This window comes from Streptomyces sp. 3MP-14, from assembly GCF_006334905.2.
GTDB lineage: Bacteria > Actinomycetota > Actinomycetes > Streptomycetales > Streptomycetaceae > Streptomyces > Streptomyces triticirhizae.
Genome location: NZ_VDLZ02000021.1, coordinates 1 through 56,129, shown reverse-complemented (window position 1 = coordinate 56,129; position 56,129 = coordinate 1). Strand labels below are relative to the sequence as shown.

51 protein-coding genes and 1 pseudogene (1 of these 52 running past the window's edge) are annotated in these 56,129 nt (G+C 74.4%); 22 read left to right on the top strand and 30 right to left on the bottom strand.

What is annotated here, in order from left to right; genetic code table 11:
* Together FH609_RS28055 and FH609_RS28050 are read left to right on the top strand one after the other, a co-directional pair.
* On the top strand, positions 1-535 hold the 3' portion of the coding sequence (locus FH609_RS28055; RefSeq protein ID WP_139674069.1) for an anchored repeat-type ABC transporter ATP-binding subunit. The gene continues 209 nt to the left of window position 1, outside the view; the window shows 535 of its 744 coding nt (coding positions 210-744); the start codon falls outside the window, past its left edge; the stop codon is at positions 533-535.
* Positions 535-1,434, top strand: coding sequence for an anchored repeat-type ABC transporter permease subunit (locus FH609_RS28050; protein ID WP_226962012.1), 900 nt, complete (start codon positions 535-537; stop codon positions 1,432-1,434). Before FH609_RS28055 ends, FH609_RS28050 begins: the two co-directional genes overlap by 1 nt.
* Before the next feature lie 118 nt (positions 1,435-1,552).
* Here the strand turns inward: FH609_RS28050 and FH609_RS28045 are convergent, their stop codons facing one another.
* Positions 1,553-2,500 (bottom strand): hypothetical protein, encoded by a 948-nt coding sequence (locus FH609_RS28045; RefSeq protein WP_139674072.1) that lies wholly within the window; start codon positions 2,498-2,500, stop codon positions 1,553-1,555.
* Between the two features lie 673 nt (positions 2,501-3,173).
* Here FH609_RS28045 and FH609_RS28040 point away from each other — a divergent pair.
* The gene (locus FH609_RS28040) at positions 3,174-6,302 is read left to right on the top strand and encodes a CHAT domain-containing protein (protein WP_193318092.1); all 3,129 of its coding nucleotides are present in this window, start codon (positions 3,174-3,176) and stop codon (positions 6,300-6,302) included.
* A 77-nt stretch (positions 6,303-6,379) separates the two neighbouring features.
* Here FH609_RS28040 and FH609_RS28035 read toward each other — a convergent pair whose 3' ends face one another.
* Positions 6,380-7,618 (bottom strand): choice-of-anchor M domain-containing protein, encoded by a 1,239-nt coding sequence (locus FH609_RS28035; RefSeq protein ID WP_139674078.1) that lies wholly within the window; start codon positions 7,616-7,618, stop codon positions 6,380-6,382.
* Positions 7,619-7,816: 198 nt separating this feature from the next.
* Between FH609_RS28035 and FH609_RS28030 the strand changes: the two genes are divergently transcribed.
* Positions 7,817-8,467, top strand: coding sequence for a choice-of-anchor M domain-containing protein (locus FH609_RS28030; RefSeq protein ID WP_139674081.1), 651 nt, complete (start codon positions 7,817-7,819; stop codon positions 8,465-8,467).
* 76 nt (positions 8,468-8,543) lie between these two features.
* Here the strand turns inward: FH609_RS28030 and FH609_RS28025 are convergent, their stop codons facing one another.
* The 5 genes from FH609_RS28025 to FH609_RS28005 form a co-directional block, all read right to left on the bottom strand.
* Positions 8,544-9,302, bottom strand: coding sequence for a class I SAM-dependent methyltransferase (locus FH609_RS28025; protein WP_139674084.1), 759 nt, complete (start codon positions 9,300-9,302; stop codon positions 8,544-8,546).
* A gap of 85 nt (positions 9,303-9,387) precedes the next feature.
* Positions 9,388-10,602 (bottom strand): aminotransferase class V-fold PLP-dependent enzyme, encoded by a 1,215-nt coding sequence (locus tag FH609_RS28020; protein ID WP_226962011.1) that lies wholly within the window; start codon positions 10,600-10,602, stop codon positions 9,388-9,390.
* Between the two features lie 5 nt (positions 10,603-10,607).
* Positions 10,608-11,927 (bottom strand): pyridoxal-phosphate dependent enzyme, encoded by a 1,320-nt coding sequence (locus tag FH609_RS28015; RefSeq protein ID WP_139674087.1) that lies wholly within the window; start codon positions 11,925-11,927, stop codon positions 10,608-10,610.
* Between the two features lie 11 nt (positions 11,928-11,938).
* Positions 11,939-13,420 carry an alanine racemase gene (locus tag FH609_RS28010; RefSeq protein WP_139674090.1) on the bottom strand — a complete coding sequence of 494 codons (1,482 nt, stop codon included), beginning with the start codon at positions 13,418-13,420 and terminating at the stop codon, positions 11,939-11,941.
* A gap of 220 nt (positions 13,421-13,640) precedes the next feature.
* A complete protein-coding gene (locus tag FH609_RS28005; RefSeq protein WP_139674093.1) occupies positions 13,641-14,336 on the bottom strand; it encodes a TetR/AcrR family transcriptional regulator in 696 nt (231 codons plus the stop codon).
* A 118-nt stretch (positions 14,337-14,454) separates the two neighbouring features.
* Between FH609_RS28005 and FH609_RS28000 the strand changes: the two genes are divergently transcribed.
* Entirely contained in the window at positions 14,455-16,047 is a 1,593-nt protein-coding gene (locus FH609_RS28000; RefSeq protein WP_139674095.1) for an MDR family MFS transporter, read from the top strand.
* Between the two features lie 30 nt (positions 16,048-16,077).
* Here FH609_RS28000 and FH609_RS27995 read toward each other — a convergent pair whose 3' ends face one another.
* Positions 16,078-16,755, bottom strand: coding sequence for a class I SAM-dependent methyltransferase (locus FH609_RS27995; protein WP_139674098.1), 678 nt, complete (start codon positions 16,753-16,755; stop codon positions 16,078-16,080).
* A 391-nt stretch (positions 16,756-17,146) separates the two neighbouring features.
* Here FH609_RS27995 and FH609_RS27990 point away from each other — a divergent pair, with 391 nt between their 5' ends.
* The 3 genes from FH609_RS27990 to FH609_RS27980 all read left to right on the top strand — a co-directional run bounded on the left by FH609_RS27990 (position 17,147) and on the right by FH609_RS27980 (position 19,943).
* Positions 17,147-18,124, top strand: a complete 978-nt coding sequence (locus tag FH609_RS27990) for a cation diffusion facilitator family transporter (protein ID WP_226962010.1) — start codon at positions 17,147-17,149, stop codon at positions 18,122-18,124.
* A 63-nt stretch (positions 18,125-18,187) separates the two neighbouring features.
* A complete protein-coding gene (locus FH609_RS27985; RefSeq protein WP_139674103.1) occupies positions 18,188-18,544 on the top strand; it encodes an ArsR/SmtB family transcription factor in 357 nt (118 codons plus the stop codon).
* A 250-nt stretch (positions 18,545-18,794) separates the two neighbouring features.
* The gene (locus FH609_RS27980) at positions 18,795-19,943 is read left to right on the top strand and encodes a CobW family GTP-binding protein (RefSeq protein WP_226962009.1); all 1,149 of its coding nucleotides are present in this window, start codon (positions 18,795-18,797) and stop codon (positions 19,941-19,943) included.
* Here FH609_RS27980 and FH609_RS31980 read toward each other — a convergent pair.
* The 8 genes and pseudogenes from FH609_RS31980 to FH609_RS27940 form a co-directional block, all read right to left on the bottom strand.
* Positions 19,940-20,227: pseudogene (locus FH609_RS31980) on the bottom strand (hypothetical protein); the annotation flags it as partial. The gene FH609_RS27980 and the pseudogene FH609_RS31980 sit on opposite strands and share 4 nt — an antisense overlap.
* 40 nt (positions 20,228-20,267) lie before the next feature.
* Complete coding sequence (locus tag FH609_RS27970) at positions 20,268-21,965, bottom strand: amino acid ABC transporter ATP-binding/permease protein (protein ID WP_139674109.1); 1,698 nt, start codon at positions 21,963-21,965, stop codon at positions 20,268-20,270.
* Positions 21,962-23,806, bottom strand: coding sequence for an ABC transporter ATP-binding protein/permease (locus tag FH609_RS27965; RefSeq protein WP_139674111.1), 1,845 nt, complete (start codon positions 23,804-23,806; stop codon positions 21,962-21,964). The genes FH609_RS27970 and FH609_RS27965 overlap by 4 nt, the downstream gene beginning before the upstream one ends.
* 9 nt (positions 23,807-23,815) lie before the next feature.
* Entirely contained in the window at positions 23,816-24,829 is a 1,014-nt protein-coding gene (locus tag FH609_RS27960) for an ABC transporter substrate-binding protein (RefSeq protein WP_139674115.1), read from the bottom strand.
* On the bottom strand, positions 24,826-25,626 hold the full coding sequence (locus tag FH609_RS27955; RefSeq protein WP_139674118.1) for an ABC transporter ATP-binding protein: 801 nt from the start codon (positions 25,624-25,626) through the stop codon (positions 24,826-24,828). The genes FH609_RS27960 and FH609_RS27955 overlap by 4 nt, the downstream gene beginning before the upstream one ends.
* Positions 25,623-26,699 carry a FecCD family ABC transporter permease gene (locus FH609_RS27950; protein ID WP_226962008.1) on the bottom strand — a complete coding sequence of 359 codons (1,077 nt, stop codon included), beginning with the start codon at positions 26,697-26,699 and terminating at the stop codon, positions 25,623-25,625. Before FH609_RS27950 ends, FH609_RS27955 begins: the two co-directional genes overlap by 4 nt.
* A 268-nt stretch (positions 26,700-26,967) precedes the next feature.
* The gene (locus FH609_RS27945) at positions 26,968-28,596 is read right to left on the bottom strand and encodes an FAD-dependent oxidoreductase (protein WP_139674121.1); all 1,629 of its coding nucleotides are present in this window, start codon (positions 28,594-28,596) and stop codon (positions 26,968-26,970) included.
* Positions 28,593-29,813: a lycopene cyclase family protein gene (locus tag FH609_RS27940; RefSeq protein WP_139674124.1), complete on the bottom strand. Its 1,221-nt coding sequence runs from the start codon at positions 29,811-29,813 to the stop codon at positions 28,593-28,595. Before FH609_RS27940 ends, FH609_RS27945 begins: the two co-directional genes overlap by 4 nt.
* A gap of 412 nt (positions 29,814-30,225) precedes the next feature.
* Here FH609_RS27940 and FH609_RS27935 point away from each other — a divergent pair, with 412 nt between their 5' ends.
* Positions 30,226-30,963 carry a transglycosylase SLT domain-containing protein gene (locus FH609_RS27935; protein ID WP_226962007.1) on the top strand — a complete coding sequence of 246 codons (738 nt, stop codon included), beginning with the start codon at positions 30,226-30,228 and terminating at the stop codon, positions 30,961-30,963.
* A gap of 108 nt (positions 30,964-31,071) precedes the next feature.
* On the opposite strand, the gene FH609_RS27930 is transcribed toward FH609_RS27935, so the two are convergent.
* From FH609_RS27930 to FH609_RS27915, 4 genes are all read right to left on the bottom strand, one after another.
* Entirely contained in the window at positions 31,072-32,085 is a 1,014-nt protein-coding gene (locus FH609_RS27930; RefSeq protein WP_139674129.1) for a LacI family DNA-binding transcriptional regulator, read from the bottom strand.
* An 81-nt stretch (positions 32,086-32,166) separates the two neighbouring features.
* Positions 32,167-33,051, bottom strand: a complete 885-nt coding sequence (locus FH609_RS27925; RefSeq protein ID WP_139674132.1) for a carbohydrate ABC transporter permease — start codon at positions 33,049-33,051, stop codon at positions 32,167-32,169.
* 17 nt (positions 33,052-33,068) lie between these two features.
* The gene (locus FH609_RS27920; RefSeq protein WP_139674135.1) at positions 33,069-33,998 is read right to left on the bottom strand and encodes a carbohydrate ABC transporter permease; all 930 of its coding nucleotides are present in this window, start codon (positions 33,996-33,998) and stop codon (positions 33,069-33,071) included.
* 57 nt (positions 33,999-34,055) lie between these two features.
* Complete coding sequence (locus FH609_RS27915; RefSeq protein ID WP_139674138.1) at positions 34,056-35,348, bottom strand: ABC transporter substrate-binding protein; 1,293 nt, start codon at positions 35,346-35,348, stop codon at positions 34,056-34,058.
* Positions 35,349-35,552: 204 nt separating this feature from the next.
* Here FH609_RS27915 and FH609_RS27910 point away from each other — a divergent pair, with 204 nt between their 5' ends.
* Positions 35,553-36,947 (top strand): glycoside hydrolase family 28 protein, encoded by a 1,395-nt coding sequence (locus FH609_RS27910; RefSeq protein ID WP_193318093.1) that lies wholly within the window; start codon positions 35,553-35,555, stop codon positions 36,945-36,947.
* Positions 36,948-37,037: 90 nt separating this feature from the next.
* Here FH609_RS27910 and FH609_RS27905 read toward each other — a convergent pair whose 3' ends face one another.
* On the bottom strand, positions 37,038-37,841 hold the full coding sequence (locus FH609_RS27905) for a family 16 glycosylhydrolase (protein WP_139674142.1): 804 nt from the start codon (positions 37,839-37,841) through the stop codon (positions 37,038-37,040).
* A gap of 459 nt (positions 37,842-38,300) precedes the next feature.
* On the opposite strand from FH609_RS27905, the gene FH609_RS27900 reads away from it, so the two are divergent.
* On the top strand, positions 38,301-39,644 hold the full coding sequence (locus tag FH609_RS27900; protein ID WP_139674144.1) for a PP2C family protein-serine/threonine phosphatase: 1,344 nt from the start codon (positions 38,301-38,303) through the stop codon (positions 39,642-39,644).
* Positions 39,645-39,664: 20 nt separating this feature from the next.
* Here the strand turns inward: FH609_RS27900 and FH609_RS31290 are convergent, their stop codons facing one another.
* Positions 39,665-39,817 carry a hypothetical protein gene (locus FH609_RS31290; RefSeq protein ID WP_193318094.1) on the bottom strand — a complete coding sequence of 51 codons (153 nt, stop codon included), beginning with the start codon at positions 39,815-39,817 and terminating at the stop codon, positions 39,665-39,667.
* A gap of 144 nt (positions 39,818-39,961) precedes the next feature.
* On the opposite strand from FH609_RS31290, the gene FH609_RS27895 reads away from it, so the two are divergent.
* The 6 genes from FH609_RS27895 (at position 39,962) to FH609_RS27870 (ending at position 44,952) form a co-directional block, all read left to right on the top strand.
* On the top strand, positions 39,962-40,456 hold the full coding sequence (locus FH609_RS27895) for a DUF5709 domain-containing protein (RefSeq protein ID WP_139674146.1): 495 nt from the start codon (positions 39,962-39,964) through the stop codon (positions 40,454-40,456).
* Positions 40,457-40,578: 122 nt separating this feature from the next.
* Positions 40,579-40,998: a TM2 domain-containing protein gene (locus FH609_RS27890; RefSeq protein ID WP_139674148.1), complete on the top strand. Its 420-nt coding sequence runs from the start codon at positions 40,579-40,581 to the stop codon at positions 40,996-40,998.
* Between the two features lie 14 nt (positions 40,999-41,012).
* Positions 41,013-41,426, top strand: coding sequence for a DUF2752 domain-containing protein (locus FH609_RS27885; RefSeq protein ID WP_139674150.1), 414 nt, complete (start codon positions 41,013-41,015; stop codon positions 41,424-41,426).
* A 40-nt stretch (positions 41,427-41,466) separates the two neighbouring features.
* Positions 41,467-42,249 (top strand): SGNH/GDSL hydrolase family protein, encoded by a 783-nt coding sequence (locus FH609_RS27880; RefSeq protein ID WP_139674152.1) that lies wholly within the window; start codon positions 41,467-41,469, stop codon positions 42,247-42,249.
* Between the two features lie 11 nt (positions 42,250-42,260).
* On the top strand, positions 42,261-43,691 hold the full coding sequence (purB, locus tag FH609_RS27875) for an adenylosuccinate lyase (RefSeq protein ID WP_139674154.1): 1,431 nt from the start codon (positions 42,261-42,263) through the stop codon (positions 43,689-43,691).
* Positions 43,692-43,767: 76 nt separating this feature from the next.
* Positions 43,768-44,952 carry an ROK family protein gene (locus FH609_RS27870; protein ID WP_139674199.1) on the top strand — a complete coding sequence of 395 codons (1,185 nt, stop codon included), beginning with the start codon at positions 43,768-43,770 and terminating at the stop codon, positions 44,950-44,952.
* Between the two features lie 81 nt (positions 44,953-45,033).
* On the opposite strand, the gene FH609_RS27865 is transcribed toward FH609_RS27870, so the two are convergent.
* On the bottom strand, positions 45,034-45,774 hold the full coding sequence (locus FH609_RS27865) for a GntR family transcriptional regulator (protein ID WP_226962006.1): 741 nt from the start codon (positions 45,772-45,774) through the stop codon (positions 45,034-45,036).
* A gap of 194 nt (positions 45,775-45,968) precedes the next feature.
* Between FH609_RS27865 and FH609_RS27860 the strand changes: the two genes are divergently transcribed.
* Positions 45,969-46,784: an SDR family oxidoreductase gene (locus tag FH609_RS27860; protein WP_139674156.1), complete on the top strand. Its 816-nt coding sequence runs from the start codon at positions 45,969-45,971 to the stop codon at positions 46,782-46,784.
* Between the two features lie 94 nt (positions 46,785-46,878).
* Here FH609_RS27860 and FH609_RS27855 read toward each other — a convergent pair whose 3' ends face one another.
* Both FH609_RS27855 and sigJ read right to left on the bottom strand, forming a co-directional pair.
* A complete protein-coding gene (locus FH609_RS27855; RefSeq protein ID WP_139674158.1) occupies positions 46,879-47,679 on the bottom strand; it encodes a hypothetical protein in 801 nt (266 codons plus the stop codon).
* A 128-nt stretch (positions 47,680-47,807) separates the two neighbouring features.
* Positions 47,808-48,698, bottom strand: coding sequence for an RNA polymerase sigma factor SigJ (sigJ, locus tag FH609_RS27850; RefSeq protein ID WP_139674161.1), 891 nt, complete (start codon positions 48,696-48,698; stop codon positions 47,808-47,810).
* A gap of 318 nt (positions 48,699-49,016) precedes the next feature.
* Here sigJ and FH609_RS27845 point away from each other — a divergent pair, with 318 nt between their 5' ends.
* Complete coding sequence (locus FH609_RS27845; RefSeq protein WP_139674165.1) at positions 49,017-49,481, top strand: GNAT family N-acetyltransferase; 465 nt, start codon at positions 49,017-49,019, stop codon at positions 49,479-49,481.
* A gap of 82 nt (positions 49,482-49,563) precedes the next feature.
* On the opposite strand, the gene FH609_RS27840 is transcribed toward FH609_RS27845, so the two are convergent.
* Positions 49,564-50,508 (bottom strand): zinc-binding alcohol dehydrogenase family protein, encoded by a 945-nt coding sequence (locus tag FH609_RS27840; RefSeq protein WP_226962005.1) that lies wholly within the window; start codon positions 50,506-50,508, stop codon positions 49,564-49,566.
* Positions 50,509-50,579: 71 nt separating this feature from the next.
* On the opposite strand from FH609_RS27840, the gene FH609_RS27835 reads away from it, so the two are divergent.
* Positions 50,580-51,221: a TetR/AcrR family transcriptional regulator C-terminal domain-containing protein gene (locus FH609_RS27835; RefSeq protein ID WP_139674168.1), complete on the top strand. Its 642-nt coding sequence runs from the start codon at positions 50,580-50,582 to the stop codon at positions 51,219-51,221.
* A 167-nt stretch (positions 51,222-51,388) separates the two neighbouring features.
* Positions 51,389-53,077, top strand: coding sequence for a DUF885 domain-containing protein (locus FH609_RS27830; RefSeq protein WP_139674171.1), 1,689 nt, complete (start codon positions 51,389-51,391; stop codon positions 53,075-53,077).
* A 394-nt stretch (positions 53,078-53,471) separates the two neighbouring features.
* On the opposite strand, the gene FH609_RS31975 is transcribed toward FH609_RS27830, so the two are convergent.
* The 4 genes from FH609_RS31975 to FH609_RS27820 form a co-directional block, all read right to left on the bottom strand.
* Positions 53,472-53,984 carry a tyrosine-type recombinase/integrase gene (locus FH609_RS31975; protein WP_264372979.1) on the bottom strand — a complete coding sequence of 171 codons (513 nt, stop codon included), beginning with the start codon at positions 53,982-53,984 and terminating at the stop codon, positions 53,472-53,474.
* Between the two features lie 11 nt (positions 53,985-53,995).
* On the bottom strand, positions 53,996-54,538 hold the full coding sequence (locus FH609_RS31970; protein ID WP_226962018.1) for a hypothetical protein: 543 nt from the start codon (positions 54,536-54,538) through the stop codon (positions 53,996-53,998).
* Positions 54,535-54,675, bottom strand: a complete 141-nt coding sequence (locus FH609_RS31285) for a hypothetical protein (protein ID WP_193318095.1) — start codon at positions 54,673-54,675, stop codon at positions 54,535-54,537. Before FH609_RS31285 ends, FH609_RS31970 begins: the two co-directional genes overlap by 4 nt.
* 408 nt (positions 54,676-55,083) lie before the next feature.
* Entirely contained in the window at positions 55,084-55,428 is a 345-nt protein-coding gene (locus tag FH609_RS27820) for a hypothetical protein (protein ID WP_139674174.1), read from the bottom strand.
* 276 nt (positions 55,429-55,704) lie between these two features.
* Between FH609_RS27820 and FH609_RS27815 the strand changes: the two genes are divergently transcribed.
* Positions 55,705-55,971, top strand: coding sequence for a sensor histidine kinase (locus tag FH609_RS27815; RefSeq protein WP_139674177.1), 267 nt, complete (start codon positions 55,705-55,707; stop codon positions 55,969-55,971).
* The last annotated feature ends 158 nt before the right edge of the window (positions 55,972-56,129 follow it).

The following is a 56,129-nucleotide window of genomic DNA, read 5'->3' as shown; positions in this document are numbered from 1 at the left end:
GCGGCAGCGCGTCGGCTACGTTCCCCAACGCCACGAGTTCGCCTGGGACTTCCCCATCAGCGTCGCCGACGCGGTGCTCTCCGGGCGGGTGCGGCGCATGGGCTGGCTGCGGCGCGCCGGCGTCGCCGACTACCGGGCGGCCGGCGCGGCGCTGGCCCGCGTCGGGATGACGGAGCTGGCCGACCGCCCCGTAGGGCAGCTCTCCGGCGGGCAACGTCAACGGGTGCTGGTCGCACGGGCGTTGGCGCTGCGGCCCCGCGTGCTGCTGCTGGACGAGCCGTTCACCGGCCTCGACGTGCCAACGCAGGAGCTGTTGACGGACCTGTTCGGGGCGCTCGCCGGCGAGGGCCGGGCGGTGCTGATGACCACCCACGACCTGACGGCCGCCGTGCACAGCTGCGGCCGGCTGTGCCTGGTCAACCGGACGGTGGTCGCCACCGGGAAGCCCGACGAGCTGCGGGACGCCGAGCCGTGGCGCGCGGCGTTCGGCATCCGGGCCGGCAGCCCGCTGCTCGCCGCGCTGGGGGTCAACTGATGCTGACACCCCAGGAGTTCGTGGCCGACCTGTTCAACCCGGCGCTGTCCTTCCTGCCCAGGGCGCTGTTCGTCGCCCTGCTCTCCTCGGCCGTCTGCGGCGTCATCGGCTGCTATGTGGTGCTGCGCGGGATGGCGTTCATCGGGGACGCGGTGGCCCACGCCGTCTTCCCCGGGCTTGCCGTGGCCTTCGTGGTCGGAGGCAACCTGGTGCTGGGCGGCGCGGTGGCCGGGGTGCTGACGGCGGTGGCCGTCGCGGTCTTCTCCCAGAACCGGCGGCTGCGCGAGGACAGCGTCATCGGCGTCTTCTTCGTCGCCGCCTTCGCGCTGGGCATTGTCATCATCAGCCGTTCACCGGGCTACTCGGGCTCGTTGCAACAGTTCCTCTTCGGCTCGATCACCGGCATCCCCGACGAGGACGTGGTGGTGGTCGCGGTCTCGACGGTGGGGCTGCTGCTGGTGGCGTTCCTGTTCCACAAGGAGTTCGTCGCCGTCACGCTGGACCGGGAGTCGGCGCGGGCGCTGGGCCTGCCGGTGTTCGCGCTGGACCTGGCGCTCTATGTGATGGTCTCGATCGCGGTGGTCATCTCGGTGCAAACCATCGGCAACATCCTGGTGCTGGCCCTGCTGGTCACCCCGGCCGCGACGGCGCGGCTGCTGACGGACCGGCTGGGCGTGATGATGCTGTTGGCGCCGCTGGTCGGGGGCGGCTCGGCGCTGGTCGGGCTCTATCTGTCGTGGAGCGTGGACCTGCCGACGGGCGGGACCATCGTGCTGGTCGCGACGGGGTTCTTTCTGGCGGCGTGGGCGCTGGCACCGCGTCACGGGTTGCTCGCCCGCGTGGCCGGGCGGCGGCGCGGCCGCCGCCCGGCGATGGAGGCGGCCGCGCCGCCGCCGTGACGGGGCGGGCAGCCGGCGGGGGCCGGAGCGGGCGGCCGGGGGGGGCGGCTGCCGAACGAGATGTCGTTCCGATCGACCTGTCATCTACGCGCCGTCCGAAGGCGCTGCCCGGGCTCCGTCACCCAGCCAAAGGCCCGCGGTCCTTGCGGAACAGAGCGCTCATGTCCTCTCCGAGGGCCGAAGTCACGGGCCCGGGGCAGGACATCCGCAGCTGTTCGGCCAGGGTGGGGCCGTGCAAGTCGGCTGCGCTCTCGACCAGCAGGCACAGCGTCGTCGTGGAGGTGCGGGAGCGGAGGACACCGGCGATGAGAACCGTGCCTCCGAGCAGCAGACCCGGCCACCAGAGGACACCGAGGGCGGCGTACAGAGCGCCCCATCCGACGCATGTGGCGGCAGCGGTACAGGAGGCCTGTGCCGCCGCGATGTCCGCGCGGAGGGTTTCGGGAAGTACGCTCCACAGCCGGGGCCAGACGACGGCGATGTCCAGACCGTAAGCGCGGTGGATACGCGTACTGTTGGCCCGCCATCGATCACCGATCCAGGTGGGTCTGCCAGGGAATTCCAGACCGATGGCGTCGCGCCGGGCCAGCTCTTCGGCCAGCGCTGGCCCATAGGACACGACCCGCTCCGCGCTGGCATCGCCTTCGGGCGTTCTGGCTCCACGGGGTGGATGGGTGCGCAGGGCCTCGCTCATCAGGGCGACGACTCTTTCCTCTGCGGCCCGCCACCTCTTCTGCCGCCAAGTGACCAACCACCGCCCCGGGGGCCGGTGGCCGCGCGCCATCCACAGGCGTTGCGCCACGGCACCCAGTCCGGTCGCCGCCAACCCCGCTGCGGCACTGGCGAGCAGGAGGCCGAGCAGGACGAACACGATGACTCCCGTGCTGGGGGCGTTCTCGGTCCAGCGGTCGAGTTCGTCGCTCATCATCCGCAGGTCGAATGCACGACGGTGGCCGGCGCGCGCTGCCAAGAAGGCTGTGGCGACCCACAACGCGCCCGGGAGAACCAGAACACTCAGCCACTGCTCGGCGAGTTTCTTGCTGAGGGCGTCCAGGAAGACGTTCATCCACTGACTACTCTGACCGGTGTGAGCGGATCTGCGGTCAGGGGGCAGACCGGCGCCACGCGATCGCGGGAGAGGTCAACGCGGTCGCAGGGACTCGGATGTGGACAACTCCATCCCCTGGCGGTGCGGAAGCCCACGGCAGCATCGGGCAGAGGCCGGAAGCCTCGGCTCCCCGTGGTGATCCCGTCCACGCCAGCCGCTGCGGCAGCCTCCTCCAGCGCATCGAGCAGGGGCGACAACGCGGACGGCCCGGCACCCTCGCGGACCGCCTCAGCCAGCGCCTCCCACTGCGCGGCCGTCACGCCCGCTTCCTCCAGCACGCCTCGCAGATCCGCGTCACGCGTGAGTCCCCGGCACAGCCTGCCTAAGCGGTCCATCGACATGGACATCCCTCCCGCCGTCACGATAGGAGATAACCTCATCTCACGCACTCGGTTGCTGTCGGCGATATCCGGACGACCGGGACCGGCCGTCGCCAGGATGGTGGATCGGCGGCCTGCCCGCGGGGGGTTCTATGGAGGAGAACGGGCAGGGGACGCGGGGACACCCGTATCCACCGGGTCGGGGGCAGGGGGGCAGACAGTACAGCTGCACGCTCGGTTGCCTCCCGACAGCCCTGGTCGGCGCTGGCGTCGTCACCTACCTGTTGGAAGGTCCTGGGTGGCTCCTGGTCGTGTGGCTGTTGCCCGTCGCGCTGATGATGAGCGGCCGCAGCTGCCTGCCGCTCGTCGCTCTCTTGGTCGTGATGGCCCTTCAGACCTGGGGGACCTGGTGGCTCCTGGTCCCCCTCACGCTTTTCTCGGTCATCGCCAGAACGCACTACCTGGGTTACCGGATCGTGAGCTCGAAGATGAGGCTCTCCCACGAGGACGCCAGACGGCGCATCACCTCACTGTACGGGGCTGGCCGTCCCCGAAGGGCATCCACGCTCCGGCGGGCTATCACGTTGCTCCGGGGCGGCCTGGAGGCCGCCCCGCCCGGCGATCCCGAACGCCTCTGGTACTTGAACACGTTCGGCAAAGTCGTGCACGTCATGGTCGCACAGCACCTGGACCCTGCGGCGGCCGACGGGGTCACCGACCTGCTCCGGGAAGCCGTGCGCCACGGCCGGGAAGCCCGGGCCACCACGCCGACCACAGATCCCGACCGCTCTGACATCCTGGGAACTCTGCAACTCAGCCTCTTCCTTCTGTTTCTGGCGGACCGGCACTCGGCTGAACGGAGCGCGCGCGTCGCGGAGTTGGACACGGCTCTTCTGGACGAGGCGGTCAGCATCGGCTGGGAGGCGGTTGCCGCCGCGCCGCCCACAGATCCCGAGCGCGCCAGCCACATGACCAATCTCGGCGGGGCCTTGTTGTTCTCGTTCCTTCTCCATCGCGATCCGCAGTTGCTGGAGAAAGCGATCCAGGTGGCGCGGGACTCGGTCGCCGCCACGCTGCCTGACGACCCCGATCCGTCGGGATACCTCACCACCCTCAGTACGTATCTCCAGATCAAGTTCATGATGGTAGGAGACCTCGGCGTGCTGGAGGAGGCCGTTGTTGTCGGGCGGTCGGCCGTCGCCGCTGCGGCACCCTCCCCTCTCAGCCGGTCGGCGAATCTCAACAACCTGGCCGCCGCCCTCTACCTGCTCTGCACGCGCCGACGAGATCCGCAGCTGCTGGAGGAGACGACCCGGATCAGCAGGACGGCGCTCGCCCAGGTACCACGCGAGCACCCCAATCGGACGCTCATTCTGCTCAATCTCAGCCAAGTGCTCCGGCTGACCGTCGAACGGGGCGGAAGCCCAGCACTGCTGGACGAGGCCTTCCGGTTCGGCAGGAAGGCCATCGACGCGACCTGGCTCGATCACCCCTATCGGATCTCTTCCCTGCTCTCCTTCGGCCAGGTCCTGCGTGACCTCTCCGTACGGGACGGGAGTCCGGCGAAGATGTCAGAGGCCGTCATGTACTGCCGCGAGGCACTCTCCATCGCCTCGTCGGACGACGCGTTCGAGAACATGCGCAACCGCTGTCGGTTCGTTCTCGGAGATGTGTTGAGCAGCAGATTCGACATGGCCGGCGATCCGGGGGACGTGCTTGAGGCACGTCACCTCCTCGCCACGGTGGCGATCGCCGCCGAGTCGAATGACTACAGACTGCCCGCTGCGGTGAAGGCAGCCGAGCTGGACCTGCTCGCCGACGACTGCGAACACGCCATGGTGATGGTCGAACTGGCCGTGGAGTTGCTTCCCCAGCTGACCTCCCGGCGTATCGGATCGGCGGACAGGCGACATCTTGTCGCGGGCTTCACCGGACTGGCCGCTACCGCGGCGGTGTCAGCCATCGCGGCGGGGGCCCCCGAGCGCGCGGTCGAACTACTGGAGCAAACGCGGGGCGTGGTGCTGTCCGATGCCTTCGATACCCGAGGGGACCTCACCCTCCTCGATGAAGGTGCACCGGATCTCGTCGGCGCGTTCGACGATCTGCGCCAGGAGATCGAGCGAGCCGATCACGCCTCCGCCAGTCCTGACTTCTCCGCAGCTCTCATGGGCACGGGGGTCCCCGCCAAGTCGAACCATCAGCAACTGACCGAACGGCGCGCCCGTCTGGAACGGCAATGGGTCCGGTTACTCGGGCGAATCCGTGAACGTCCCGGGCTGGAGGACTTCCTGCTGCCTCCTCCGGTGGAAAGGCTGCGCGAGCAGGCGGTCGAAGGTCCCGTCGTGTACGTCGTTCCGCACCGCCGGGGCGGACACGCGCTGATAGTGACCGACGCCCCCGAACGGCCGGTCCGCGTGGTGAGTCTTCCGGCCTTCACCCAGGATGCCGCCAGCGAACAGGTCGCACTACTCCGTGCGGCCCTGGATGACGCCTCCGACGCCGACCTGCCCGCGCCAGAACGCCAGGCAGCCCAGCAACGCATCCTGGAAGTCCTGAGCCTCCTGTGGGACACCGTCGCCGAGCCCGTTCTGCGGCATCTCGGCCACACCGCTCCCCCGCCGCAGGGAAGCCCATGGCCCAGGATCTGGTGGTGCCCGGTCGGGATCAGTGCGTTCCTCCCCCTGCACGCCGCCGGACACCACGCCGACGGCGCGCCCTCCTCGGCCGTGATGGACCGCGTGATCTCCTCCTATACGCCGACCATCCGAGCCCTTGGTCACGCCCGGGCCCCGCGTTCTTACGCCTCCGGGCAGCGCCCTGCGATGGTGGACAACCCCTCGATGCTGGTCGTGGCCGTGCCCGATGCACCCGGGAGCCCACCGCTCCCCGGCGTGGTGAGCGAAGTCGATCTTCTGCTCCGCAAGTTCCCCACCGCGACCGTCCTGCCCGCCCCGGGAACGCCAGCGACGCACGACGAGATCACCGCCGCGCTGGTGAACGGGCACATCGCGCACTTCGCCTGCCACGGTCTCGCGGACCCCGCCGACCCCGCTGACAGCCGCCTCCTGCTCCACGACCACCTCGAACACCCCCTCACCATCGTCGATATCGCCCGGCTGCGCCTCCCTCACGGTGAACTGGCCTTCCTGTCCGCGTGCAGCACCACCGACACCGACCTCCGCCATGCCGACGAGGCCACCCACCTCAGCGCCGCGTTCCAACTCGCCGGCTACCGCTCCGTCATCGGCACCCTCTGGCCGGTCAACGATCACGCGGCCGCTGGCATCGCGGACGCCTTCTATACCCAACTGAGCCACGGCGGCACCGCCCCCGCCGCCGCCTCGGCCTTTCTCGCTCTCCACCACGCGGTTCGCACTCACCGGGCACGGCATCCCACCATGCCCACCCAGTGGGCCGCATATGTCCACTCGGGCAGGTGAGGCCGGCGGCCGGCCGTCGTGACCCCGGGGAACGGCGGTGGCGGCCGGTTCGCCTGGGGGAACGGGGCGCCTCTGCCTCAGCCGGCCGCCGCGTTCGCGCCGCGGCGTCGGCGGGAGTGCAGCAGCAGCGCCGCTCCTGCGGACGCCGCCAGCAGGCCGCCGGCGGCCAGTGGCACAAGTGCGGGGCCCAACCCGCCGCCGGTGGCGGCGAGTTCGCCGGGGCGGCGGTCGGTCGCGCCCTCGGCGGTGCCGCCGCCCGGGTCACCGGGCGCGCCCGACCCGTCGAACTCGCCTGTCGGGCCTGACCGTTCGGGTTCTCCCGCGCCTCCGGGCCCCTCCTGCCCACCCGTTCCGCCCTGGTCTCCCGAGCCGCCGGACGCGCCGGACCCCCCGGGGTCGCCCGATCCACCGGGGGCACCGGACCCGTCGGAGTCCCCCGATCCCCCCGATCCCCCCGACTCGCCCGGCTGCCCGGGACCGTCCGAACCCCCCGACTCGCCGCCGGACCCGCCGGACCCGCCCGGGTCGCCCGGGTCGTTGGGGTCGCCGGGCTGGCCAGGCTCCTCCGGCTCCTCCGGTGCCGGGAGTTCCACGTCGTCGGGGTCGATGTCGTCGCCGACGACGGCGGTCAACGTGCCGGCGTCGGCGACCCGTTCGCCCGTCGGCAGGGTCGCGCTCAGCTCCAGGCGGAGGCGGTAGACGCCCTCCTCCGTGAAGAACCACAGCGGGTGGGCGTGCACGCCCGGCCGCAGCTCGACCGCGCCCGGCTCGGGCAGCGTGCCGTCGATGTCGATGCCGACCACCGTGCCCAGTTCGGCGTCGTCCCGCCACTGGCCGAGGAAGAAGCCCTCCGGGCCCTCGACCCCGGTGAAGGCGGCCGTGATCGGGGAGTTGACCGCCTCGGGCGGCACGCCCTCCGTGTTCCAGCCGGGCCACAGCAGCCCGGGCGCGTAGGTGACTGAGTGGTCGACCCAGATCGTCTCCCCCGGCCGCCCCAGCCGCTCGGGCACCCGGCCGGCCGCCGACTCCAGTATCTGCCAGGCGTGTTGGGCGTCGAAGTGCAGGATGACGTCGTTGGGCTCGCGCCAGACCTCCTGCCCCGGGACCGTGCCGTCCTTGATCAGGAAGTCCCACGCGCCGTTCTCGTCGATCCGGACCGCGAGGTCCAGGTGGCCGCCGTCGAGCACCGCCCGTTCCCGGTCGGTGTCGTCCTCGGCGGCCGCCGGGGCGGGCGTGGCCGCCAGCAGCAGCCCGCCCGCCGCCAGGACGCCGACCCGCAACGGAACCCGCCGGCCTCGCCGCGTTCGCAGTGACATCTCCCAGCTCCTCAGCCATAGTTGACAATGGTTCCCATGTCTATCAGCTATCGAACCGTGCCCCCAGCCACACCCCGCTGTGACATGAGCCACGCATGGCCGACCTTGCCCCGGCTTTTTGAAAATGATTATCGTCTGTCCTCGTCAGACGCACCATGACGCCCCATCAACCGAGCGAGAACTAAGCGAGGTAGCAACATGACCGTTTCGCGCAGATCCCTGACCGTAGTCGGCGGGTTGGCCGCCGCCCTCTCCTGCGCCTCCCTGGCCACGGCCTCGGCCGCCGCGCCGACGGTGCTCTCCACCGGCCATGTGGACGTCGTGGGCGTGGAGTTGACGGACGGCGCGTTCCAGATCCACGTGCACGACGAGACGAGCGGCGTGGAGTACGACCCGGCCGAGGTGGTCCTGGCCGCGCTGCCGGGCTCGGCCTACACCGTGCCCGGCGGCGGGTGCCACGACTTCCTGGGCGCGCCGGGGGACACCGTCTACCGGCTGCCGCAGACCCAGAACCCGGAGCTGCTGTGGGCCGGCCTGTCGGCGCACATCGACGACGGGGTGCTGGCGGGCGACGCGTTCACCCTCTCCCTGGAGAGCGTGACCGGGCCGGGTGACGTCTCCGTCTACCAGGACGGGCTGTGCGCCGCCGACGCGCGGTTCTTCGACAGCGGCGACGGGATCGACGGCGCGGACGTCACCGAACTCGACGCCCACAGCCACGTCCACGCCAACTGGGCGTTCACCGAACCCGGCAGCTACACCGTCTCGTTCACCGTCAGCGGCACCCTGGCCGACGGAAGCGCGGTGCCGGCCGTGACCGAGGACTTCACCTTCAGCGTCGCCGAGTAGGCGTCCCGCTCGCTCGCCCCCTCCCCCGCCCCCGGCGCCGGTCTCCGGCGCCGGGGGTCTTCCGCGCGGGGCCGGTTCAGGTGAAGGCGACCAGGACGCGGCTCTCGCCGTACTGCCAGACGCAGGAGACCGAGCGGAAGCCGGCGGCGCGCAGCAGCCGGGCGTGGGCGGCGAAGGTCAGGGCGTTGCCCCCGGACGCCTCGACCGGCCGGCGGCGGGCGCGTTCGGCGAAGGCGTGGGCCAGTTCGGGGTCCTCGGCCGCCTCGCGCCACCAGGACGCCCAGTCCGGCTCGTCGCCGGCCAGGGTCTGGGCCATCCGGCGGTGCCCGAGGTGGGCGGCGAGCCCCGGGCCGGCGGGGCCGCCGGCCGGGAAGTGGTCGGCGTTGACCAACACGCCGCCTGGTCGCAGGAGTTGGCCGAGGTGATGGTAGGTCAGGGCGAGGGTTTTCTCGCTCAGGCAGTGCAGGGCGGTGGCGGTGAGGACGGCGTCGGGGGCGCGGTCCAGGCGGAGCGCGTCGATCCAGCCGGGCGCGCCGAGTTCGGCCTCCACATAGCGGGCGGCGTCAGCCCGGTGGGTGCGGGCCAGCTCCAGCAGCAGCGGGTCGCGGTCCACGGCGACGATCTCGGCGTGCGGCAGCCGGCCGGCGACGCGGGCGGCCAGGGAGCCGGGCCCGCAGCCCAGGTCGAGCAGGAGCGGGCGGGCCGCGTCCCGGGTGGTGTACTCGGCCACGTCGGCGAGCACGGCGAACCGCTCCTCGCGGTGGATCGCGTACCGCCGCTGCTGGCGTTCCCAGCGGTCGACCCAGTACTCGGCCGTCGCCATGCTCACACCCATCGGAACGCGCCACCTCCGCCGTCGTTCGGTGTCCGACAGGCGCACACCCTACCTGGGGATGGTTTTCACTAGCGATTCCTGGCGGTCAGTCGAGGGTGTCGAGCACGGCCAGCAGGCCGTCGATCTCCTCCGGGGTGTTGTGGACGTGGAGGCTGACCCGGACGGCCGCCTCGCGCGGGTCGTCGGGGTCGACGCCGGCCCGGCACAGGCCGTCGGCGCGGACCAGGAAGCCGTGGCTGTGCAGGATGAACCCCAGGTCGTTGGAGGAGAGGTCGCGGTGCCGGAACGAGACGATGCCGCGCCGGCGTTGCGCGGTGGCGTCGGCGGCGAGGCTGAGCTGGCAGCCCAGCACCTCGTACGGCGGCAGGTGCCGCAGGCCCTCGGTGAGGCGGGCCGCCAGGGCGACGGTCCACCGTTCGATCCGGCCCACGTCCGCCGCCGTCAGCCAGTCGAGCGCGGCGCCCAGGCTGATCACGCCGACGGTGTTGGGGGTGCCGCTCCAGCCGCCGGGGCGGAACGCCGGGCCGCGCCGGTCGCGCGCCCAGACGGCGCCGGTGCCGGGCAGCGCGAGGGCCTTGTGGCCGGAGAACACCAGGAAGTCCACGTCGAGTTCGGCCAGCGAGATCGGCAGGTGGCCCACGCTCTGCGCCGCGTCCAGGCAGATCGGCACGTCGGGGCCGACGGCGGCGCGCAGCCGGTGGACGTTCATGTCGCCGCCGAGGACGTGGTGCACATGGGTCGCGGCGACGAACCGGGTGCGGGGGCCGACGAGTCGGGGCAGCGCCCGGTGGTCGTAGTCGCCGGAGGACGCCTGGTAGGGCAGCGGCCGGACGGCGACCCGCACGCCGGCGCGGGCCAGCTGCCGCTGCGCCTCGCGCCAGGGCACCAGGTTGGCCTGGTGGTCCTCGAACGGGACCAGGATCTCGTCGCCGTCGGCGAGTTGGGGCGCCAGCCAGTCGAGGGCGATGGCGCGCAGGCCCTCGGTGGTGCCGCTGACGAAGTGGACGGAGGAACGGTCGGGTTCCGGGTCGCCGAGGAACGCCCTGGTCTTTCCGCGCACCGCCTCCAGCGCGGCGGTCGTCGCGTTGGCCCAGGGGTAGGTGCCGCGCCCGGCGTTGGCGTTGCCGGTCACCAGGTACTCCCGGACGGCGTCCAGGACGGCGCGCGGCTTCTGGGAGGTGGCGGCGCTGTCCAGATAGGCCAGCCCCGGGTGGTTGGCGAGAATCGGGAACTGTTCGCGCAACTCGCTGTGCCAGCCGCGCAGTTGGGTCAGCGCGTCGGTGTCGTCTCCGTGGTTCACGCCGTTCACTCCCGCACCAGGGGCGCGCCGGCGTCGCGCCAGGCGACGACGCCGCCGGCCAGGCTGCGGACGTCGGGGTGGCCCATCCGGGTCAGCAGGGCGGCGAACCTGGCGGACTTCTCGCCGACCGGGCAGACCAGCAGCACGGGTTGGCGGCGGCTGAACGGCAGCCCGCCGTGGACCTGTTGCTCGAACAGCTCGTCCACCAGGTTGAGCGAGCCCTCGATGTGCAGGGCGGCGTAGGCGTGCGAGCCGCGCAGGTCGATGACCAGCGGGCGTTCCTCCTCGATCCAGCGCCGCGCCGCCGGCACGTCCACGGCGCGCACGGCGGCCAGTTCGGCCTCGGTCACGGTGGCCGGGGAGTTGCGGTGTGGGGCCCGGCCCAGCAACTCGGGGCGCCGGCGCCGGACATAGCCGAGATAGCTCTCCACCCGGTCGCAGGCGATGAACACGGCCGTCGTGCGCTCGGGGCGCGTCCCGTCCAGGGCCCGCAGGTGGCGGACCGCGCCCCGGTAGGCGGCGCCGCTGGTCGGGCCGGCGAGCAGGCCGCAGCGGCGGTTGAGTTCCACCATGCCGTCGATGGCCTCGTCGGCGGTGACGGCCTCGATGGCGTCGTAGGTGGCGGGATCGAACAGGCCGACCTCGTTGACCTCGTCGATGGTGCGGATGCCGGGGATGAAGTCCGACTTGGCGGCGACCAGGCCCAACACCCCGACGTTTGGGTCGTGTTCGCGCAGCACGCGGGCGACGCCGGAGGAGGAGCCGGCGGTGCCGACGCAGGCCACGAACCAGTCCGGGGGCCGGCCGCCGAGGTCCTTGACGATCTCGGGTCCGGTGCCGGTGGCGTGCGCCTCGGTGTTGCGCGGGTTGAAGTACTGGTCGGTGTGGAGGTGCGCGGAGTCGTCGTCGGCCAGGGCGCGGTGGAACTGGGTCAGCGGGTCGTCGGTGTCGGTGGGGTCCAGGCACTCGCTGCGGCCCGGCAGTTCCTCGATCCGCGCGCCGAGCAACAGCAGCAGCTCGCGCAGCTCGGGCACCCGCATCCGGTTGGTGACGCTGCGGAACGTCAGGCCGTGCAGGCCGGCGAGGGCGGCCAGCGCCTTGGCGGTGTTCCCGCTGGACAGCTCCACGACCTCCGCCCGCTCGGCGACGGCCGCGTCCAGGCCAGGGCGGAGCATGTTCCAGGCGGCGCGGTCCTTGACCGAGCCGAACGGGTTGAGCATCTCCAGCTTCGCGTAGAGGTCGACGGTGCGCAGCCCGTGCACGGCGGGGTCGATGCGCACCAGCGGCGTGTTGCCGATGGCCTCGGTGATGTCGTCGTATCTCATGCCTCTCCGCTTCAGCGCGTGGTCGGCCAGTACTGCTCGTCCAGGGACCACCAGCGGGTCCCGTCGTCGCGTCGGCCCACCGCCACCCGGCGGGCGCCCGGGCGCAGTTGGGCGTGGTGGGCGCGGAAGTCCATGCAGTAGCCGGCGGTGTTGGCGAAGGCGACCAGGTCGCCACGGTCGGGCAGCCGGGGCAGGAAGACGAGGCGGCGGGTCACCAGGTCGGCCTCCAGGCAGAGTTCGCCGACGAGATAGACGCCGACGGCCGCACCGGCCCCGTCCCCGTTCCCGTTGGCGTCGCTGTTGGCGTTCCCGTGGCCGGCGCGCGGCAGCAGCAACGGGTCGGTCAGCACGCCGTGTTCCTCCAGGCTGACGTCGGCGGCGGTCATGGCGAGCCGCACGAGGTGGGCGCCGTCCTCGGTGGCGCGGACGTCGACGACCCGGGCGAGGGACAGGCCTGCCTGGTCGACCAGGGCCCGGCCCGGCTCGATCCACAGGTCGTGCAGGTGCTCCAGCAGCAGGTCGGCGAGGGTGCGGCCGAGCGTGGGGGCGGGCGTGGACAGCAGCGCGTCGAGATAGCCGGGGCCGGCGACCGGGCGGTGCGCGGGGTAGAGCGACAGCCGGCCGCGCGCGGTGCCGCCCTCGTTCCGCAGGCCGTAGCCGTGGCCGCGCCAGGTCAGCGGGGGGCGGCGGCCGAGGACGGCCTGGGTCAACTCGGTGGTGTAGCGCTCCCATTGCGCGCCGTCGGCGAGATAGCTGGTGCCGAAGCCGCCCCCGATGTCCACCACCCGGGGCGCGAGCCCGCGCCGCCGCGCCTCGTCCAGCACCCGCACGCAGCTCTCCAGGGCCAGCGCCTTCTCGTTGAGGTCCGTGGTGTCCAGGTGGTAGGCCACGCCGAGCAACTCGACGGCGTCCGCCTCCCGTTCCACGAGGTCCAACAGCTCGCCGACCGCGCCGACCGGCGTGCCGAACCGGCTGCGCCGGGCCAGCAGGTGCACGCCTCCGTCGGAGGCGAAGGCGGACAGCCGCAGCAGCACCCGCGCCCTGGGCAGGCCCTCGGCGCGCACCAGGCGCACGAGGTCGGCGAGTTCGGCGGGGGCGTCGACGTGGACGGTCGCCCCGGCGCGGGCGGCCAGCCAGAGGAACGCGGGGTCCTTGGGGCCGGTGGCCAGGACCCGCTCGGGCGCGAAGCCCGAACCCAGCGCGTGCGACAGCTCGTTGACCGAGGCCGCGTCGAGCCCGGCCTCGGTGGCGGCCAGCCGGCGGACCAGCGCGCTGGAGCCGTTCGCCTTGTGCGCGAAGCAGATCCGCCCGCCGAGCCGGTGCCGGCGGTAGACGGCGCGGAACGCCGCGACGTTCGCGGCGACGACGTCGGGGAGCAGCAGGTGGAGTGGGGAGCCGAGCGCGTCGACGAGGCCGTGGAGGTGGTCCGGGTCGTCGAGCAACTCCCGCAGGGGCGGCTCCAGCCGAGGCTCCAGGAACAAGGGTGCACCCATCAACAGACAGTCCTCCCCACACGGCGACGGCAACCCCCGCCCGACGCGCCCGAGTTGCCCCCGGGCAGCCCTGATAATCATTTCCGCCTGGGCACGATTCACGCACCGGGCGCGAAGGGGGCGCATCGCGCCCCCGACGGCGCGGGCGCGACGGGGGCGTGGGGCGCGAGGGGCCCTTCGGGATGTCGGGTGGCCGCGCGGCCGGCTCGGGCCGGCGGCCTCAGTCGTCGGCGGCGGGGGCGGGGGTGCGTGTGATGCCGTTGACGAGCACGTCGAAGCCCCAGCGGAAGCGCTCCTCCGTGGCGCCGCCGACCAGGGCGGGCATGTGCGCGGCGATGGCCGGATGCGTGGCCTCGCTCGCGGCGCCCAGCGCGCGCACGGTGGCGTTCCAGTCCTCCTCGGCGGCCGGGTCGCGCTCCCGCGTGGACTGCTCGGCGGCGGTCGCGGTCGCGTCCTGGAGCAGCTTGTCCACGCCCCAGGCGACCTGCTCGGGGGCGGCCCCGCTGCGGGAGAGCAGGTCGAGGAGGCGTTCCACCAGGAGCAGGTAGTTCTCGCCGCTCGGGCGGGCGACGAGCGCGGACCGCGCGAGCTGCGGGTGGGCGGCCAGCACCAGGGTGTACGACCTGATCACCGCGCGGAGCCGCTCCCGCCAGCCCTCGCCGCCGTCCCGCCCCGTCAGGTCGACCTCGCCCAGCAGGGCGTCGAGGACCTCGGCGTGCAGCTCGGCGGTGTTGGCGACATAGACGTAAAGCGATGCCGGGCCGGTGTCGAGCTCCTGGGCGAGGCGGCGCATCGTGACCTTCTCCAGGCCCTCCGCCCGCATGATCCGGACGGCGGTCTCCACGATCCACCGCCGGGACAGGGCGGGTTTCGCGGGGCGGTCGCGGCGGCTCACCGGCTCTCTTCTGGCGCTCATGCCCCCGATCGTAACGAACGTGTTCGTCGTCACCGCTCGCCGAACTTGTTCGCGACGAACGCGTTCGTTAGCGTGGCTGAGGCAGCTCCCACCACCGCACGGAAAGGGGTGATCCGCCATGGCGTCCCCCACCCACCCCAGCCCGAAGCGCGCGAAGCCCACGAAGCCCACCCCGGCCGAGGCCGTCGAGGTGCCGAGGAACGTCCGCTGGGTCCTGCTCGGCGTGCTGCTGGCCCTGCTGCTCTCGCTGCTGGACGGGATGATCGTCGGCACCGCGATGCCCACCGTCGTCGCCGACCTGGGCGGCCTCGACCACATGGCGTGGGTCGTCACCGGCTACACCCTGGCCACCGCCTGCTCAACTCCGGTGTGGGGGAAGCTCGGTGACCTCTTCGACCGCAAGGCGATGTTCCTGGCCTCGATTGGGCTGTTCCTGGCGGCCTCCGTGCTGTGCGGCGCGGCGCCGTCGATGGGCTGGCTGATCGCGTTCCGCGTCCTCCAGGGCCTGGGCGCCGGCGGCATGGGCGCCGGCGCGTTCGCCCTCATCGGCGTGCTGCTGCCGCCGCGCGAGCGGGGCCGCTACCAGGGCATGGTCGCCGCCGTCATGGCGGTCGGCCAGCTCGGCGGGCCGCTGGTCGGCGGCTTCGTCACCGGCCACCTCGGCTGGCGGTGGGCGTTCTACATCAACGTGCCCGTCGGCCTGGTCTGCGTCGCCTGGTGCTGGATCATGCTGCGCGTTCCCGCGCCGGGCCGGCGGGGCAGGGCCGCCATCGACGGGTGGGGCATCGCGTTCCTGACCGGGGCGATCTCCGCGTTCGTCATGGCCGCGACCTGGGCGGGCAGCACCTACGCCTGGGGCTCGTGGCAGATCGTCGGCCTGGGCGCGCTCGCGTTGGGCCTGCTCGCCGCGTTCGTCGTGACCGAACGGCGCGTCGCGGAGCCGCTGATGCCGCCGCGCATCTACCGGGGGCACCGCAACTTCCCGCTCGCCGCCGTCCTGTTGACCGTCACGGGCGTGACGCTGTTCGGCGCCACCCTCTATCTGCCCCTGTACCAGCAGGTCGTCCAGTCCGCCTCCGCGTCCCACTCGGGCCTGCTCCTGCTGCCCATGATGATCGCCACGCTGGTCACGTCGAACATCGCGGGCCGGGTCATGACGGCCACCGGCCGCTACAAGGTCTTCCCGGTCGTCGGCGCGCTGTTCCTCGTCGTGGGCATGGGCCTGCTGTCCACCATGGGCACCGACACCTCACGCCTCGCGACCTCCGCGTACATGGCCGTCGTCGGCGCGGGCACCGGGCTCACCCTCCAGATGTCCCACACCATCGCCCAGAACGCCGTGCGGCTGCGCGACATGGGCTCCGCCTCGGCCGCCACGCACCTCTTCCGCAACCTCGGCGGCTCCCTCGGCATCGCCGTCTTCGCCTCCCTCTTCGCCGGCGCCGTGGCCGGCGGCGCCGCCCTCGCGCCCGGCGAGGGCGGCGGCTCCGGCGAGGCGGCCGCCCTCTCCTCCGCCGCCCGCGCCGCGTATGTCTCCGACGTCGCGCACGCGACCCATCTCGTCTTCCTCACCGGGGCGTTGATCGCCGTGGCGGCGCTCCTCGCGGCGGTGTGCGTCGAGGAGATCCCGCTGCGCGGCCGGCCTGGCGCGAAGGCGGAGGGCGCGACCGCCGACCCCGGCGCGAAGGCGGAGGGCGCGACCGCCGGCTGAGCCCGCGCCCCGGGCGCCGGCTGCCGCCCGTCAGGCCAGTTCGGCGATGAGGGCGTAGCGCTCGTCGGTGACCGGCCCGCCCCAGAGTGCCTCGTCCCCTGCGAGGTCCTCCACCCGCAGCGCGCCGACCAACGGGCGGACGACCGGGGCGAGTTCGTCGGCGGCGACGCCGTGGTGCCAGGGCAGCGCCTCGGCGCCGGGCACATAGGGCGTCCCGCTCTGCCCGGCCTCGCGCCAACGCCCCTCGACGAGAACGAGCCTGCCGCCCGGGCGCAGCCGGCCGACCCACTCCCGCAGCGCGGCGGCCGGGTCGGGCAGCGTCCAGACCAGGTGGCGGACGATCAGGGCGTCGAACCGCCGCTCGCCCACGGGCGGTTGGGCGGCGTCGCCGACGAGGAAGCGGCCCTCGCGGCCGGCCGCCGCGAACTTCGCCCGGGCCGCCGCCACCATGCGCGGCGCGAGGTCGACGCCGGTGACGCGGTGGCCGGCCTCGGCCAGCAGCAGGCTCAGCGATCCGGTGCCGCAGCCGACGTCCAACACCTCGGACGGCGGCGCGGACGGCGCGGTGGCCGGCGGTATCCACTCGGCGAGGCGGCGGGCCCACGCCTCGCGGGTGCGCGGCGCCAGGAGGCCGTGGTCCGGCTCGGCGTCGAAGTCGGCGGCGGCCGCGTCCCAGTAGGCCGCGATGGACGAGTCGAGTGCGGTCATGGCGCCGATCCTGCCAGCCGCCACTGACAACGGGCCGCCGGCGACCTGACGGGTGGTGCGGCCCTCGCGGTGGGGCGTTCGGCACGCTGTTGCCACCGTTCCGCAGTTGACAGTTGCAAGCGTGCGCTCTTGAGCACATAATCCCCTCGCGTGCCGCCACGGGCCCGCGCCCGGGTCCGCGCCCGACACCGAGGAGGCAAGGAACGTGCCGAAGGACAGCTCCACACCCGGCAACGAGAACGCGCCCCCCGCACCCCGGGCCCACCGTCACCATCGAGGCCCCGGAGATCACCGGGACCACCGGGACCACGACGACCACGGGGCACACCACCCGGACCACCGCCCGGGGCACCGTCACGGCCGGTCCCTCCGGCACCGGCTGGTCCACCTCGTGCGGCCGCACGCGCACGACGCGTCGGAGGCGATCCGGACGGCCGAGGAGGCCAGCCGGGAGGGCATCCGCGCCGCGTGGATCGGACTGGCCGGCATGGGGATCACCGCGCTCCTCCAGATCGTCATCGTCGCGCTCAGCGGCTCCATGGCGCTGCTGGCCGACACCCTCCACAACCTCGGGCACCTGGTGACGACCATCCCCCTCGTCATCGCCTTCCGCCTCGGCCGGCGCGCCCCCACCGCGACGCACCCCTTCGGCTACCGCCGTGCCGAGGACCTCGCCGGCCTGCTCATCGCCGCCGTCATCGCGCTCTCGGCTGCCCTGATCATCCGGGAGTCGATCGACGCCCTCCTCAACCCGCGCCCCCTCACCCATCTCGGCTGGGTCCTCGCCGCCGGCGTCGTCGGCGCGGCCGGCAACGAGCTGGTAGCGGTCCACCGCATCCGCGTCGGGCGGCGCATCGGCTCCGCCGCGCTGGTCGCCGAGGGCCACCACGCCCGCGCCGACGGACTGACCTCCCTCGCCGTCGTCCTGGGCGCGGTCGGCGTCTGGCTCGGCTTCGACCAGGCCGACGCCGTCGTCGGCCTGGTGATCGCCGTGGCCGTCCTGGCCGTCCTCGTCTCCTCGGCCCGCACCGTCGTCCGCCGCCTGATGGACGGCGTCGAGCCGGGCCTCGTCGAGGGCATCCACCGCGCGGCGGCGGCCGTGCCCGGCGTCGAGTACGTCGCGGACGTCAGGGCCCGGTGGAGCGGCCACCGCCTGGAGGCGCACGTCACTATCGGGGTGCACGCCGACCTCACCGTCGCCGATGGCCACGACCTCGCCCAGCGGACCCACCACCGGCTGCTGCACGCGATCCCGCACCTGGAGAGCGTCGGCGTCCATGTCCACCCCTCGCGCGACGGGGCGACCCCCGCCGACGCGCACCGCCTCACCGCGCACCACGCGGACCCCGGGGCGCGGCGCGGCCCGTGAGGCGGGGAACGGCCCGGGCGGCCCGACTGGACAGGTCCCGACCGACCCCCGCACCCTGTGCGCATGAACGCACCGACGCACCCGACGCCGGCGGCCGGCTCCCACCCCCGGGAGCCGGGCCCCGAACAGTTCGCCCGCGCCGCCGAGGTGCTCACCCTGCTCGCCGACCGCACCCGCCTCGTGCTGCTCCACACCCTCAGCTCCGGCGAGGCCGACGTCACCGCGCTGACCGCCGCCTCCGGCGCCGCCCGCCCCGCCGTCAGCCAGCACCTCGCCAAGCTCCGCCTCGGCGGCCTGGTCAGCACCCGCAGGGAGGGACGCCGCGTCGTCTACGCCCTGCGCAACCGCCACATCGCGCGGCTGGTCACCGAGGCGCTCGGGCACGCCGACCACGACCTGACCGAGGCGGGGCCCCGCTGACGGGACCTCGCGGACGGAATCTCGCGGACGGAATCTCGCCGGCGCGCGCCGCGCCCGCGTCGCTCCGGCGCGGACGGCCCGGAGCAGACCACCCGAAGCAGACGGCCGCTAGATGAAAACGGTTCCCATTTTGGTACGGTGGTCTCCGCTCGGTCCCCACCGTCCCGAAGGAGGTCCGCCCCATGCGGCCCGACAACCAACCCGCCCCCGGCTCCGCCGACTTCGCCCGCCCGGAGTCGAGGAGGGCACGGTGACGCTGCCCGTGGTGATCGTCGCCGGGCTGCACGCCGACGCCCGGCGCGCGACGGTCGACGCGCTGCTGCGCGCCGTGCCCGGCAGCGTGGCGCTCCACCACGACCTGGTCGGCGCGGCCGGCGGCACCGTCCGGCGCGAGCTGCGCGACCGGGACGGGACCGTGGCCGAGGCCAGCGCCCCGCTGGTCAACGACTGCGCCTGCTGCGCGCTCCGCGAGGACCTGCTGCCCGAGCTGGAACGACTCGCCGACGCCCCGGAGTTGACCCGACTGGCCGTCGTCGAGCTGTGGGACTCGGTGGAGCCGGCGTCCGTCGCGCGGCTGCTCGCCGCCCGGGACGAACGGCGGCTGTCGCTGGTCGGCGTCGTCACCGCCGTGGACCCGGCGCTGGTGCTGCCCGCCCTGGCCACCGGCGACGACCTCGCCGAGGTCGGGCTGTCCGCCGCGCTCGGCGACAACCGGACGGTGGGCGACACGTTCGCGCGCCAGCTGGAGTACGCGCCGGTGCTGGCCCTGGTCGAGGGCGAGACCCCGCCCGACGCCGCCGACCGGGCCCTGCTCGCCCAACTCCACCCGCTGGCCCGGGTCACCGGGCCGGCCGACCCCGCGTTCGCCCGCGTGGTCACCGCCGGGTTCGACGCGGCGGCGGCCGCCAGCCGGGTGGACCCGGCCACCGCGCTGCTCCCCCAGGAGGCCACGGCCGAGGGCGTGACCACCCATGTCTGGTCGGCCCGGCGCCCGTTCCACCCCGACCGGCTCCATGCCGCGCTCCCCGAGCTGGCCTGCGCGGCGCTCCGCAGCCGGGGCCGGTTCTGGCTGGCGGACCGGTTCGACACCCTGCTCTCCTGGGACGCCACCGGTGGGGCGCTGTGCGTGGCGGGCCACGGGCGTTGGCTGGCCTCGCTGCCCGAGGCGGACTGGCCGGAGGTCCCGGCCGCACGTCGCGCGGCCGCCGCCGTGGACTGGGACCCGCACCACGGCGACCGGGGACAGCATCTGGTCTTCACCTCGCCCGACCTCGATGTGCCGGCGCTGCGCGCGGTGTTGGGGTCCTGTCTGCTGACGGACGACGAGCACGCCAAGGGGCCGATGGTCTGGGCGTGCCGGGGCTCGGCCTTCGACGGGCTGTTGGACGCGGCGTCCTAGCGACGGCCGGCGCCTGAGCGACAACCGGCGCCCTGGCCGCGACCGGCTGCCGGCGAGCGGCCGGTTGCCGACGGGCGACCGGCTGCCGGCGAGCGGCCGGGCGGTGTGCTGCCGGGCCAGGCCAGCGGGTCGACGGCCAGGAACGGCTCGTCGGCCACCGCCCCCGGGCGGACGCCGGTGAACGCGACGACCTCCCGGTGGAGATGGGACTGGTCGACATATCCGGCGTCGGCCGCGACCCGGGCCACCTCGTGCCCGGCGACCAGCCGGCGCGCGGCGCGGTCGCGCACCCGGAACCCGGCCATGGTGACGCGGCCGCCCGGCTCAGTTCGCCGCGCGTTCCGCCCGGGGCGGGCCGGCGGGGTCCGCCGGGCGGACGCGCCCGGCGCGCACCTCCCAGATCCGGTCGGCGGCCCGGAGGGTGGCGGGCCGGTGCGTCACCACCAGGGTGATCCGGTCCTCGGCGCGCTCGCGGAGGGCGGCGGTCAGCGCGGCCTCGGCGTGCGCGTCGAGGTGCGTCAGCGTCTCGTCCAGGATCAGCACCCGGGGTTCCGGCAGCAGGGCGCGCGCCAGGGCGACGCGGGCCCGTTGGCCGCCGGAGAGGCCCCGGCCCCGCTCCCCCACCGGGGTCGCGAGGCCGAGCGGCAGCCCGGCGGCCGGATCGAGCAGGCCGGCGGTGGTCGCCACGGCGCGCAGCCGCTCGGGCGGGGCCTCGGGCGCGGCCAGCAGGATGTTGTCGGCGACCGTGCCGGTCAGCAGGTCGACGCGCTGCGGCACGGCGGTGATCGCCGCCCGCAGGTCGGCGTCGGCCAGGTCGCGCAGGTCGACGCCGCCGAGCGTGATCCGCCCGGCGTCGGGGTCCCACAGCCGCAGGGCGAGGCTGACGCAGGTGGACTTGCCCCCGCCGGAGGGCCCGGTGAGGGCGACGAGTTCCCCGGGGCTGGCGTCGAGTCGGACCTCCGTCAACACCTCGGGTCCCCCCGGCGCGTAGCGGAAGCCGACGCGCTCGAAGACCAGCGGGCCGAAGGCGGGCGGCACCGGGTGGGCGGGCGGGGTGGTGGCCTGCGGCGCGCCGAGCACCGCGTCGATCCGGGCGGCCGAGGCCAGCAGCGGGCCCAGGTTCCGCAGCAGCGAGGAGAGTTGGCCGAGCGGGCCGAGGGCGACGGTGGCGAGGGTGAGGGTCACGGGGGCCAGCGTCGGGTCACCGGTCGAGCCGCTGGCGGCGACGGCCAGGGCGGCGATGCCGGCCGCCGCGACGGCCAGGTCGGCGACGGCGGTCTCGACGCCGGTGACGGCGGCGAGCCGGCGCTGGGCGCGGCCGAGGGCGCGGGTGCCGGCGGCCAGCTCGGCGCGGCGCCGCTCCAGGGCGCCGGCCTCGGTCAACTCCCGCAAGCCGGCGACGGTCTCCACGACCCGGGCGTGCAGGTCGGCGTTGGCGGCGGTGAGTTCGGCGCCGCGCCGCGCCGCCGCCCGGCCGGTGCACCACGGGAGGGCCACGACGACCAGCAGGGCGGGGCCCCACGCCAGCGGCAGCCAGGGGCTGAGGACCAGCGAGTACCAGGTGGTGACGGCCAGCAGCACGACGCTGACCAGCGCCTGGGCGGCGGTGTGCGCGTAGAGCCACTCCAGGGTCTCCACGTCGGCGAGGGCGACCGCGCCCAGATCGCCGCTGTGCCGGGGCCGCGTCCGCGTCGGCATCGCGCGGCGCAGCGCGGCGAAGACCCGCACCCGCAGGTCGGCGAGGACCCGGTAGGCGAGGTCGTGGGCGACATAGGACTCCCGCCAGCTGGTCAGCGCGCACAGCGCCGCCGTGAGCAGCAGCGCCGTGACGAGGGGAACGACGGCGGTCGGGTCGCCGCGCAGCGTCAACGTCAGGAGCCAGGCGCCGAGCAGGCCGAGGGCCAGCACGCCCAGCTGGGTCAGCAGGCCGGCGGCCAGGGTCCACCAGAACGCGCCGCGATGCTGGGTGACCAGCGGCAACAGCCGCCACAGCGGCGCCAGTCGGGCCCGGAGCGCGGTCATCGGCGCGCCTCCCCCACGCTCGTCCCGGTCACCGGCTCGGCGGCGTGCGCCGTCACGCGTTCCGGTTCGGCGCCGCGCCCCGGTTCGGCGCCGTGCTCCCGCTCCGGGGCCGGGCCGCGTTGCCGGTGCAGGAGCGCGCGGTACGCGCCGTCGGGGCGGGCCAGCAGCGTGCCGGGGGCATCGCACTCCACCACCCGGCCCCGGTCGAGCACGGCGACGAGGTCGGCGCTGCGGACGGCGGCGAGCCGGTGCGCGATGACGATCCTGGTGCGGCCGGCGAGTTCGGGCGCGGTACACAGCGCCTCCAGCACCTCGGCCTCGGTCCTCGGGTCGAGGTGCGAGGTCGCCTCGTCGAGCACCAGCACCGGTGCGGTGGACAGGAACGCGCGGGCCAGGGCGACGCGTTGGCGCTGCCCGCCGGAGAGGGTGCTGCCGCGTTCGCCCAGGACGGTGGCGTAGCCGTCGGGCAGCGCGGCGACGAACGCGTGCGCCCCGGCCAGCCGGGCAGCCCGCCGCACCTGGGTGTCGGTGGCCTCGGGCCTGGCCAGCCGGATGTTGTCGGCGACGCTGGCCTGGAAGAGGTAGGGGTCCTGGTGGACCACGGTCACGGTGGCGCGCAGCGCGGCCAGCCGGTACGCGGGCAGCGGCCGGCCGGCGAGCAGGACGCGCCCGGCGTCCGGATCGTGGTGGCGCGTCAGCAGCGCGGCCAGGGTGCTCTTGCCGGCGCCCGACGCGCCGACGACGCCGACCAGCGCGCCGGCCGGGCAGTGCAGCGCGGCCCCGTCGAGCGCCGGGTGGCCGGCGCCGCCCGGGTGGGCGAAGCGGACGCGCGCGAAGCGGACGTCGGGCACCCCGGCGGGCGCGGCGTGGGCGCCGTCGTCGGGCACGGAGGGCGTGGCGGAAAGAAGTTCCTCGATGCCGTCGACGGCGGTCAGCCCCTGGTAGCCGGCGTGCCAGGCGGCGGACAGGTCGGCGAGCGGCCGGAAGCACTCCCGGCCGCACAGCAGGAAGACGAACGCGCCGGAGGCCCCGAGGTCGCCGGCGGTGGTGGCGGCCGCGACCACCGCCACGGTGACGGCGGTGCCGCCGTGCAGGGCCAGCGCGCTGATGCCGTGTTCGACGAGGGAGACGCGGAGTTGGGCCATCGTCGCGCGGTGCAGCTGGTCGCCCCTGGCGGCCAGCCGGCGGCCGACCCGCTCGCCGGCGCCGAGCACCCGCAGCGTGGGGAGGGCGGCGGTCGCCTCCAGGTAGTCGGCGCCCAACCGGCCCCAGCCGGCCCAGCGTTCCCGGCCGCGCCGCAGCAGCGTGGCGTCCCAGAAGCGCGGCAGCACGACGCCGAGGGCCAGCGCGCCGCCGAGCGCCAGGGCGCCCGGCGGGTGGACGGTGGCCAGCCAGCCGACGATCGCGGCCGGCACCACGGCCACCACCAGCAGTTGCGGGAGGTAGCGCGTGTAGTAGGCGTCCAGTGCCTCGACGCCGGTGACCAGGGTGTGCTGCGCCTGCCCGGCGCGGGCGCCGGCGGCGTGCGCGGGCCCCAACGCCCCCAGCTGGACGACCAGTTGGTCGCGCAGCCGGGCGCGGATCTCCGTGCCGCACCACGCGCGCAGCGGCGCGTCCAGGCGCAGCAGCGCGGCCCGCAGCAGCACGCACCCGCAGGACCAGCCGAGCGCGGCGCCGGCCGGACCCGCGCCGCCGCCCCCGGGAAAGAGATGGGCCAACGCGCGCGCCAGGGCGAGGGCCTGCGCCAGGTGGGTGGCGCTGACCAGCAGGCCGAGCAGGGCGCAGAGCGCCACGGGGCGGACGGCCGAGCCGGCGAGCGCGATCAGGCGGCGGTGCAGCATGGGCTGGGGTCAGAACGCGTCGGGGTGCAGGCCACGGGCGACGGCCTCGACGGCGCGGACGTTGCCGATGGTGCCGGGGAAGAGGTCGGCGCTGGAGACGGCGACGAGGCGGCCGTTCCGCACGGCCGACAGGTCGGGGAGGGTGGCGGCGAGCCAGGCGCGGGTGGCCCGTTCGTGCTCCTCGTCGTGGACGCCGAAGACCAGCACGTCGGGGTCGCGGTGGGCCAGTTCCTCCGGGTTGATCTCGGCGGCGAAGAAGTCGGCGAAGGCCGCGTCGTCGGGTCCGAAGACGTTGGCGCCGCCCGCCCTGCGGACGATGTCGTACTCGACGCCGGCGCCGATGGCGGAGAGCCGTTCGCCCTCCACATAGACCTGGGCGACGGTCACCTGCGGCCGGCCGGCGACGCGTTCGTCGACATCGTCGAGGACGGCCCGCTGGGCGTCGGCGAGTTCGGCCGCCGCGTCGTCGACGTCCAGCACGCGGCCGAGCGTGTCCAGGTCGGTGAAGAGGTCGTCCACGGTGGCGGTCATGCGGCGTTCGGCGCAGCCGCCGCTGGCGATGTGGGCGGCCACGCCGGCGTCGGCGAGCTGGTCCAGGTCGGCGAAGCCCTGTTCGGCGGAGAACTCGTAGGAGGTCGGCGCGGTGACGAGGTCGGGTTCCGCGTTCAGGAGCACCTCGCGGGTGGGCGGGGCGTCCTCGCTGAGGACGGGTATGTCGGCGGCCAGGTCCCGCACGTCCTCGGGCAGCGGCGCGGTGGCGGTCTGCGCCTGGCCCACCATCCGGTCGGCGACCCCGAGACGCAGCAGCAGCTCGGTCTGGGCGGGGCTGAGTCCGACGACGGCCTCGGGGGGCGCGTCGAGGGTGACCTCGCGCCCGCAGTTGGTGTAGGTGACGCCGTCCCCGGCCGCCGGTTCGGCGGCCGGCTCGGTGACGCCCGAGCCGCAGGCGGCCAGCGTGAGCAGGGCGGTGGCGGCGAGGGTGGCGCGGACGGCGACGGGCCGTCGGCGAAGGGCGGTTGTCATGGCGTGTGCTCCTGGTGCGGGGTGACGACGGGGGTGTCGTCCGAGAAGGCGATCAGCGGCCGGCCGCCCACGGGGTGGCGCAGCAGGTGGGCCCGGACGCCGAAGACGTCGTGGATCACCTCGGGGGTGAGGACGTCATCGGGCGGCCCGAGGGCGGTGACGCGGCCGTCGCGCAGCACGGCGATCTCGTCGCAGTGCGCGGCGGCGAGGTTGAGGTCGTGCAGGGCGGCGACGGTGGTGACGCCCAAGCCGCCGACCAGCCGCATGAGTTCGAGCTGGAAGGCGATGTCCAGGTGGTTCGTGGGCTCGTCCAGCACCAGCACCTGGCTCTCCTGGACGAGGGCGCGGGCCAGCAGCACGCGCTGGCGTTCGCCGCCGGAGAGCGCGGCGAACGGCCGGTCGGCGAGCGCGCTCGCGCCCACCCGCTCCAACGCCCGCCGCACCAGGGCGAGATCGCGGGCCGAGTCGCCGCCGAAGCCGCCGTGGTGCGGCAGCCGGCCGAGCAGCACGACGTCGAGCACGTCGAGGTCGAAGTCGGTGCCGCTCTCCTGGGTCAGCACCGCGACCCGCCGGGCCACCTCGCGCGGCGGCAGCCGCCACGCGTCGTCGCCGGCCAGCCGGACGGTGCCGGTGTGCGGCCGCAGCACCCGGTAGAGGGCGCGCAACAGGGTCGACTTGCCGCTGCCGTTGGGGCCGACGAGCCCGAGGAAGCGGCCGGACTCCACGCGCAGGCTCGCCTCGTGGACGACGGTGCGGCCGCCGACGGCGACGGACACCCGGTCGAGGACGACGTTCACCGCAGCATCCCCGCCCGGGCGGCGCGCCCGCGCCGGATCAGCCACAGGAAGCAGGGCGCGCCGACCACGGCGGTGACGATGCCCAGCGGGATCTCGGTGGGCGCGGCGACGGTGCGGGCCAGCAGGTCGGCGGCCATCAGGAAGAACGCGCCGGCCAGCACGGTGACCGGCAGCATCCTGCGGTGATCGGCGCCGACCAGGATGCGGGCGGTGTGCGGGACCACCAGCCCGACGAAGCCGATGCCGCCGCTGACCGCCACCACGGCGCCGGTCAACAGGGAGGCGGCGACGACGAGTTGGCCGCGCAGCCGGTGGACGGGCACGCCGAGGGCGGTGGCGGTCTCGTCGCCGGCGAGCAGCGCGTTGAGGGCGCGGGCGCGGGCCAGGGCGAAGAGGGTGACGGCCAGCAACGCCACGGCGGGGATGGCGAGTTGGTCCATGGAGGCGGCGGAGACGCTGCCCAGCAGGAAGAAGAGGACGCTGAAGACGTTCTGCGCCTCGGTGGTGAGGGTGAGATAGCTGGTGAGGGCGGAGAGCAGGGAGCCCAGGGCCACCCCGGTGAGGATCATGCGGGTGGGCGCGAGCATCCCGTGGTGGCGGGAGAGCAGCGCCACGGCGGCCGTGGCGGCCAGCGCGCCGAGGAACGCGGCGCCGCTGAGCGGCAGTCCGGCGACGGCGGCGGAGCCCAGCGTGATGACGGCGACGGCACCGAGGCCGGCGCCGGCCGAGACGCCCAACACATAGGGCTCGGCGAGCGGGTTGCGGACGGCCGCCTGCATCAGGGCGCCGGCCAGGGCGAGTCCGGCGCCGGCGAGCCCGGCGAGCAGGGTGCGGGGCAGCCGGAACTGCCAGACCGCCTGGTCCTGGAGGCGGGTGAGCGAGCCGTCGCTCGTCCAGGGCGCCCCGGGCAGCAGATGGCCCAGGATGACGCGGCCCGCGTCGAGCGGCGACACCTCGGCGGGCCCGGTCGCGCCGGAGACGACGAGCACCGCCAGGATGCCGACGCCGAGGGCGAGTTGGGTGAGCAGCGGCGCGCGGCGCGAGCGGCGGACCCCTCGGTCGAGGGCGGACACGGGATGGCCTCCTTCGGCGGCCAGGACAGGGACCCCGCCGACTCATGAAAACAGGAACGGTTTTCATGACCGTATGCGGCAACCGGGCCGCCGCGCAACGCGGGAGGACGCCGCTGTGGCATTGATCACGGCCGTCGGTCGGCGGGGCCGCGACCAGGGGCGTTGGCCAGGGAGTTGGACCCGCGCGGTGGCCACGGGCCGGGACCACGCGCCGGGGGCGCAGGTGGGGACCATGCCTCGGCCGGCCGGGGCGGCGCGGCCGGGGGCCTCAACGGCCCCGCCGTACCGTCGGCTTCGGGTGGCGGCCGGTCCCGGGCCGGGTTCCCGGCCCCTCGCCCGCGCGCCGGCGCGCGGCCAGGGCGGCGAGGGCGCGCAGCGCCCGGGTGCGCCCCCTCGTGGGCACGGTCCACAGCGGGTGGCCGGCCAGGCCCCAGCGGGCCAGCAGGGCGTTGGCCGCCAACAGGCCGGTGCTGGTGGCCCGTTCCATCAGGGCCACCGGCAGGTCGCAGCGCACCAGGTCGCCGGCGAGCACGACGCGGGGGTCGGCGGTGGTCACGGTCGGGCGGTCGGCCCAGCCGCCGACGGGAAAGAGGGGACAGTCGTCGCGCCACAGGTGCGCCTCGTCGCGCGCCACGGCGTCGGCCGTCTCCGGGTAGACGGCCGCCAGCCGGGCGCGCAGCTCGGCCTGGTGGGCGGCCCGGTCGACGGTCGGCGGCACGGCGTAGGAGTGCAGCTCGACGACGGAGCCGCCGGTGCGGGCCGACCAGCGGGCGGCCTCGTCCTCCCAGCGTTCCAGCACGCTGACGTTGTCCAGCCCGCCGAAGCCGGCGGTGCCCAGGAATCCGGGCCGGTCGGGCGCCACCGGCCGGTCCAGCCAGAGGCGGGAGACCAGGAACGGCGGCGCCGGCCGCAGCCGGCCGATCCGGGCCCGCCAGTCGGCGTCGCCGAGGGCCGGCGAGTTGGCCACCAGCCGGGTCAGGCCGGCGGTGTCCAGGGCCAGGACCACCGCGTCGAACCGTTCGGCGCCGCCGGCGGTGACCACCTCCACGCCGGCGCGTTCGACGGGGTGAACGGCGCGCGCCTCGGTGGCGGGGCGCAACCGGGCGCCGTGCGCCGTCAGATGCGCGGCCAGCGGCTCCCAGATGGCCTGCGGGTAGGGCGCGCGCGGCACGTCGAAGAGCAGGCCCTCGCTGGAGCCGAGGAAGTAGATGTGGAACATCAACGCCATCTCGGCGGCGGAGAGTTGGTCGGGGTCGGCGAAGAAGCTGCGGGAGAAGACCTCGAACGCCAGGTGGCGGGCGGGCTCGGGGAAGCGGACCCGGTCCAGGAGCCGGCTGGCGCTGACGCCGTCGAGGCGCCGGTAGACCTCGGGCACCCGCACGTCGAGGAGGTCGAGCGCGGCCGGGAGGTCGAGCCTGGCCAGCTCGCGGGCCGGGAAGCTGGGGCTGAGCGCGGCGAAGCCGAGGGCGTTCCAGGGCGGGGTGCGCGGCAGCCGGGCGAAGCCGTCGCGGGCGCCGGCGCCGTGCCAGAGCGGGTAGTCGGGCAGCGGGGTGAGCCCGGCGAGGGCGGGGTCGACCCGGCGCAGCAGCGCGCGGAGGTTGTAGTACTGGCGGAAGAAGGCGTGAAATCCCCGGCTCATGGTGGCCGTCGAGCCGTCGCTGAGCCGGATCGGCCAGCCGGCGAGCCGGCCGCCGAGGACGGGCTCGCGCTCCAACAGGGTGACGCGGACGCCGCGTTCGGCGAGGGCGGTGGCTGCGGCGACGCCGGCGAGGCCGCCGCCGAGGACGGCGACGGTGGGCGGGCGGTCGCCGGCGGTGGGGCGGCCGGCCGGGGCCGGCACGGCGACGGCCCGCCGGTCGCGGCCGGGGCCGGGCGGTCGGTTCCTCGGGGCGTTCATCGGGTCACCGGGGCGGGTCGGGCGTCGGCGGCCGGGGCTGCGCGGCGGGGGCGGACGGCGAGGTCGAGGACGGTGCGCAGCAGGGGCAGGGCGGGGGCGCGCCGGCCGACCGCCAGGTCCTCGACGGGGCTGGTGCGCCCGTCGAGGAAGCGCAGCAGCCGCGCGATCGGCACCTCGCGGAACAGGCGCGGGAAGACGTCGGCGCCGCGCACCCGGCCCCGGTCCAGCGCCGCCAGCAGCACCGCGTCCAGCGCCAGGGCGCGGCCCGGGTAGGCGGGCGGCGGGAGCGGGGCGCGGCCGGCGAAGAGGGCGTCGGCGACGGCGGCGGTCTGGCGCTGCACGGCGGCGAACGTGTAGCCGGTGGACGGCCGGGTGGCGCCGCCGGCCGCGCCGATCCGGAAGACGGCGGGCCCGGCCCGGCGCCGGTGGCGGGCGTCGGTGAGCGGGATGATCCCGCGTTCGACGGCTTCGACCCGGTGGTCGTCGCCGAGCCCGAGGACGCGGCCGGCGTAGTGGGCGAGCGCGCGCCCGTAGCCGGCGTCGGTAAGCGGGCGGCGGGAGAACGCGGTGTACTCGACGAGCGCGCGGTCCTCGGCGAGCGGCAGCACATAGCCGAACGCCAGTCCTTCGGCGGGCTGCGGCACCCGGAAGTCCATCAGCTCGACCACGGCCGGGTCGAACGCCGGGCGCGGGGTGCGGAGGAACCAGCCGTGGAAGTGCTGGAGGAGCCGGGTGCGGGCGGGCGGGGGCGTGGCCGGCGGGCGGGAGTCGAGGACCCAGCGGGCCCGCAGCCGCGCCGGCCGTCCCTCGGCGGTCTCGCCCAGCAGCTCGGCGCCGCCCGGGCCCGACCGCACCCGGCGCACGGTCCACTCCCGGCGCTCGACGGCGCCCGTCCGCTCGCGGACCCTGGCCTCGAAGTCGGCGGAGGTCAGCATCTTGTAGCGGCCGTCGCCGAGCCCGCGCTCGATGGTCTCGCCGTCCGGCCCGCGCACCCGCAGCCGGGGCCAGGAGGCGGTGAGCCAGTCGTCGAACGGGCCGCCGGCCGGCTCCCACCAGCACCAGGTGCGCGGCGGCGGGCGCAGCGGCCCGGCCGGGGCCTCGACCAGGGTCACCGCGAGCGGCCGGGCGCCGGGCGGCGGGTGGGCCAGCCGCAGGGCGAGGGAGAGCCCGGCGGCCCCCGCGCCGACGATCGCGACCTCGGTCTCCCGTTCCCGCACGGCCCTCGCCCTCCCGCTCGTCGGCGCCGCTCCCGGCGGCGGCACCCCAGGGAGATGTACCAGTTCGTGCGCCTTCGCCCCCGTCCGCCACGCCCGGGCGGGGCCGCCATCGGGCGCTCACGGTGGGTGAGTTCATCCCCGGGCGCGCTGTGACTCCTGACATAGGACCAAGGTCCCCTACGAGGCGGCCTAGCGGTGCGGGGTGCGCGCGACCCGGGGGCGGGGCCGCGTTCGGGGCGCGTCGGCTACGGAGCGGGGTCGTAGGTCACACCTTTGCCCGCCGCTCGGACGCTCGCTAAGACTGGCCGACGTCCGCAATCACGGGATTTACCCCCACTTCCAACGAGGAACGACCACATTGTTCGCACACAGCACCCCTGGCCCTCGCCGGTCCCGGACCCGCAGGGTTTCGGTGGCCGGAGTCGTCGCCGCCGGCGCAGCGGCCATGGCCGTCTCGCTCGTACCGGGTCACGCGGCCGCCGCCTCCCCCGAGGCGAGCACCGCTCCCGCGCCGACCGCCGCCGGAACCGACGCCCCTGTCGCCTTCACCCTGACCGAGGGCAAGGCGGCCGGCACCCTGCGCGACACCCTCGGGGGTCGGCTGACGGCCCTCGACCCGCTGCCCGCCACGCACCCCACGCAGGCGCCGGCCGCCGAGGACGAGGAGTCGGCCGACGACGGTGACGCCGCCGACGAGTCGGCCTCCGACGAGGACGCCAAGAACGGCGACCAGAACGAGAACGCCGAGGGCTCCGAGGCCGCCGACGAGACCGAGAACGCCGAGAACGCCGAGGACGCCGAGGACGAGAAGTCGGCCGAGCCGGAGTACCCGGACAACCTCGACGGCTGGATACGCGAGGCCCTGGACATCATGGCCGAGCACGACATTCCGGGCAGCTACGAGGGCATCCACCGCAACATCATGCGGGAGTCCAGCGGCGACCCGTACGCCATCAACAACTGGGACATCAACGCCATCAACGGCGTGCCCTCCAAGGGCCTGCTCCAGGTGATCAAGCCGACCTTCGACGCCTACCACGTCGAGGGCACCGCCTACGACCAGTACGACCCGGTGGCCAACATCGTCGCGGCCTGCAACTACGCGGCCGACCGCTACGGTTCGATGGACAACGTCAACGGCCCCTACTGACCGGACCGTTCACGCCCGAAACACCGGGCCACGGCAACACCACGGCCGGGCCCGCCCACGTTCGTCGAACGTGGGCGGGCCCGGCCGTTCCGCCTCGCGGGCGGTCGCTCAGGCGGGCCGCGCGGGCGCCGGGCCGGTGGACTCGCGGATCACCAGCCGTGCGGTGGGCGGCTCGGGCGCGTTCTCCACCGGCTCGCCCAGCAGCCGCAGCAGCCGGACGGCCGCCGCCCGGCTGACCTGGCGGGCGTCCTGGGTGACCGTGGTGAGCCGGGGGTGCAGCCACTGGCCGAGCGGGTGGTCGTCGTGGCCGATGACGGAGAGGTCATCCGGCACCCGCAACCCCATCCGCTGCGCGGTGGCGATGGCGGTCAGGGCCATGGCGTCGTTGGCGAACAGGATGGCGGTCGGCCGGCGTTCGGGGTCGGCCATCAGCTCGGCGGTCACCCGGGCCGCGCCCTCGCCGGAGAGTTCGGTGTCGAACACGGTGCGCAGCCGCAGGTCGAGGTCGGCCAGCGTGCGCTCTATCTGGAGGCGGCGCAGCCGGCTGTGCACCCGGTCCTCGGGCCCGGCGACATAGGCGAGCCGCCGGTGGCCCAGGTCCGTCAGGTGGCTGACGGCCGCGCCCATGGCCTCCTCCAGGCCCTGCGCGTGCACGCACTCGGTGGGCTCGCCGCGCCAGGGCCGGCCGATCAGCAGCCCGGGCACGCCGAGCCGGCGCAGCAGCGCGTGCCGCGCGTCGCCGACCCGGTGGTCGGTCAACAGGAAGGCGTCGACGCGGCGTTCGCGGACCAGCTGCTCGTAGACGGCCAACTCGGTCTGGTCCTCGGCGATCAGGTGTAGCCGCAGTCCGTAGCCGGCGGGGCCCAGCTCCTGCTCCAGGCCGGCGACGGTCTCCGCGAAGAACGGGTCGGCGGTCAGCAGGTCGGGCCCGCGCGCGATCACCAGGCCGACGGTGCGGGTGCGTTCGCCGCGCAGCGCCATGGCGTGGGCGCTGGGCGACCAGCCGAGCTTCTCGGCCGCGTTCAGGATGCGTTCCCTGGTGGCCGGGGAGATGCCGTCCCGGTTGTTGAAGACCTTGGAGACGGCCGACTTGGAGACGCCGGCGAGCGCGGCCACGTCCATGATGGTGGGCTGGGAGCGACGGGAGGTGCGCTCCGTCGCCTGGTCGCGAGTGATGTCCTGATCTCCTTGTGTGGGGCCGGGTCACATCTTGACCGCGCCGCTGATCAGTGCCTGCTCCATTCTGCGCTGGAGCACGATGTACACGATATAGACCGGGATCAGGGTGACGGCGGTGCCCGCCATCAGAACGCCGTACTCGGTGGCCTGGTTGGCCTGGAGCGTGGGCAGCGCGACCTGGATGGTGCGCTGCGAGGTGTCCGGACCGATGATGACCAGCGAGTAGAGGTACTCGTTCCAGAAGTTCAAGAAGTTGAGCAGCAGCACCGTCGCGATGCCCGGCATACTCAGCGGGACGAAGACCCGCCACAGCACGGTCCAGGTGCCGGCGCCGTCCACCCGGGCGCTCTCCTCCAGCTCCGGCGGCACGGTCCGCATGAACTGGGTCAGCAGCACCACCGACAGCGGCAGCGCGCCGGCGGGCAGCAGCAGGATGAGGAACGTCCTGGTGTGGAAGAGCCCGGTGTAGGCCGCCATCAGGAAGGTCGGCACCAGCGCCGCGAAGGTCGGCACCAGGAAGCCCATGGCGAAGATCCGCTCCAGCAGCGTGGACAGCCGCCCCCGGCTGCGGGCCAGCGCGAACGAGGCGGGCAGCGCGAGCAGCAGCGTCAGCACCAGCGCGGCGCCGGTGACCAGTGCCGAGTTGACCAGCGCCAGGTCGAGGCGGGCGTAGCGGATGGCGTCCTCGAAGTAGTGCCAGACCGGGTCGACGGGCGGCGTCAGCGGCGAGTCGAAGATGTCGGTGGTCTTCTTGAACGAGGAGATCACCAGGTAGTACAGGGGCAGCACCAGGGCCAGGGCGTAGAGCCAGACCAGGCCGTGGCTGACGCCCCACAGCAGCCGGCCGGTGCGGCCGGAGCGTCGGGCGCCGCCACGCGGAGCGCGGGTTGCCTGCTTGGTGGTGGACATGTCGGCTCCCTGGGCGGTCAGTAGTTCTGGCGCAGCAGACGGCGGATGGCGAGCATTCCGACGAGCCCGACGACGAAGAGCAGCACGCCGGCGGCCTGGCTGTAGCCGAGATCGGACTGGACGAACGCCTTGTTGTAGACGAGGAAGGAGAGGTTGGTGGTGGCGTTCCCCGGGCCGCCCTGGGTGAGCAGCAGCACGTTCTGCGCCGAGGAGAAGAGAATCCACAGGAACTGGAGCATGGTGGTGACGCCCACGTAGTCCTTGGTGACGGGGAAGGCGATTCGCCACATCCGCCGCCAGTGGCCCGAGCCGTCCAACTCGGCCGCCTCGTAGATCTCCCCGGGGACGCTGCCCAGCCGGGCGGCGAAGAGGACGGCGGTGAAGCCGATGCCGTTCCACAGGTCGATGGCCATGATGCAGGCCAGCGCGGTGTCGGTGTCCGCGAGCCAGGCGCGGCCGAGGGAGCCCAGGCCGACGGTGTCCAGCAGCCCGTTGAGCATCCCGTTCGGCGCCAGCACGCTGTAGGCCATCATCGCCTTGGCGGACGCGGAGATCAGCGCCGGCGTGAAGAGCACCACCCGCAGCAGCCGGTGGCCGCGCGGCTTCAGCGTCAGGTAGTAGCCGACCATGAACGCGGTGACGATCATCACCGGCAGCACGACGCCGATCTGGATGGCGCTGTTGCGCACCGCCTGCCAGAACAGCGGGTCGTCCAGCACCACGCGGAAGTTCTCCCAGCCCGCCCACGAGCGCGGCGCCAGCATTCCGGGCCAACTCAGGCCGCTGATGTAGAACATGGCCAGCAGCGGGCCCAGCGTGAACAGCAGGTACCAGACCAGGGCCGGCACGGCCAGCAGCGTGACCGGGGAACCCTCGCGTCGCGTTCTGCGCACCCGACGGCCGGTGGCCGCCGGCGCGGTCGGTGGGGTGGTTGGGGTGGGGTGCACCGTCGTTGTGCCTTTCCGCTTGAACGGGCCCGGGTGGGCGGGCCGGGGTGGGAGCCGTCAGCTCCGGTAGGCCGTGTCCAGCGCCCGCGCGATGGACTCGGCGCTGTTGCCGGGGGTGAACGCCACGCTGGTCGCGCGGATCAGCGGCTGGGAGACGGCCGCCGGCACGAACAGGTCGGGCAGCACGGCCCAGGCGACCTCGCTCTCGCCGCCGCTCTCCTCGGAGAGCAGCACGGACTCGGCGATCAGCGGGTAGTCGGGGCTGTCGACGGTGTCCGTCAGGGCCGTCACCTGGCCGGCGTCGCGGACGAAGCGCGCGGTGGTCTCCTCGCTGTAGAAGTGCCTGACGAAGCGCTCGACGAGGCGGATCTTCTTCTCCCCGTTGGGGCTGATCCAGATGCCGGTCGAGGTGTAGCCGCGCAGGGCGGTCGGCCGGTCGTAGACGCTGTCGGCCGGCACCGGCCAGCCGCCCAGCTCGGTGACCTCGACGACCTCCGGCGGCACGCTGGCCAGGGTGCCGGAGATCAGCGAGGCCATGGGCGCCCGGCCGCTGTAGAAGTCGGTGTTCATGGAGTCGGCGTTGAGGCCCTGGGCGCCGTCGAAGAAGACACCGGCGTCGCGGAGTTCGACGAAGTGCGCCAGGCCGCGCAGCGCGTCGGGATCGTCGGCGAAGCCGGCCTCCCGGAACAGGCGCTCGGCGTCGGCCGGCTGGAGGTAGGCCTGCATGACCTGCATCAGCAGCTTCTGGCCCGACCAGTCGTTGCCGCCGATGGTGACCAGGCCCTTGGCTCCGGCGGAGCGCACGGCCTCGGTCGCGGCGAGCATCTCGTCGACGGTGCGCGGGATGTCGCCGACGCCGGCGGCCTCCAGCAGCGCGGTGTTGAAGGCGACCGGCCAGGTGAAGCCGGACCAGGGGAAGCCCATCACGCGGCCCCGGGAGTCGGTCCACTCGGTGAGCGCCTGCGGGATGATCCGGCCGGCCAGGCCCCAGTCGTCGAGGTAGCGGGTGACGGGGACGGTGGCCCCGAGTTCCGTCCAGGACAGCGACTTCTCGGCGAGGTTGACCATGACGACGTCGGCCTCCTTGCCGGCCAGCCGCGCCGTCTCGTAGACGTTGATCAGGTCGGTGCCGCCGGAGACCAGGTTCTTGACCCGGCTGCCCGGGTTCTCCCGCTCGAACGTGTCGCAGACGGTGTCATAGACCTCGGAGTCCGCCCCGCCCGCGGTGAACATGTTGTGCACGACCAGGGTGTCGGGGTCGTCATTGCCCGGGTCGAGCGCGCCACAGGAGGTCAACGCCGGGGCGAGAGCGGCCGAAACCGCACCCGCGAGCATGGTTCTACGGCGCATGGACACCTCTTCTTCTCGCTGGTGGAACGGTTTAGCGGATCATAGAGAGCACCCCCGAAGCCGTCAATGTCCGAAAAGAAACGCCAGGTGATCAACGGTTCCGAGCCGCGCATACCCTTGCGTGACCCTTTGGTGGAACGGTATACCTGTGGACGCTTGAGGCGAGCCGAAGGCGCTCTGCCCGCTCCTGGCTGGAAACCCACCGTGGCCCGGCCATCCCAACTCCAGGAGAGCCTCCACCACATGTACAACGTCATCGAATACGGCGCCGTGGGCGACGGCACCACCAACGACACCGCCGCCGTTCAGGCCGCGATCGACGCCTGTGCCCAGGCCGGCGGGGGGCGGGTGGTCCTGCCGGGCGGGCACACCTTCCGCACCGGGACCGTGACGCTGCGCTCGCACGTCGAGCTGCACATCGAGCACGGCGCGACCCTGGCCGGCAGCCCCGACTTCGCCGACTACTCGATCCACTTCGGCGGCGTGGTGCTCAACGACGGCAACACCCAGTGGGGCAAGACCCCGACCACGGTGCTGCTGAACGCCGAGGGCGCGGAGAACATCGCGGTCACCGGCGCGGGCACCATCGACGGCGCCGGCCGGCACTTCGTGCTGTCGGACAACGGCTACATCTACACCATGGACGAGCGCCGCCCGTTCACCGTGTACTTCCGCGACTGCCGCAACGTGACCTTCCGCGACGTCTCCATCGTGGACGGCGCGGTGTGGACGCTGCGGCTGTCGCTCTGCGACGACGTGCTGATCCATGGCATCCGCATCCACAACGACCTCAAGACGCCCAACAGCGACGCCATCGACCTCGACTGCTGCCGCCGGGTGCGGATCAGCGACTGTGACATCGTCGCCGGCGACGACGCGATCTGCCTGAAGACCTGCCTGGAGCACACCCGCGAGGCCACCGACGAGGAGCGGGTCTGCGAGGACGTCACGGTCACCGGCTGCACCATCACCACCACGTCCAGCGCGCTGATCCTGGGCGTCGAGGCGCAGACTCCGATCCGCAACGTGGTCTTCTCCTCCTGCGTGGTCCGCAGCAGCGCCCGGGGCATCGCCGTCCGGCTGGCGGAGGGTGGCGACATCGAGAACGTCCTCTTCAGCGACATCGTGATCGAGACCCGCTTCTTCCACGAGGGCTGGTGGGGCCGGGGCGAGCCGATCGCGATCATGGCCGTGCCGTGGCGGGACCGCTGCGGGACCATCCGCAACGTGCGGGTGCGCAACGTGCTGTGTCGCTCGGAGAACGGCGTCCTCGTCTACGCCCAGCAGCCCGGCGCCATCGAGGACATCGTGCTGGAGGGCGTGCGGGTGGAGATCGACCGCTGGAGCCGGTGGGAGGGCGGCCACGGCGACTTCCGGCCGCGCCGCGCCGAGGACTTCCCGAAGATGCCGACCGACGCCTTCCACCTGGAGAACGCGAGCCGCGTGCAGTTGCGCGACTGCGAGGTGGTCTGGGCCAAGCGTCCCGAGGACGGCCGGCACGCGCTGTACGCGGAGAACTGCCAGGGCCTGACCAACCGCGACTTCCGGGGCGAGGCCGCGCACCCGGAGCGGGGTCAGGAGCCGGTGGTCATCGCCTGACCCGCGCCCGCCCCGGGCCCTCGGGGTCACACCGGCGGCGGCCGGCGGGGAGCCGCCGCCGGTGGGCGTTCCCGCCCGGGAACCCCTCGCTCAGGCGCGGGAGCGGCCGACGTAGATGTCGCGCGCGTGGTAGAGGGTGTCCGTGGTCGGGCCGGAGGAGCCGGAGGAGCCCTCCATCTGGAGGTTGATGATGATCCACAGGGGCTGGTTGACGAAGTTCGCGCCCCGGTGCTGCCCGACCCAGGTGTCGTCCAGGTAGTAGTGGATGTCCACGTCGGTCGCGTTGACCTTGTTGATCCAGGCGCGGTAACCGTGCCAGGAGCCGGGGCTCGACACGTTGACGATGGTGTTGGACCAGCCGCCCTCGGCGTTCTTGTAGGTGTTGAACCAGTTGCGGGCGTCGCCCTTGAACTCCAGGATGTCGCTCTCCGGCGGCCAGCTGTTGACGCCGGTCAGCCAGAACGCCGGCCAGGTGCCGGACGCGGAGGGCGCCTGGAACCGGCCCTTGACCTCCCACTGCGGGAACTGGTCGCTGACCACCACGTGTTGGCGGGCGTGCACCGCGCCCGAGTGGTAGCGGATCGGCAGATGGGGGTCGGCGGAGCTGTTGCCCTCGTCCCAGTTGATGCGGGTCGCCCTGAGGGTGAGCGTTCCGCCGTCGAGGGAGATGTGGTTGTGGTCGCTGGCGCTCCCGTACATGCGGGCGGTGCCGTTGTGGTCGGAGCCCCAGGGGTAGAGGTAGTTCCAGTTGGCCTCCAGCGTCGCGTAGTCGGTGAACGAGTCGCTGATCACCGTCTCCCAGGTGGCGGCCGCCGCCGGGCGGGCGAAGCCGACCGCCGCGCCGGCGAGGCCGGCTCCACCGGCCAGCAGGAACCTTCGTCGTGTGTGCGTCACCGTGCTCAACCCTTCGTCCGTGGGTGTGGGGGGCGGCGGCGCCGGCCAGCCCCGGAACGGGCCGCCGCGCCCACCATCCCGCCGGCCCGATACCGGGTCAACGACCCGCGAACGAACCGATCACCCTCGATCGACAGCGATCAGGACGCCGGCCGTCGGGCGCCAACGAGCCCCGGACGAAGGGGACTTGATCCGTTCGGCGCCAGCCAGGGGACCCGGCGCGGGTCTCCGCGGAGAAGCCGGAGCCATGGACGCGGGCGGGGGCGGTGGCCGCTCACCCGTCCCCGGGCGGCAGCGGTTCCGGGAACGCGGCGAGCGCGACGGTGCTCGCGGCCCCGGAGGGCCGTTCGCTGTGCGCCGACCGGGTGGGCGGCGGCCCGAGCGGCCCTGTCGCCTTCCCCGCCCACCGAGGACCGCGTATCCAGGAGTCCTGGAACGGCCGCCCGACGGAGAGAAGCCATGGCGCAGCAGCGCGAGCAACCGGAGATCCCCTACACCTCCCTGCTCGACCTGCCGCTCTCCTCCGACCTGGACCGGATCAGCGAGCAGCTGCACGCCCTGGCCCGCGCGCAGGGCAGCCTCCAGGGCCTGCTCGACGCGGTGCTGGGCATCAGCAGCGAGCTGGAGCTGCCGGCGGTGCTGCGCCGGATCGTCAGCACCGCGATGGACCTGGTCGGCGCGCGGTACGGGGCGCTCGGCGTGCTGGACGAGGAGGGCGACGAGCTGTCCGAGTTCATCCCGCTGGGGCTGAGCGCGCGGGAGCTGGAGAACCTGTCCGGCGTCGAACTTCCGCGTGGGCGGGGCTTGTTAGGACATCTGATCCACCATCCGGAGCCGCTGCGGGTGGCGGAGATCTCCGAGCACCCGGAGTCGGCCGGCTACCCGCCGGGGCATCCGCCGATGCGGACCCTGCTGGGGGTGGCGATCCGGGTGCGGGAGCGGATCTACGGCAACATCTACCTCTCCGAACGGCGCGACGGGCGGCCCTTCGACGAGCACAACGAGGGCGTGATCCGGGCGCTGGCCGGCACGGCCGGGGTGGCGATCGAGCACGCCAGGCTCTACCAGCGGGTGCGCGGCAGCGCGGAGACGTTCCAGCGGATGCTGCTGCCGACGCTGATGGACCTGCGGCCGCTGGAGGCGGCCACGATCTACCGGCCGGCGAACGAGCCGGGCCATCTGGGCGGCGACTGGTACGACGCGCTGCGGCTGCCGGACGGCTCGTGCGTGGCGGTGATCGGCGACGTCGTCGGGCACGACACCCGGGCGGCGGCCAGGATGGCGCAGGTCAGGAACATGCTGCGGGCGCTGGGGCTGAGCGGCGACACCGCGCCGGCCGGGGTGCTCGGCCAGCTGGACCGCATCCTGCACACGCTCGGCGAGAGCGAGTTCACCACGGCGTGGCTGGCGCGCCTCGAACCGGACGGGGGCGACTGGTCGGTGCGGTGGAGCAACGCGGGCCATCCGCCGCCGCTGCTGCTGGCGCCGGGGCTGCCGCCGCGTTTCCTGGAGGGGGACCCGGGGGTGCCGCTGGGCGTGGACGTCGCGGTGTCGCGGCCCGAGCACCGGGAGCGGCTGCCGGCGGGCAGCGTGCTGGTGCTCTACACCGACGGGCTGATCGAGGAGCCCGACCGGCCGCTCGACCACGGGATGCGGGCGCTGGCGCGGGTCGCCGACGCGCATGTGGGCGACTCGTTGGAGGAGTTGTGCGAGGCCCTGGTGGCGGAGCGGGCCGGCGAGGTGGCCGACGACATCGCCATCCTGGCGCTCCGCGTCCCGGCGGCCGACGGCGACCGCACCTGACGGCGCCCGAAGGCGCCGCGTCAACTCCCGGACGGGCGGGGCCCGTCGAGGCGGTGGATGAAGCCGGTCAACGGGGCGCGCTCCGCCCAGCCGACGGCACGGTAGAGGGCGCGCCCCTCGGTGGTGGCGCCCGGCACGCCGGTGTGCGCGCCGGCGTCGAGGGCGCGCGACACGGCGGAGGCAGTAAGAGGCGCACTCCTGAAACGTGGCTTACGCGTGGCCGAAGGACACCCGCCGCCGCCCCCTTCGTCACCGGTCGGGCGTTTTGTTCCGGCGGGCCCGGGGAAGCCGGAGCGGAGCAGAAGGGAGGGCTGGAGATGACGGACGACGCCGCGATGGGCGACGAGGTCTACCAGCCGACCGAGTCGGAGACCAGGGACGACCCCTACGAGCTGGACCTGGAGAACAGCCTCGACGGATACGACGCGGACGCCACCCTCGACGAGGGCTACTCGCCGCCCGAGAAGCCCAGGGCGGTCAACGACCCGGGCACCACGGCGCGTGGCCAGCGGGAGGGCGCCTCGTTGGACGAGCGGCTGGCCCAGGAGACCCCGGACGTGCGGCCGCCGGCCGGCGACGGCATCGGGGACCTGCCAGGCGAGGAGGGCGAGCCGCTGCCCGAGACCGTGGAGGAGGGCGCGGTGGGCGACGAGCGCGCCGGCCGGCTGGTGCGGGCGACCGACGAGTCGACGCTCAGGCCCGACCCGGTGGCCGCCGAGGACGCCGGGATCGACGGCGGCGCGGCCAGCGCCGAGGAGGCCGCCGTGCACCTCACGGAACCGGAGGGCCCGCTTCAGGAGTCTGGGGAGTGAGAGGACGCCCCCGGCGCGTTCCACGATGATCCGGTTGTTTGGCAGTATGTCGCCTGGCCGCGTCGTCCCACGGCGTCGGTCGTTCCCAAACCACACAACCGCTCCTCGTCCTCAGGGGGGACATGTCCGACCAGAATCCCTACCAGCAGCCCAACCCGCAGCAGCCCCCTCCCGGGCAGCCGGGCCAGCAGCCCGGCTACGGCTACCCCGGCCAGCAGCCGGCGTCGACCCCGCCCGGTTACGGCTACCCGCAGGGTGGCGGCTACGGCGCCCAGCCGGGGTACGCCCCGGACCCGAGCGCGCCCTACGGGTACGACCCCTACGGCCGTCCCTACTCGCACAAGTCCAAGATCGTCGCCGGTGTGCTCCAGATCCTGCTGGGCGGCCTGGGCGCCGGCCGGTGGTACACCGGTCACGCCGGCATGGCCGTCGCCCAGCTGCTGACCTGCGGCGGTCTCGGCATCTGGTCGCTGATCGACGGCATCCTCTTCCTGGTCAAGGACGACCGCACCGACGGCGACGGCCGGGTGCTGAAGAGCTGAGGACCGTGGACCGCGTGCGGCGGACCGGCGCGGTGGCGCGCGGGATACGAACACATCCCGTCGCGCCACCGCTCGCCCTGCTCGGCGCCGGCCTGGCGGGCGCCGTCTACCTGTGGCACACCGACCCCTACGCGGGCGGCCAGGCGCTGCCGCGCTGCCCGGTCAACTGGGCCACCGGGCTGCTCTGCCCGGCCTGCGGCGGGACCCGGATGTCCTACGACCTGCTCCATCTCGACCTGCCGGGCGCCTTCGCCGCCAACCCCGTGCTGCTGACGGTCGGGGTCCCGTTGGGCCTGTTCCTCGCCGGTCGCTGGCTGGCCGCCGGGGTGCGGGGCGAGCGGTACCGGCCCCGGTTCTCGGCGGCGGCGACCGCCGTGGTGCTGGGCGTCGCGCTGGTGTGGGCCGTGCTCCGCAACCTCGTGGGGTGATCGCGGGGCGGGCTTCCGTACTCGCTAGCATGGGCTCGCCATGCACGACATCGCAGACTTCCGCAGTTTTGTCGCCCTGGGCGACTCGTTCACCGAGGGCATGTCCGACGCCCTGCCCGACGGGAACTACCGGGGCTGGGCCGACCTGTTGGCCGGCCGGATCGGCGCGGAGGTCCAGGACTTCCGCTACGCCAACCTCGCCGTGCGCGGCAAGCTGATGCGGCAGATCGCCGAGGATCAGGTGCCGGTCGCGGCGACCATGGGCGCGGACCTGATCACGCTGGTCGGCGGGCTCAACGACGTGCTGCGGCCGCGCTGCGACCTGGACGCCGTCGTCGGCCTGCTGGACCGTTCGGCGGCCCGACTGGCGCCCAACTGCCGGCAGTTGGTGCTGATGCGCAGCCCGGGCCGGCAGGGCCCGGTGCTGGAGCGGTACCGGGGCCGGATGGAGGCGCTGTTCGCCGCGATCGACGAGATCGCCGAGCGGCACGGCGCGCTCGTCGTCGACCTCTACGCGTCCCGGGCGCTGGGCGACCCGAGGCTGTGGGCCGACGACCGGCTCCATCTGACCAGCGAGGGCCACCGGCGCACGGCCGAGGCGGTGTGGCAACGGCTCGGCGGGGCGCCCTCGTTCGACTGGGACGAGCCGCTGCCGGCCACCGCGCCGGGGCGCTGGTACGCGCGGCGGGCGGCGGACCTCCAGTTCGCCAGGCGGCATCTGCTGCCGTGGATCGGACGCCGCCTGACCGGCCGTTCCTCGGGCGACGGCCGGCTGGCCAAGCGGCCCGACCTGGCTCCCGTGGCCTGGGAGAAGGGCCCGTAGAATCCGTCCCTGTGACTGACAAGCCGCGCATTCCGAACGTCCTCGCCGGCCGCTACGCCTCGGTGGAGCTGGCCAGGCTCTGGTCCCCCGAGTACAAGATCGTGTTGGAGCGCCGGCTGTGGCTGGCGGTGCTGACCGCCCTCTCCGACCTGGGCGTGGACGTGCCGGCCGAGGCGGTGGAGGACTACCGGCGGGTGCTGGAGCGGGTGGACCTGGCGTCCATCGCGGAGCGCGAGCGGGTCACCCGGCACGACGTGAAGGCGCGGATCGAGGAGTTCAACGCGCTCGCCGGGCACGAGCAGGTGCACAAGGGCATGACCTCGCGCGACCTGACGGAGAACGTCGAGCAGTTGCAGCAGCGCCTGTCGCTGGAGCTGGTGCGGGACCGGGCGGTGGCGCTGCTGGCCCGGCTGGGCCGACTGGCCGCCGAGCACGCCGAGTTGGTGATGGCGGGGCGTTCCCACAACGTGCCGGCGCAGGCCACGACGCTGGGCAAGCGGTTCGCGACGGCCGCCGACGAGCTGCTGGTGGCGTTCGGCCGGCTGGAGGAGCTGCTGGCCCGCTACCCGCTGCGCGGCGTGAAGGGCCCGGTCGGCACCTCGCAGGACATGCTGGACCTGCTGGGCGGGGACGAGCGGCGGCTGGCGGAGCTGGAGGGGCGGGTCGCGGGGCATCTGGGCTTCACGCAGGTCTTCGGCTCGGTCGGCCAGGTCTATCCGCGCTCCCTGGACTTCGAGGTGGTCACGGCGCTGGTGCAACTGGCCGCCGCGCCCTCCTCGTTGGCCAAGACGATCCGGCTGATGGCCGGGCAGGAGCTGGTGACGGAGGGCTTCCAGCCGGGGCAGGTCGGCTCGTCGGCGATGCCGCACAAGATGAACACCCGCTCCTGCGAGCGGGTCAACGGGCTGGCCGTGGTGCTGCGCGGCTATGCCTCGATGACCGGCGAGCTGGCCGGCGACCAGTGGAACGAGGGCGACGTCTCGTGCTCGGTGGTGCGCCGGGTGGCGCTGCCGGACGCGTTCTTCGCCTTCGACGGGCTGGCGGAGACGATGCTCACGGTGCTCGACGAGTTCGGCGCGTTCCCGCCGGTGGTCGCGCGGGAGCTGGACCGGTACCTGCCGTTCCTGGCCACCACCAAGGTGCTGATGGCGGCGGTGCGGGCGGGCGTCGGGCGGGAGACCGCGCACGAGGTGATCAAGGAGCACGCGGTGGCGTCGGCGCTGCGAATGCGGGAGGGTGCGGAGCACAACGAGCTGTTGGACCGGCTGGCCGGGGACGAGCGGATTCCGCTGGACCGGGCCGGGCTGGCGGAGCTGATGGCCGACCGGCTCTCCTTCACGGGCGCCGCGAGCGGCCAGGTGGCGGCCGTGGTGGCGCGGGTCGACGAGGTCGTCAAGCGCTACCCGGAGGCCGCCGGCTACGCGCCCGGCGCGATCCTCTGACGCCGAACGGCCCCGGGCCCCGGTCCGGCACGGTCGGTGGTTGGGTGGCGCGACGTCGGTCGAGCGGGAGGCGCGGGTGGGTCAACTCATGGGCGGCGACCCCTCGTTGCTGCGCAAGATCAACCAGGCGGCGGTGCTGCGCGCGCTGCGCGCCGCCGGGCGCGGCTGCTCGCTGACGGATCTGGCCCGCACCACCGGCCTGTCCCGACCCACCGTCGAGGGGGTGCTGGACGGGCTGGCGCGGGCGGGCCTGGTCGTCGAGACGAAGGCCGCCGAGACGAGGGCCGCCCAGAGCACGGCCGCCGATGCGGCGGGGGCGCGGCGGCTGGGGCGACCGGCGCGCCGCTTCCGGTTCCGGGCCGAGGCCGGGCGGCTGCTGGGCGTCGAGGTCGGGGCGCGGCGGATCTCGGCGGTGCTGGCGGACCTGGCCGGGCGGCGCCTGGGGGAGGCGAGCCGGGGGGTGCCGCCCGAGGCGTCGGCCGAGGAGCGGCTGGCGCGGATCGAGCAGGCGGCGCGGGCGCTGCTGGGCGAGGCCGGGCAGGGCGCCCCGGCGCCGCGCGCGGTGGGCGTGGGAACCCCCGGCATCGTCGGGCAGGACGGCTCGGTGGCGCTGTGCACGGCGCTGCCTGGGTGGACCGGGCTGCCGCTGGGCGAGCGGCTGCGGGAGCTGTTCGGCGCGCCGGTGCTGGTGGAGAACGACGCCAACGCGGCGGTGCTGGGCGAGCGTTGGGTGGGCGCGGCGGCCGGCTGTGACGATGTGGTGATGGTGCTGGCCGGGTTGAGCCCGGGCGCCGGCTCGCTGATCGGCGGCCGGCTGCACCGGGGGCACGGCGGGGCGGCCGGGGAGATCGGCGCGCTGCACCTGCTGGGCCGGCAGGCCACCCCGGAGCGGCTGTTGGCGACCTCGGGCACGCCGATCGACCCGCTCGACGAGCGGGCGGTCACGCGGGTGCTGGCGGCGGCGCGGGCCGGCGACCCGCGCGCCGGGGAGGCGGTGGCCCGGCTGGTGGAGCGGCTGACGCACGATGTGGCGGCGCTGGTGCTGGCGTTGGACCCGGAGCTGGTGGTGGTCGGCGGCTGGGCCGCCGGCCTGGACCAGGTGGTGGAGCCGCTGCACCGGGAGCTGGAGCGCTACTGCCTGCGCGCGCCCCGGGTCGTCGCCTCGGCGCTGGGCGGCGGGGCGGTCGCCACCGGGGCGGTGCGGCTGGCCCTGGACCACCTGGAGGCGGAGCTGTTCACGGTGGCCGAGGTGCCGGACTGACGGGGCCGTCGGGCGGCTTCGCCGTCGGGCGCCGCGCCGGCGCGGCGCCCGACGGGTCCGGCCGTCGGCTCGCGGTCGGGGTCAGCTCGCGGTCAGCGCCAGCGGCTGGTCGCCGAAGGTGAGGCGGCAGGTGTCGGCCCGGTAGGTGGCCAGGGAGACGGCCGCGATCCGGCCGGCCGCGCTGTAGCGGGTGGTGACCAGCAGCACCGGGGAGCCGGGGAGGCGGTCCAGCGCGGCAGCCTGCTCGGCGTCGGCCGAGCCCAACTCGACGGAGCGGTCCTGCCCTTCGAGCGGCTGCCGGCGCAGCGCGGCGAGCGCCTCGTCCGCGTCGGCGACGCCGTCGGCCGGCTCGGGGCTCGGCAGCGCGTAGAGGCGTTCGACGGCGACCGGCTGTCCGCCGGCGACCAGCGCGCGGCTGACCACCGGCAGCGCCGTGCCGCGCGGCACGCCCAGCGCGTGCGCCACCACGGGCGGCGCGCCCGCCACGGCGAAGCCGTCCACCGACCACGGGTCGTCCTCGGCGCCCGGCCAGGTCTGCCGCGCCGGGCTGACGTCGACCCCGACGCGCGGCGGCGCGACCGTGGTGCCCACGCCGCGCCGGCGCTGGAGGCGGCCCTCCAACTCCAGCTGGTCCAGGGCCTGTCGGAGGGTGGCCCTGGCCACGCCGAACCTGGCGGCCAGGGTGCGTTCGTCGGGCAGCACCTGCCCGACGCTGAACTCGGCGTCCAGGGCGTCGGTCAACGCGGTCTTCAGCTGCCAGTACTTGGGCTCGGCCGGCGGCGTGCCCCGCCGGGACGCCGTCCGTCGCGTGATGGTCCCCACCCTCGCCTCCCTGCCGCCCACGGCCGCCCGGCCCGCGCGAACGCCGCGCCGGTGTCGCGAAAAGCGGTGATGCGGTGATTATGAAAGGTTGTTGCGTATCTGGACCCTAGGGTCACCCGGCACCTTGGTCAAGACCAAGTCCCTCGGGACCAGGTGAACGGCCGGGACCGGGCCGCCGCGTAGGCTCGCCAGCCATGACGAACGAACGACCCACGCCCCCGCGCCCCTCCCCCGTGGCTTCTCCCGTGGCCTCTCCCGTCGCCTCGCCCGTGACCGTGGTGACCGGCGGCGGCCGGGGCATCGGCGCGGCCGTCGCGGCGCGGCTGGCGGAGGAGGGGCACGACGTGGCGATCGGCTGCCGCCGCGACGTCGAGGCGGCCGAGGCGGTCGCCGAACGGGTGCGGGCCGCCGGCCGCCGGGCCGTGGTGGTGGCGGGCGAGGTGAGCGAGGAGGCCGACGTGGAGCGGCTCTTCGCGACGGCGGCCGAGGAGTTGGGCCCGGTGACCGGGCTGGTCAACAACGCGGCGATCACCGGCCGGCTCGGGCGGATCACCGAGACGCCGACCGAGGTGATCCGCCGGGTGACGGAGGTCAACGTGCTGGGCGCGCTGTGGTGCGCCCGGCGCGCCGCGCTCGCCATGTCCACCCGGCACGGCGGCGCGGGCGGGGCGATCGTCAACGTCTCGTCGGCCGCCGCGACGCTGGGCAGCCCGGGCGAGTACGTGCACTACGCGGCGAGCAAGGCGGCCCTGGACGCGATGACCGTGGGCCTGTCCAAGGAGCTGGCGGCGGAGGGCGTGCGGGTCAACTCGGTGCAGCCGGGGATGATCCTGACTGAGATGCACGCGGCGATGGGCGACGCGGAGCGGCCCTGGCGCAAGGCGGCGAGCGTCATCCCGCAGGGCCGGCCGGGGCGGCCGGAGGAGGTGGCCGGCGCGGTGGCCTGGCTGCTGTCGCCGGACGCGAGCTACACGACGGGCGCGGTGCTGCGGGTCTCCGGCGGGCTGTGACCCGAGGCCGGGCGCGCGTTCCGGTCGGGGTCAACCGCCGGGCGGGCGGCGGGCGTTGGGCGCCGCGTCGCCGTCTCCCGTTGCCGTCTCCCGTTCACGATCCGCGCAGGACAGGCACGCGGTAGCACTCGACCTCCCACTTCGCCCGCTCCTCCGACCTGCCCCTGGGCAGCGTGCGGGTGCCGGTGGCCAGGGTCACGGTCCGGTCGGCGGAGAGGCAGAAGATGGTGTAGAGGCGCTGGCCGGTGAAGTCGCGTGACTCCTCGTAGTAGTAGTCGGCGGCCACGTCCCGGTCGTCGCCCAGGAACGGGCGTTGCAGGAACTCCTGCACCTCGGCCGGGTAGTTGCCCAGCACGCCCAGCTGCCGGGGATGGAGGTCCAGCGTCGTCGGGGGCCGGACGGGCGGGGGCGACGCGTCCCATGCGTGGCGGCGGAACCGGGCGACGCCCCGGGAGCGGCGCGCGGAGCCGTCGACCGTGAAGGTCTCGTTCACCAGGGCCTCGGCGTCAAGCCTGAGGCGTTCCACCAGGTAGACGGGGCGGCCGTGCCGCGTCGTCGGGGCGGCCCTGCACAGCCCCAGCGGCCCGAAGGCGGTGGCCGTTGGCCGCTCCTCGCCGGGGTCGAGCCAGGCCCACCAGGCGAGCACGGTGCCGGCCTTCTCGGCGAGCCGCTCCCGGGTCCTGGGGCCGAGCATGTCCCAGCACCGGCTCCGGTTGGGCGCGGAGCCGCCGGTGGGGAAGCCGCCGGGTTGGTGGATCGGCGCGGCCGGCTCGGCGGGCGCCGGCAGCCGTGCCGGGTCGGCGTCCGCAGCGCGCGGCGCGGGCAGCCGGCCGCTCGACGACGGCGCGGGGCGGTCGCCCCTTCCGGGACGCTCCGGCAGCTGTTGACCCGTCATGATGCCCCCTGGTCGGCCCCCGGTCGGCCCCCCGGCCGGTCGGCCCCCGGCCATTGTGCCCGGCCCGGACGCCCGGGGCGACCACGCCGCCGCCGGCGGGCCGTTCGGCGCCGCCGCGAGCGGGCCGGTCAGCCGGCCAGGTGGCCCAGCTTGCCCGGGTTGTTGACCAGGTAGATCCGCCGCACCAGCCCGTCCTCGAACTCCAACAGCATGGCGGCGTAGGGCCCTTCGGGCCCGTGGACGTAGACGCCCGGGGCGCCGTTGAGCACGGTGAACTCGGCGACCAGGCCGGCCGGGGCGTCGGGCCCGACGGCTTCCAGGAAGCGGCTGACCTTGTCCACGCCCTCGATGGTCCGGCGCGGCGCCTTCGCGTGGCCGCCGCTGTCGGCGACCAGGGTGACGTCGGCGGCCAGCGTGTCCAGCAGCGCGGCCATGTCGCCGTGGAGGGCGGCGGCCAGGAAGCGTTCGGTGAGGGCGCGCTGGTCGCGGGCGTCCACCGGGTAACGGGGGCGGCGCTCGGCCATGTGGCGGCGGGCCCGGACGGCGAGTTGCCGGACGGCGGGCTGGTCGCGCCCGAGGGCCTCGGCGATCTCCGGGTAGCCCAGGCCGAACGCCTCCCGCAGCACGAACACCGCGCGTTCCAGCGGGGAGAGCGACTCCATCAGCAGCAGCACCGCGTAGGAGACGGTGTCGGCGAGCAGCGCGCGGTCGGCGCCGTCGGGCGCGGTGGCCGCCGGGGCGACCGCGTCGGTCGGCAGCGGCTCGGGCAGCCAGGGGCCGACGTAGGTCTCGCGGCGGGTGGCATGCTCCCGCAGCCGGTCGATGGCCAGCCGGGTGACGATCCGCACCAGGTAGGCGCGGGGGTCGCGCACCTCGCTGCGGTCGGCGGCCGACCAGCGCGGCCAGGCGTCCTGGACCACGTCCTCGGCGTCGGCGACCCGGCCCAGCATCCGGTAGGCCACACCGAACAGCAGCGCTCGGTGCGCCTGGTAGGTCTCCAGCAGCACGTCGTCAGCCACGCCCCCATCCCACCAGGCCCGGCGGCCGGCCGTGCGGCCGGGTCCCCGTAGGGCGGCGGCCGGCGGAACTTCGGCAGGTGATGGTCCTTTACCCGTCGGTCACAGCTCGTTCGTGACCAGGCAATAACCAGGGACGACAGTGCGGTTATGGATAAGTGGGACACTCCGCGACCGACGCTCCACCTCGCTCGCCTGGGCCTGCCCGGGCGCGGCGACGGGTGCCCGTCGGGACGCGGTCGCGCCGCGTCGGCGCCGGATGCCGGAACCACACGGCACGGCACGGCGCTGACGGAAGCGACGCTCGCCGGTGGGAAGCGCGTGTGGCTGCGCCGGGTCGGCGAGGCGGATCTGCCGGCGGCCCTCGACCTGCACGCCCGTTGTTCGCCGGGGAACCTGGCGCAGCGGTACCCGGGCGGGGCGCGGGAGGCGGACGACTATCTGCGGCACCTGTTGAACGGGCGGCACGGGGCGAGCGTCGCGGCACACCTGGGCACCGGCCAGCTGGTCGGACTCGGCCATGTGCTGTGGGACGGGCCGGAGTCGGAGGTGGCGCTGCTGGTGGCGGACGACTGGCAGCGGCGCGGGGTCGGCGGGGCGCTGCTGGGCGCGCTGGTGGCGCTGGCGGTGGCGCGGCACTCGGCCGGCCTGTACGCGGTCGCCCAGGCGGGCGACGCCGAGCTGCTGGGCGCGCTGCGCGCCACCGGGCTGCCGTTGACCGAGCACCCCGAGGCCGACGACGCCCTGGTGGTGTCGGCGCCGCTGCCGTCGCGGGGGGTGCGGTAAGCCGACCCACGGCGTTGGGCACGGCCGGCGGCGCGGCGGGCCGCGCCTGCCGGCGGGGGGGTGGGCACGGCCGGCGGCGCGTTCAGTCCGGCACGACGACGGCGCGTTCGGGGCCGGTGAAGGCCCAGGCGTCCGCGATCCGCGACAGCGGGAACGCGCGCACCGGCGCGACGATCTCCCCGGCCGCGAGCCGGCGCATCACCTCGGGCATCGCCGCCACGATGGCATCGAGCGAGGTGGAGCCCGCACCCGAACCACGCACCAGGAGGCGGCGGCTGCGGAGCAGCCCGGCGGGGAGGGCCGCTGACTCGCCCGCGCCGGCGCCGATCTGCACATGGACGATGTCCGCCGGGTCGTCGTGGAGTCCGCGTCGTGCCAGGGCGGCCCAGGCCGCCTCGGCGGGCGGACCCCAGACGTAGTCGAGGATGATCGAGGGCGCCGTGCCGGCGAGCGCGGCACCCAGCGCCTCGGGTCCCTCATCGAACGACACCGGCACGCCGCCGAGGCGTTCGACCTCGCGCAGGCGGTCCGGGTCGCGGCCGACGCCGACGACGCGGTCGGCGCCGAGCAGGCGGGCGGCCTGCACCGCCGTCCGCCCCGCGACGCCGGTCGCGCCGAGGACGAGCACGGTGCCGAGCGCCGCCACCTCGCGCCGGCGCCGGGCGAGGGGCAGCCAGCCGCTCATCGCCGGGTTGAGCCCGCCGGCGATCAGCACGGGGTCCGCGCCGTCCGGCAGCGGGATTCCCATGCGCGCGGCGACGCGTTCGGCGAGCGTCCCCCAGGGCGCACGGATGAATCCGGCGTAGACCGGCGCCCCGTCCGAGCCCACGGCCACGCAGTCAACCCCGGGAACCAGCGGGTAGACGCCGGCGCTGCCGTAGTGGCCGCCCGAGGCCAGGCGGCGGACGAGCGGGTGGAGACCGGCCGCCAGCACCGTCAACGCCGACTCCGCTTCGACGGGTTCAGGGTCGGCGAAGTCCGCGAGGACGGGAGGCGCACCCGCGTCGTTGATCACCGCTGCCTTCATCGAAACACTCTCCTTAACGTCGTTAAACACAACGCCCCGGAGTCTGCCTTAACGCTGTTAAACTGTCAATCGTGGCCAAAGGACTGACCCGCGACGCGATGGTGGACGCCGCGTTGGCGGTGCTCGACGAGACGGGAATCGAGGGGCTGACCGTGCGCGCGGTCGCGGAGCGCCTCGGGGTGAAGGCGCCCGCGCTGTACTGGCACGTGCGGGACAAGCAGGCGCTGGTCGACGAGATGGGGACGCGCGTCTGGAGCGGGATCGCGGCCGAGGCGGCGGCCGTCCCCCGCACCGACTGGCGCGAGGTCTGCGCGGGCTACGCGTGGGCGGCACGCCGTGGGCTCCTCGCCCACCGCGACGGCGCGCGCGTGTTCAGCGGCACCTACCTCACGGACGCGGAGGTGCTCCGCCGCCAGGAGCCCCTGCTGGCCTGGCTGGGCGAGCAGGGGTTCACCGCCGAGGCGGCGACCGACGCGTTCGCCATCCTCACGGCCTTCGTCGTGGGCCACTGCATCGAGGAGCAGGCCCGCCGCCAGGCCGGGCACGACGGGTACACGCTCGCACACCGCGAGGAGCGGGTGGACGCGGACGAGCACCCGTTGGTCACCGCGTCCGGGCGGCGGATGTTCGCGGAGGACGGCGAGACCCGCTTCGACGCCCTCCTCCAGGCGGTCCTCGACGGCGTCGCCGGGCTGCGTTCGGAGCGGCGCTGAAGCCGCCACGGCGCTGGGCGCGGCGGGCCGCGCCTGCCGGCGGGGGGGGCCGTGATGTGCGGGGAGATGTAGCGGAGGAGGGGAGGGTCGGCGGGGGTTCGGGGGGTGACCCGGCTGCCGCTGGGCACGATGGTGACGAACCCCGACTCCCGTACCAGGATGGCCCCATGGCTGACATGACCACCTCGCTTCCCCGTCAGCTCGCCGACGCCTATGTCGACGAGTTGATCGCCCTCGACCCCATCACCGGCACCTACCTCGGCGACCCCGCGAGTTCGGGCCGGCTGCCCGACTTCTCGCCCCGGGGGCTCGCGGCGGAGGCGGCGTTGGCGCGGCGCACCCTGGACCAGTTGGCCGTCGCCGAGAAGCTGCCCGGTGCGGACGCGCCGGTCGAGCGGCGCTGCGCCCGGCTGCTGCGGGAGCGGCTGACCGCCCAGCTGGCGGTGTTCGAGGCCGGGGAGCCGCTGCGGGCGATGAGCAGCCTCTACTCCCCCGCGCACTCGGTGCGGACGGTGTTCCCCGTCATGCCGGCCGAGACCGAGGACGACTGGTCGGCGGTGGCGGCCCGGCTGCGGGCGGTGCCCGCGGCGTTCGACGGGTACCGGGAGTCGCTGCGCGAGGGGCTGGCGCGCGAACTGCCGGCCGGGCCGCGGCAGGTGACGGAGACCCTGGAGCGGCTGGACGAGTGGCTGAGCCAACCGGGCGGCTGGTTCGCGGAGTTCGTCGCGCCGGGACCCGAGGCGCTGCGCGAGGAGCTGGACGCGTCGGCGCGGCAGGCGACGGACGCGGTCGCCGGCCTGCGGACCTGGCTGCGCGAGGAGTACGCGCCCCGGGTGGCCGGGGCCAGCGACGTGGCCGGCCGCGAACGGTACGCGCTCTGGGCCAGGTACTGGAACGGGACGGACCTCGACCTGGACGAGGCGTACGCCTACGGCTGGTCGGAGTTCCACAGGCTACGCGCGGAGATGGTGACGGAGGCCGAGAAGATCCTGCCGGGCGCCGACCCGTGGGCCGCGCTGCGCCACCTCGACCAGCACGGCACGGTGGTCGAGGGCGTGGACGAGGTCCGCGCGTGGCTGCAACGCCTGATGGACGAGGCGATCGAGGCGCTGGACGGCACGCACTTCGAACTGGCCGACCGCATCAAGCGCGTCGAGGCCAGGATCGCGCCGCCGGGAAGCGCGGCCGCGCCCTACTACACCGGCCCCTCGATGGACTTCTCCCGGCCGGGCCGCACCTGGCTGCCGACGATGGGGCAGACGAAGTTCCCCGTCTACGACCTGGTCTCCACCTGGTACCACGAGGGGGTGCCGGGCCACCACCTCCAGCTGGCGCAGTGGGTGCACGTCGCCGACCAGCTGTCGCGCTACCAGACGGCGGTGGGCGGGGTCAGCGCCAACATGGAGGGCTGGGCGCTGTACGCGGAGCGGCTGATGGACGAGTTGGGGTTCCTGACCTCGCCGGAGACCAGGCTCGGCTATCTGGACTGTCAGATGATGCGGGCGGTGCGGGTGATCATCGACATCGGGATGCACCTGGAGCTGCGCATCCCCGACGACTCGCCGTTCCGGCCGGGCGAGCGCTGGACGCCGGAGCTGGGCGGGGCGTTCTTCCAGCGGCACAGCGGCCGTCCGCCGGAGTTCATCGCGAGCGAACTGGTCCGCTACCTCGGCGCGCCGGGGCAGGCCATCGGCTACAAGCTCGGCGAACGCGCCTGGCTGCGCGGCCGGGAGGCCGCGCAGGCCGCGCAGGCCGCCAGGGGCGCGGAGTTCGACGCGAAGCGGTGGCACATGGCGGCGCTGTCGCTGGGCTCGCTGGGCCTGGACGACCTGGAGGCGGAACTGGCGGTGCTGTAACGGGTGTTGGTCGGCGGCGGGCGCGGGCGCTCGGCGCGCGGGCGCGCAGCGGACGGCGCGGGCGCCGAGCGCCCGCGCCGGGGCCGGTGTCCGGGCCCGGGCCGGCCCTGGGTGTCCGGACGGCCTGGGGCCGTCGGACACGGGGGGCGGGGTGGCGAGGTCAACTGGCAACCTGACGGGGGAATGTGAACCCCCGACCCCCTCGTTGCGAACGAGAGGCGCCATCGGGCCGTGGCGTGGCGCATTGCCGCTGCTGAAGCCGCTGGGCGGGCAGCGGGTGCGTCGCCACCGGGGCGACCCGTTCCTCGTCGGTGAAGCGGTGGTGTTGGTGGTCCCGGTCAGGTGCCGGACGAGGGCGGCGGCTTGCCTGCTACGGCTCATGTTGGCCTCCCGGTTATGTGAGATGAGCTGAGCTGGTGGTCTCCCAGCCGTCTTCGTGTTGGATGTAGCCGGCCAGGGCGCGGGAGTGGCGGGCCCAGCCGCCTTGGTCGGCGATGAGGGTGGTGTCGACGCCGCGTTGGCGGGCGAGGGTGGCGTGGCCGATGCGCAGGGAGTGGCCGGTCCAGGCGATCCGGATGCCGGCTCGGGTGGAGGCGCGGCGGATGGCGCGGGTGATGGAGTCGGGGGTCATGCCGCCGGTGACGTGGCCCCAGCGGTCGATGCTGACCCATGCGGGGGCCTCGGGTGCGCTCCAGCGGAGGTCGGCCTCCTCCGCGAGGTGGGTGCGGTAGGTCTCCCAGGCCACCACGGGGCAGAGGTCGGGGTCGTCCTGGCGGACGATGCGGGCGGTGCCCACCGAGTGGCGGGTCTTGCCGGTGACGACGTCGACGACCAGGCCGCGCTCGTGGAGGGTGAGGTCGCTGACCAGGAGGCCGGCGGGCTCGGAGGCGCGGGCGGCGTAGTGCAGAGAGGTGAGGATCAGCGCCCGGTCCCGGTACCCGGCCAGGGTGTGGGGCAGGCGCCTACCACACGCCGGAGGTCGCCGCGGGTCGCGGCGGTCGCCTTGCCGCGGCCGCGCCGCTCCCCGGACTGGAGGAGGCGGACCGTCAGTCCCTCCAGGGCGGTGCGGGCGGCGGCCTGGTCGTCGCCGGCGACGGTGACACCGCGCTGGCGTAGGCCGACGACGGTGGCGGCCAGGTGGGTGGAGGCCGAGGTGGGGGCGTAGCCGGCCCCGTCCGTGCGGCCCTGGCGCAGCATCCAGGTCACATAGGCGACCAGGGAGCCCCGGGTGGCGGCCAGCGGCGGCATCCCAGTCGCCTGGCAGTACCGCTCCCACACCCGCCAGCTCTTGTCGTAGGTCGCGGTGGTGTTGGTGGGGGTGATCTCGGCCGCGACGGCGTCCGCCAGGTCCTCCGCGTCGGCCAGGCGCTGGGCGGCGGTGATGCCGTGGCGGGCGGCCCAGCGCTCCAGCAGAGCCTCCCGCCCGCCGGCGGCCGCCGGCGTCTCCAGGTCGGCGGTCACCGGGTCCCTGCCGCGTCGCTGGTCGGTGCCTCGTCCTCGTGGTAGGGCCAGATCTCGGCGCGGATCGCGCCGTACACCGTTCCGCGCTGGAAGGGGGCGTACAGGCTGGCCCGGCCGTCATGACGGGTCTCGACCATGGTGGCGCCCAGGTGGCGCGTCCACGCGGCGGCGGCCGCGCGGCAGTCGGAGCGGGGTCGAGGGCGCGGGCCTCGCCGGTGAGGGCGCCGGTGGCGGACAGCGTCCAGGTCAGGGGCGGCAGCCCCTTGTGGTAGCTCTCGGTGAGGAGGTCGCCCAGGACGCGCTGCCCGGCGTTCTGGAGGTCGTGGATGGTGCGGTAGTCGGTCACGGGGTGCCCTTTCGGTGGGTTGGTCCGGCAGTCGGTCAACTGCCCGGTGTGGCCGCGTTGATGACATCGGATAAGGAGAGGGACCCCTCCGGCGAGATCCCCCCTCAGCGAGGCTGATCTAGTCGCAGACGAGGAGGGGCAGTTGTACTACATCGACACCCCCGACCTGCTGGAGTCGCTCAACCCATGAGGGCCCCGGCTAACGGCGGGGCCGAGGGGCGGGGTGCGGCTCGACGCCGGCGCGTCGCAGGTGGGCGGGTTGCTCGGCGGCGGCCGCGCCGCGAGTCGGCGCGGTGGGACGCGTCGAGCGAGCGCCGGCGGCGGCCGCCAGTTTGCTGCGCAGCTGCCGCAGCTCGGCGAGTGCGGCCTCGGCCGTCACCGGCAGTCCGCTGGACGTGGGGTTGCTGTACGCGATGGACGCTCCGCTGAGCTTCATCAGGGCCTCGGCGCTCGGCAGGACTCGCGGGTCAGCGGCGCCGGCCTGCGCCCATCGGGCGATCCGGTCACAGGCGCGGATGGATACCGTGCGCCAGAATCCCTGCACGCGAACGTCGCTGACCAGCTGCTGGAACCACGGCCCCGCTTTCTCCTTTTGGCCTCGATCACTCGATCAGACCAACGACGGTGCTCAGGCCGAGGAAACGGGGCTCGGCCGGCTACCCGCGACCTACCTTGCGGCTGGTGTCTGAGCTAGGACTCCAGGGCCTACCCCACGGTCCTGGACGAGGCCGGACTCGAAGCGGCGCTGGAGACCGTCGCCGAACGCTGCCCGCTGCCCGTCACACTCGACTGCCGCCCGGAGCGCGCCCCCTCCCAGGCGGTGGCCATCGCCGCCTACTTCGTGGTCTGCGAGTCGGTCACCAACGCCGTCAAGCACGCGGGCGCCACCTCCGTCGCCGTGACCGTCACCTCCCCGGCGGGGGGAGGGCCGGGCCTGCGGGTCGCCGACGACGGGCACGGCGGAGCCGACCCGGCCGGCGGCGGGCTGCTCGGCCTCGCCCGCAGGGTCGCCGCCATCGACGGGCACCTCACCGTCCACAGCCCGCCCGGCGGGCCCACCGTCATCACAGCGGAGCTGCCGACCTGAAGCCCGGCTCAACGCTGCGGCGGCACGGGCCGGGGGGTGCCTCTATGTCGTTCGTCAAGGCGTCTCTGTCGGGTTTGGGGTGGTTTGGTGTTGCTGGGGTTATGCGGCGAGTTTGATGTCCTTCGGTGTCCGGGGTTCGTAGAAGGTTCCGTCGCGGA

What these genes read in the sequence shown, in the direction of transcription:
- FH609_RS27945 (WP_139674121.1), bottom strand. Translation starts at nt 28,596, where the DNA reads ATGAACGCCCCGAGGAACCGACCGCCCGGCCCCGGCCGCGACCGGCGG.
- FH609_RS27960 (WP_139674115.1), bottom strand. Translation starts at nt 24,829, where the DNA reads ATGACAACCGCCCTTCGCCGACGGCCCGTCGCCGTCCGCGCCACCCTC.
- FH609_RS28050 (WP_226962012.1), top strand. Translation starts at nt 535, where the DNA reads ATGCTGACACCCCAGGAGTTCGTGGCCGACCTGTTCAACCCGGCGCTG.
- FH609_RS27890 (WP_139674148.1), top strand. Translation starts at nt 40,579, where the DNA reads ATGTCCGACCAGAATCCCTACCAGCAGCCCAACCCGCAGCAGCCCCCT.
- FH609_RS28000 (WP_139674095.1), top strand. Translation starts at nt 14,455, where the DNA reads ATGGCGTCCCCCACCCACCCCAGCCCGAAGCGCGCGAAGCCCACGAAG.
- FH609_RS27840 (WP_226962005.1), bottom strand. Translation starts at nt 50,508, where the DNA reads ATGAAGGCAGCGGTGATCAACGACGCGGGTGCGCCTCCCGTCCTCGCG.
- FH609_RS31285 (WP_193318095.1), bottom strand. Translation starts at nt 54,675, where the DNA reads ATGGTCGAGACCCGTCATGACGGCCGGGCCAGCCTGTACGCCCCCTTC.
- FH609_RS28005 (WP_139674093.1), bottom strand. Translation starts at nt 14,336, where the DNA reads ATGAGCGCCAGAAGAGAGCCGGTGAGCCGCCGCGACCGCCCCGCGAAA.
- FH609_RS28035 (WP_139674078.1), bottom strand. Translation starts at nt 7,618, where the DNA reads ATGTCACTGCGAACGCGGCGAGGCCGGCGGGTTCCGTTGCGGGTCGGC.
- FH609_RS28030 (WP_139674081.1), top strand. Translation starts at nt 7,817, where the DNA reads ATGACCGTTTCGCGCAGATCCCTGACCGTAGTCGGCGGGTTGGCCGCC.
- FH609_RS27930 (WP_139674129.1), bottom strand. Translation starts at nt 32,085, where the DNA reads ATGGACGTGGCCGCGCTCGCCGGCGTCTCCAAGTCGGCCGTCTCCAAG.
- FH609_RS27860 (WP_139674156.1), top strand. Translation starts at nt 45,969, where the DNA reads ATGACGAACGAACGACCCACGCCCCCGCGCCCCTCCCCCGTGGCTTCT.
- FH609_RS27965 (WP_139674111.1), bottom strand. Translation starts at nt 23,806, where the DNA reads ATGCTGCACCGCCGCCTGATCGCGCTCGCCGGCTCGGCCGTCCGCCCC.
- FH609_RS27985 (WP_139674103.1), top strand. Translation starts at nt 18,188, where the DNA reads ATGAACGCACCGACGCACCCGACGCCGGCGGCCGGCTCCCACCCCCGG.
- FH609_RS27970 (WP_139674109.1), bottom strand. Translation starts at nt 21,965, where the DNA reads ATGACCGCGCTCCGGGCCCGACTGGCGCCGCTGTGGCGGCTGTTGCCG.
- FH609_RS27900 (WP_139674144.1), top strand. Translation starts at nt 38,301, where the DNA reads ATGGCGCAGCAGCGCGAGCAACCGGAGATCCCCTACACCTCCCTGCTC.
- FH609_RS28045 (WP_139674072.1), bottom strand. Translation starts at nt 2,500, where the DNA reads ATGAACGTCTTCCTGGACGCCCTCAGCAAGAAACTCGCCGAGCAGTGG.
- FH609_RS28025 (WP_139674084.1), bottom strand. Translation starts at nt 9,302, where the DNA reads ATGGGTGTGAGCATGGCGACGGCCGAGTACTGGGTCGACCGCTGGGAA.
- FH609_RS28010 (WP_139674090.1), bottom strand. Translation starts at nt 13,420, where the DNA reads ATGGGTGCACCCTTGTTCCTGGAGCCTCGGCTGGAGCCGCCCCTGCGG.
- FH609_RS27895 (WP_139674146.1), top strand. Translation starts at nt 39,962, where the DNA reads ATGACGGACGACGCCGCGATGGGCGACGAGGTCTACCAGCCGACCGAG.
- FH609_RS27855 (WP_139674158.1), bottom strand. Translation starts at nt 47,679, where the DNA reads ATGACGGGTCAACAGCTGCCGGAGCGTCCCGGAAGGGGCGACCGCCCC.
- FH609_RS27880 (WP_139674152.1), top strand. Translation starts at nt 41,467, where the DNA reads ATGCACGACATCGCAGACTTCCGCAGTTTTGTCGCCCTGGGCGACTCG.
- FH609_RS28015 (WP_139674087.1), bottom strand. Translation starts at nt 11,927, where the DNA reads ATGAGATACGACGACATCACCGAGGCCATCGGCAACACGCCGCTGGTG.
- FH609_RS27995 (WP_139674098.1), bottom strand. Translation starts at nt 16,755, where the DNA reads ATGACCGCACTCGACTCGTCCATCGCGGCCTACTGGGACGCGGCCGCC.
- FH609_RS27915 (WP_139674138.1), bottom strand. Translation starts at nt 35,348, where the DNA reads ATGCGCCGTAGAACCATGCTCGCGGGTGCGGTTTCGGCCGCTCTCGCC.
- FH609_RS27830 (WP_139674171.1), top strand. Translation starts at nt 51,389, where the DNA reads ATGGCTGACATGACCACCTCGCTTCCCCGTCAGCTCGCCGACGCCTAT.
- FH609_RS27925 (WP_139674132.1), bottom strand. Translation starts at nt 33,051, where the DNA reads ATGTCCACCACCAAGCAGGCAACCCGCGCTCCGCGTGGCGGCGCCCGA.